We start from the raw sequence: 57,671 nt of genomic DNA on the forward strand, positions 1-57,671 counted from the left end.
AACTGGAATCAGATATTATTGATGAAGTTATTCCTCTTCTCGACATTATTACAATATTAATAGTTGAAGATGATCCAATCATTGGTATTGTTCTTGTAGCCTTGTTAAAACTTGTTACTGAGGATAAAATTGCAAAAGTTTCCTTGATCTTATTAGTGATTGTCTTAGGTACTATAAATTTCGAATGAGATTTGTTGTCAGATAAATGAAACATACTAATGTTAGTATGTTTTTTGTGGCGCAATTTTGATCAAATAAGCATTACCATGTTCAAAATGATAACTAAAAAGACACAATTTCTTGTACAAAAATTGCGCCCGATTGTTGAAGACCGATTAATTTATTTCAACTGGTGTTTATTGCAGAACTTTTTAGAATCAGATGTTTAAAAAACTTCTAATTTTTTAGTTCACATAATCACGCTTATAGGCATGAAAAAAGGATCTTGAAAGATTCTTTTAGCTGCTTAAGCATTCACGGCTTACATTGAAGTATAAGAATTGTAAAATATTTGGAGGGGAAAGATAAGAAAAAATAAGGAAGTAGATAACCTGTGAAAATTCTAACAACTATGTTTTTCATTATTGGGCGAGTAGGTTTTGGATAATGCTTATTTATAATTCCAGACCTAATTCAATTATAGGAGAGTAGGATAAGTAGTTCCGCTTGTGTAGAAAATATAAAGAAAAACTGTTAATTTTCACTATCATTGCAAAAAACAACATAACAATTCACACTAAAAAGCTTGTGGGATGTCCATCCTCAAGCTTTAAATTTTCTCGTCACTACCCGTTTAATAACTCCCAATTCTAACTAAACTACATACTTTCTTCAAAACTCTCTTTTATTTTTCCTCATTAAACCAAGGCAAAAGTGGACTGCTTTTGTAACAAAAGAATAAATGATTACAAAAAACTTATTTTATTCTGTACTAGATCTAGCTTTTAAAAATATGAATGATTTTGATTGAATTTATAAAAATTAATGAATTAATGATTTTACGTGAATGATTTTGATTGAATTTGATTGAATTTGATCGATTACTATGATAAAATCTGAATCTATATGAGAAGGCTTTCACTTCGTGGAGATCCGAAATGCACAAAATCCGTAGAGATGGTTGAGAGAAATCTTCCAAAAACCTTCAAATAAAAAAGACATACCTAAGTGGGTGATTGAATGGGAAAATTATTTTGTATTGGTGAAGTGTTAATTGATATGATTCCAGGTCAAAAAGGCCTAGAGTTAAAAGATGTGGCATCGTTTACACGTGTACCAGGCGGAGCACCAGCAAACGTTGCATCTGTTGTAACATCTTACGGAGGAAATGCTGCCCTTATTACAAAGGTGGGAAAAGATGCGTTTGGTGACTTTTTAATTGATACATTAAACATTGTCGGTGTGGATACGACGATGGTTTTTCGTACTGATGAAGCAAATACAGCGCTAGCTTTTGTTTCTTTACGTGAAGACGGAGAACGTGATTTTAGTTTTTATCGCAATCCATCCGCTGATTTATTGTTAACAAAAGAAGAAATAAATGAAGATTGGTTTACAAGTGCTGATTTACTTCATTTTTGTTCAGTGGATTTAGTTGAAAGCCCGATGAAGTATGCACATGTAAAAGCAATTGAAAGTATAAAAGCAAAGGGTGGCTTAGTTAGTTTCGATCCTAATGTACGTTTGCCATTGTGGAAAAATCATGAAGCATGTCGACAAACGATTTTGGAATTTATCCCGAAAGCGCATATCGTAAAAATTTCAGATGATGAATTAACGTTTATTACAGGGATATCCAATGATCAAGAAGCACTACAGTCTTTGTTCAGAGGCGACGTTCAAGTAGTTGTGTTTACAAAAGGATCAGAAGGTGCGACGGTTTACACGAAACAAGGAAGCTATGATTCCCACGGTTATAAGGTAAACGTTGTTGATACAACAGGAGCAGGTGACGCATTCATCGGCGGTTTTTTATATCAATTGCTTCAAAATGGTGTGACTCAACAAAATTTAACTGAAATTCTTGAAGACAAGCACCTAGACATTCTTCAATTTGCAAATGCAAGTGGAGCATTAACAACGACTGGTAAAGGAGCAATTAGTTCTATACCGGCAAAAGAAGCAATTAAAAAGTTAACATCATTAGTAACAGTTTAACAGAACTTTAGCATTTCACTAGCAGAAAAACCTGAGTTCTGAACAACAATGAATACTATTACAACTGAGGAAGTAGGTTATAAAAAGATGGACATATTATTGGGGATACTTCCTTCACTAGCTTGGGGAAGCATGATTTTAGTCAGCATGAAAATGGGCGGGGGCCCTTATAGCCAAACGTTAGGAACGATTATTGGTGCATTAATTTTATCAATTGTTCACTTTTTTATCGTTCAGCCTGTTTTAACGCCGTTAATTATTATCGTAGGAATCGTTTCTGGACTATTTTGGTCTGTTGGACAAAGTAATCAATTTAAAAGCGTTCCATACCTTGGTGTATCAAAAGCGATGCCTATCTCAACAGGTATGCAGTTAGTATCAACCGCATTGTTTGGTGTTATTGTATTTAGAGAATGGACAACTTTTCAAACGATTTTACTTGGTACAATTGCAATTATTCTCATCCTTGCTGGAACCATACTTTCGTCTATTGATGGTAAACAAGGCGATGCAGTAGCTTCAGGTCAAACAAAAAAAGGGGTAATAACCCTTGCTGTTTCAAGTCTTGCTTTCTTGATGTACGTTGTTATTGCAAAGATTTTTCATGTAGATGGCTGGACCGCTTTATTTCCACAAGCGATTGGTATGTTAATTGGTGGATTAATCATTACGTATAAGCATAAACCGTTTAATAAATATACAATTAAAAATATCTTGCCTGGTTTGATCTGGGCATCAGGAAATATGTTTTTATTTATGTCTCAATCTAGACTTGGTGTAGCAACAAGTTTCTCACTATCTCAAATGGGAATTATTATTTCAATCATTGGCGGGATCGTATTTCTAGGTGAGAAGAAAACCAAACGTCAGCTTGTGTACATCGCACTAGCAAGTATTCTAATAATCTCAGGCGGTATATTTATTGGGATAACCAATGCGAAAGCTACAGGTTGATATAGGACTATAACAAACAAATAGATTACCAGATTGATATTTCCTAGGATAGTCATAATAATAGCGATAAATTCGTGAAGTTGTATTAAGATAATTATGCAAAGGCATTCGTATTTTTCGAGTGTCTTTTTTCAATAAGCTTTTGGGGTGACCATATCATTTCGAGAAAATTGTACGCTAAGGAGTTTGTAAAGGTTGCCCAAAAAACACCAATTATTGAACCTAACTTGCACCGTTAGTTAAATCTCATCCAAAGGGGCAAAGCTTCATAACTTTTTTATAAACGTCGTGACTTTATTTTAAACAGCGCATCTTTTTTACAAACATCGCGACTTTTTTTAAAATCCACAATTTAACCCAAATACTCCTGAAAAATTATTTTGAAACAAGATTTGTAAGGTGGTGACGCGAATGGAAAACTTACGGTGTGTTAAAGAGAAAGCCACCAACAACAATGGTGGCATCATTCTGAATTTGATAAATCACTTCGTGGTTAGTTTGAGGCTCACAAAATGTGGGTCACGCACTGTTAGTCTGTGTTCCTTCTCTCGGACTTTTACAGGCAATTGATCCCTTTAATACTAGATAAATAGTGAAGCTCCGAAGGCAAGAATAAAGACAGCAGCCGTTTTCAAAATCGTAATCGCAAAAATATCTTTATATGATTGGCGGTGTGTCAGCCCTGTGATTGCAAGTAGGGTGATAACTGCTCCGTTATGTGGAAGGGTATCCATTCCACCGGAAGCCATTGAGGCAATTCGGTGCAGCATCTCAGGTGTAATGCCTAGAGTTTGGGCTACCTGCAGATAATGATTCCCCATTACTTCTAATGCGATTGACAGCCCCCCCGAAGCAGAGCCGGTTATGCCAGCAAGTACGTTGACAGCAATCGCCTCAGAAACGAGCGGGTTGCTGCTGGCATTAAATACTGAATCTTGAATCACCTTAAAGCCAGGCAATGTTTTAACGACATTTCCAAATCCTACTTCAGAAGCTGTGTTGAAAATAGCCAATAATGACCCCATTGCAGCAGCGGTTAAACCACTTGCCAGTTTAACTTTCACACGTCCAACATTAAGAAGTAATGCTGCAAGAATTCCAATTGTCAGAGCACAAATCAATGCCCAAGAAGAAACAACTGTACTTGCATCAGCAATATTGAAAATTTGTGCTAAATCTGCTTGATTATACCAATTCTTAACGGTAATTCCACTACGGCTAAACAAATAGTTAAATAGAATAACTAAAACAAGCGGAACAATTGCAAGCCAAAAATTTGGGAGCGATGCATTTTCATTACTTTCTGGTTCATTCGTATGACCAGTTCCATATCCTTCGCCACTTGCAGCTGCTTGTTTACGGCGACGCTCCAGCCATAGCATTCCTCCAACAAAAACGAAGATTGCTCCGAGAATCCCGATGATTGGAGCTGCATAGGTATCCGTTCCAAAGTAATTCGTTGGAATGATATTTTGAATTTGCGGAGTACCAGGAAGTGCATCCATCGTATAGGTAAAAGCTCCAAGTGCAATTGTTCCTGGAATAAGACGCTTTGGAATATCTGCTTCTTTAAAAATAGCAGCCGCGAACGGATAAACAGCAAATGCCACCACAAACAGAGAAACCCCGCCATATGTTAAGGCTGAACAGGCTAACACAACAGCTAAGATTGCATGTTTTGAGCCTAATTTTTTCACAATCGTTTGAGCAATCGATGCCGCCGCCCCGCTCATCTCCATCACTTTCCCGAAGATAGCTCCTAATAGAAAGATTGGAAAAAACGATTTAATGTAGTTTGCAGCATTCGTCATATATGTTTCCGTATAGCTGGGCAATAACAGACCCCCAGATAAAGCAACTGCAAGCAATGTAACTAACGGCGCAATAATAATAACTGGATATCCCCGATACGCCAGAAAGATTAATAAACCAAGAGCTAAAACAATGGCCAAAATCTCAATTACCAAAAGAATTCCCCCTTTTCTTTGAAACCTTTCCCTAATCAGACTCATTACTCGTTCCGATCTACCTTCCCCAAGTTAGATCAAACGAATTTTGATGAAATGAGTTCAATCTTACCTCGCCTCAAGTAAACGTTTACAATTATAAGTTCAATATTTTCCCTATTCCCCTTCAGACAGATAAACCATTCTTATCAATTTATTATGCAAATATCGTGCCAAACATTTTTGCAAGCTTATTTAAAACGCTATTTTTTAAGAAAAGTGCAGTCGCCTTAATCAGTCCGACAAGCAAATATTCTGTGGTAAAAAAGGTCCGCTCTTTGGCTTTTATTGCCTTATGTTTTTAACCTCGAGGGGTTAGGAGCTGGACATGCTAGAAAATTTACATTTATAGAATGCTAAAAAGATAGATCTCTGTCAAATAAATAATAGAAATAGTCCTTAATCATCGCAAAAAGATACCAGGCTGTTCAGATTTCCTAACAAAATACAAAAGACCAACGAAATACTGTTCAGTTTCCCTTACAACTTATGTACAATTCGACGTTTAAGTGTACGGATATCCCGATAAATCAGAATTCTATCAGCTCTCTTAACAGAAAAAGCCCCCTTGTACAGGGGACTTTTCCTAAGATAATAAACCATATTTATTCATTTTTTCATATAGTGTTGTTCTGCTAATCCCTAGTTGTTTAGCTGTTTCGGATTTATTTCCTTTCGTTATTTCTAAGCATGCTAAAATCGTATTCCGTTCCGTCTCTTCCATCACTTCTGCTAGTGAACGTACGAAAGAGATGTCTATATGACCGACTATTTCTTCAGGTAGGTGCTCAGGCTTGATGATTTCCCCCTCGTCCACCAAATTCAGCGCACGTTCAATACAATTTTCTAACTCTCGTATATTTCCTGGCCATGAATAAAATCGTAGCAAGCGTAAGGCCTGATCATGAATACCAGCGATTTCTTTTTTCATGATTTTCTGGTATTTATCCAAAAAGTATTTTACCAGAATGATAATATCTGACTTGCGCTCCCTTAAGGAGGGAATCATCATTTCCATTACATTCAGACGGTAATATAAGTCAAGTCTAAACTCACCCTTTGAAACCATTTCCTCTAAATTGCGATTAGTTGCCGCTATCACTCTTACGTCAATTGTAATACTGCCAGAAGAGCCAACACGCTCGATTTCTTTCTCTTGTAGAACACGTAGTAATTTTACTTGCATATGCATTGGAAGTTCACCAATTTCATCAAGAAAAATCGTTCCGCCGTCAGCCGCTTCAAACTTGCCTGCCTTGCCACCTTTTTTAGCTCCAGTAAAAGAACCTTCTTCATAGCCAAAGAGCTCTGATTCCAAAAGCTCTGAAGGAATGGCAGCACAGTTTACCTTAACGAACACGCCCATCGCACGACTGCTCTCATTATGAATCGAATGGGCAAATAATTCCTTTCCTGTACCGCTTTCTCCTAAAAGCAGTACGTTAGAATCACTTTTGGACACTTTTTTTGCTTGATGTTTTACATCCACAAATGCAGGGCTATTCCCTATTAAATGATCGAATGTATAGGAGGCTTTGTTTCTTTCACGAAAATCTCCTTTGTATTTCTTTAGCTCATGCTCAAGAGATTTTACCCGTTTCGCAAGAGCCGTGAACTGGTTAACATTTTCGAACAAAACTTTTCCTACTGCTCCAGTAACTTTACCATCTTTTAGAATCGGTGTACGAGTTGCAATGATATAGTTCTCGTTAATTTTTTGCAGATCTGCTACTTCTTGTTTCCCTGTTTTTGCAACTACGTGCATACGAGTGTTTTCAATAACCTCCGTCACATGCTTTCCAATCGAGCTTTCCTGCTCAATTCCGAGAAAGTCAGCATAGGCATGACTCAGCATTTGAACATATCCTTCTGTATCAACCATAACTACGCCATCATAAGCAATTTCAATAATATCCTTAAAAAGAAGCTCCTCTTGATGATCTATATGTTGAAAATGATTTTTACGATTGTTAGATAAAAGGAGATAAAGCCCATGTTCACCATCTAATGTTCTGATGATCTCTTTCCTGATAACCCCATTATGACCATTAAATTGAATGGGTGTATTGACCTGAGGCATGAGCTTTTTCTCCATTATCATGGAAATCTCAGATTCTAGCTGAGTATCCGTCAGGAACTCTGATAATTCAAGGTTATAAAAAATGATTTCGCTTTCATTTTTCGTAACTAAAACTCCAACGGGCAATTTATTTAAAATAGATTCAAATAACTCCATAGATTGAATATTATTATTCATACCCATTCTCCTAATTTTTACATTTCAAATTTATTATAACATAGGGAAAGCTGAAAATTAGAAGGAATAGACATGAAAGCAAATAAATGAGCCTTGTCTGTGATCGACTATTTTTCTCCCTTTCAGATTTTGAAATTTTATTAGTGAGATCTGCAAGAAATGTGCCAACTGATCGTACATTCACTCCCCTTTACGAGAATGGCCTTAAGAAAAAGTCATCATTTGATAACCTATAAATGATAACCCTTTCAAAATTCCGAAAATTATGATATGATTTTTTCAACCCTTCCCTGATCGTTTCATCAAAAAAAACCTTCCCTTTTACATTTTTCCCTTATTTCATTATGAAAAGCACACGTTATGAGGCAGATAACCATTACATTTTTTTTGGAGGAATGTAATATGGTTAAAGAAAAAGTAGTAGTCATTACCGGGTCTGCAAGAGGAATCGGATTTGAGATTGGAAAGACCTTTGCTGAAAATGGCGCAAAAGTAGTCCTATCCGATCTTAATCAACAAACCGTTGAGGAGTCCGCTGAAAAATTGAGAAACAATGGCTTTGAAGTAATTGGGCTAAAAGCGGACGTAACAAAAGAAGAAGAAATCATTCACTTAATCGAACAAACAAAAAACAAGTTTGGACGCGTCGATATTTTTATCAATAATGCTGGTCTACAGCATGTTTCCCCTATTGAAGAGTTCCCAACTGAAAAGTTCGAACTGATGATCAAAATTATGTTAACAGCTCCATTTATCACAACTAAACATGTATTACCGATTATGAAAGAACAGAAATTTGGCAGAATCATTAATATCTCTTCAATTAATGGTCTAATTGGCTTTGCCAACAAAGCTGCTTATAATAGTGCAAAGCATGGTGTCATTGGATTAACAAAAGTAGCTGCTCTTGAATGTGCATCAGACGGTATCACTGTAAATGCCATTTGCCCAGGATACGCAGACACGCAATTAGTTCGAGGACAATTAGAGGACCTGGCAAGAACAAGACAAGTCCCACTGGAAAATGTCTTGGAAGAAGTACTCTACCCACTAGTCCCACAAAAACGTTTGATTGATGTACGTGAAATTGCCGAGTACGCCGTCTTCCTCGCTAGTGAAAAAGCCCGTAGCATTACAGGGCAAGCCGTCGTCATAGACGGCGGTTATACGGCCCAATAAGAAAGCGAAGAGTATATACTCATGAACTAGATGGAAGAGCCATTAATAGATAGCAAAAATAACACTCGGTGGGAATGAAAAAGCCCCCCACTGAGTGAACATTTATCAGGGCTACGAATTGAACCAATAGGTATATATTTTTTTCAAATTAACTTTACATCATCCTCCACAACCTGGACTAATGTAGCATATGAATCAGTCATTTAGAAGATTAAATAAGAAGGTGAATGCCTAAGACCTCTTTGGTGTTCGGCATCGAATTATTCGCAAAGCTCCTCATATGAAGAATTTCATTATAAGTGCTCCTTTTCTCTCTTTAATATCCACGCTCTCGATTCACCACTCCAAGCAAAGGCTGATTATCTATGTACCGCTGTAAATTATCAACGAAGAACTGGCATACACCCCTGGTGGTGCTTGGTCCTGATAAATGAGAAGTTGTATAAACATTTGGCATTGTATATAGAACATGATCCTCTGGTAAAGGTTCTGTCTCAAAAACATCAAGAATTGCGCCTTGAAGATGACCTAAGCTCATAACAGAAACTAAATCGCCTTCATTTATCAAAGCACCGCGTCCAACATTTATTAAATAAGCTCTCGGGTTCATGGCTAGAAGAATATCACGGTTAATAAGATGTTTAGTAGCATCAGTTAATGGAAGAGTTAATACCAAATAATCAAGGCCTTTAACAAATTCTATCCATTCTTCTGAAGTAAAATGACGATCCACTAATTGAGCTTGCCTGCCACTAAAACTTAATCCGTGAACATTCATATCAAACGCTCGCGCTTTTCGTACAATTTCTGCTCCGATAGATCCAAGACCCGCTACCCCAATTGTTTTACCAGCAAGCAATTCTGGAATAAACGGATCCCAACGACGTTCTACTTGCGCTTGTCTCATACGGGATACATCTTTCAAAATAAATAAGAGATAAGTAAATACATATTCTGATATATAAGTACCGAATTGATCAACAATTCGAGTGATTGTCATGTGCTCAAGATTTGAAGTGTCAGAAATCAAATCATCGACACCAGCACCAATTGACTGATACCAGAGAACTGAAGCGGCTATCGATTCATCTAAGATTTCGATAGGAAATTTCCAGCCCAAAATAATCTCCGTACCAGGAAGATTTTTCCTTGCTTCCTCAAGTGTTGCCGCTGCTTTTACCTTTTTAAATCCATGATTGCGGACACATTTAGCATAAGCTTCAGCTTGGTTCGGGCTATATACAAGTATTGTAGGTTGGTATGTTCTCATCAAATCTCTCCTTCAACAGAAGCTTATTTTCAATACTATCTTAACTTTATTTTAGACGGAACAAAGGCGCAAGCGCCTTGATCAGCCCCGACAAGCATAAGACGATCAGGAATAGAAGGTGTTTTTTACCTTCAATTCCTGATCGTCTTATGACCTCGAGGGGCTAGGCGCTGGAGCTGGATGTCGTGCACCGATCCACAGTACAAGCATTTTATAATTTCTTAAACGATAAACAAATAAAGAGCCGACACATTACATGCGGCTCGCTTCTTCTTACTCATCGTGATCTTTTTTAAATTGCTCATTCTTAAATTCAAGATCACCTAACATTTGTATTAAACGGTCGATATCTTCTACGTCTGTAGCTTCCGGATCCATTGAGTCGATTACTTCTAAAAACATATTTAATCGGTTTGTTAAATATGATAGTTGTGAATCTTTATCGTGAACAGCGTTACCCATCTTCTCTCTCCTTTCAAGTAATTTCATCGTAGCTTATACACATTCACTTGACAACTTTCTACCAAAGGCAAAATTTCTATGATTAACGGCTTTCGAAAAGTTAGGAACAGATTAAACACTTTTCTACTCTCCAATTAATGATAACCATTATGGTTCATGATAAAATGATTGTTATGCCATTTGAAATGCGGAAGCACCTTGGCCAGCCTCAGGCAAATAAGACGACCGTGAATAGAAGGTGTTCTTTACCTTCAATTCATGATTGGCGGTAAACCCTAGAGGACTAGGAGCTGAAGCTAGACACAAAGCTAATTACAAAAGCTTATACTTTGTTATCTGTAAAATAAAGGAGTATCCTCATGAATTCTACAAACACTTTAATGCCAATTACAACTTCATATGACCCGTGGGAAGCTTATTTAGATGTTGAGCAATATGGGAAAATGTCGTTAACAAATATTGAATTTACAACAACAACGCTTTGCAATATGCGATGTGAGCATTGTGCTGTTGGGTACACATTGCAGCCAAAGGATCCAAATGCTCTTCCACTTGAGCTTCTTTTAAAAAGATTAGACGAGGTACCTACGCTCCGCTCTATAAGCATTACTGGCGGTGAACCAATGCTTTCTAGAAAATCGGTTGAAGGGTATGTCGTTCCCCTTTTAAAGTATGCCCATGAACGTGGAGTACGTACACAAATTAATTCAAACTTAACACTTGATTTAGAGAGATATGAAAAAATCATTCCTTACTTAGACGTCTTACACATTTCTCATAACTGGGGAACAATCGATGAGTTCGTCGAGGTCGGTTTTGCGATGATGGATCGAAAGCCAACTTATCAACAAAGGGCCGCTCTCTTTGAAAGAATGATTGAAAATAGCCGAGCACTCGTTCAAGCGGGCGTCATCGTATCCGCTGAAACAATGCTTAATAAACGAACTCTCCCTTATATTGAAAAGATCCATAAACAAATTGTAGAAGAGATGCTTTGTCAACGTCATGAAATTCACCCAATGTATCCAAGCGATTTTGCGAGTAACTTAGAAACATTATCTTTAGCAGAAATGCGAAAATCGATTCATCATTTATTAGATTTTCGTGATGAAAATGTGTGGATGCTTTTTGGTACATTACCTTTTTATGCGTGTAGCAATAAAAAAGAAGATTTGGAGCTGATTGAACGCCTTCGTCAAAGCAAAAACGTAACTGTTCGAAATGATCCCGACGGCCGCTCACGTCTTAATGTAAATATTTTTGATGGGAATATTATTGTCACGGACTTTGGTGATACACCTGCGTTAGGCAATATTCAGCATCATACACTACAATCTGCCTACGATAAGTGGATGGAGTCATCATTAGCTAAGACGCTAAATTGCCATTGCCCAGCTGTCAATTGCCTAGGACCAAATATCCTTGTTAAAAATAGCTATTATAAGGATATGGATTTTACAAAATTAACATCGAATCTGTAAGAAGTGAATGGACTGTTCATTCATTCGTTACTGAAAAGATGTACTTTACACGGAAACACCTAAAACCCACCTGTTCACAAACTTGAATAGGTGGGTTTTAGGTGTTTCTTTTTGATTGCATCTGATTAATAATTGTTTTATCATATATAAAATGCATGCACATGCATATATTTTACAGGAGGGAAACTATCATGAAAACAATTGATTCACCTTTTAAAGTGAAAGGGTTACAACTTAAAAATCGAATTGTCATGGCACCAATGTGTCAATATTCTGTGGATAAAGAAGATGGAATGCCAAACGATTGGCATTTTGTTCACTATGTATCAAGAGCTATTGGGGGGACAGGATTAATTATCATGGAAATGACGGGTGTAACACCTGAAGGAAGAATTACGAATCAAGACTTAGGTTTATGGGATGATGCTCAAATTCCTGCCTATAAGCGTATTGTATCCGAGGTTCATAAATATGGTTCAAAAATCGGTATACAAATAGCGCATGCAGGTAGAAAAGCGGAAGATGTAATCCAGCCTGTTGGACCTTCTACTATTCAAGGTGAAGCTTTATCCGAAGAAACAAAATATGGTGGACTTAAACAACCTCGTGCTTTAACAATTGAGGAAATCCAACAAACGATTGAGCAGTTTAAGAATGCAGCCAGAAGAGCAGTCGAAGCAGGCTTTGATACAATCGAACTTCATGGAGCGCATGGTTACCTCCTACATCAGTTTATGTCTCCTAGTATTAATAATAGAAACGATCAATATGGTGAAGATTTATCAAAATTTGGTGTAGAAGTCATTCGCTCAGTAAAATCTGTCATGCCAGAGGATATGCCATTAATTATGCGAATTTCTGCGATTGAATATATAGACGGCGGATATGGATTAGAACATTCACTTCGTATAGCTGAAAAGTACAAAGCAGCTGGCGTAGATATGTTCCATGTTTCATCGGGGGGAGAAGGCACACCAGGCACCTTAAAACCTGGTAATTATCCTGGTTATCAAGTCCCTTTTGCCCGAGTCTTCAAAGAGAAATTTGGAATCCCTGTTATAGCTGTTGGCATGTTAGATAATCCGCAAGTAGCGGAGGCAACCTTATCAAATAATGATGCCGATCTAATTGCGGTTGCTAGAGGAATGTTAAATGATCCATATTGGAGTTTACATGCAATTAAAGAAGTTACACGGAATGTAAACCCGCCATCACAATATAGCAGAGGAATTCGATAACAAGGAATGATATAATTGGGATAGTATTTTTGAAAGGTGATGGCTATGAATCAACCTGAACAATTAATCCATACTTGGTTAAACTTTTCAAAATTCCATAATAGAATTACGCAATCATTAGATTATTTACTTCACCAAAAATACCATTTAGGCTTGAATGAGTTTTATTTAATGATGTTTCTGAATGAAAATAGTGAAAAGAAACTCCGACTATCGCAACTTCAGAATATGGTCGGTCTTAGCCAAAGTGCTTTATCCCGCTTAGTTTCAAGACTTGAGCAACATCACCTTAACCCAGTGGAACGAGCTAGTTATGTTGAGGATAAACGTAGTGTTTATGCTGTACTGACTCCCAGTGGCCAACAACATATAAGTGATATATTGAGTGAGGTAAATATTATCTTACAACAGTCTCTCTCAGAAAAGGATATTATCAACCTAAGATTATTTGCTGAATAAAAGGAAAACTGGTTGGAGTTATTCACCAACCAGTTTCTTTACTAATATTCATTTCTTAATTTTTCAGTTAACGATCACCATTTTTTGTCCGACACCTTTTGTTCACTGTACATAATGAGTGTTTCAGATTGCCGAAATAGGAATAGCTTCTCCTTTTGGTACAGGTGGTTTAACGTTAGCTGGAATACCTGGTTTGTAACTTATTCCTTTTGTACTTTCTTTGAATTCAGCCTTTGCTTTTTCAAGAATACCATCTTGATCCAGCAGCAATTCGTAAGCAGATAATGCCATTATTTTTGCTGAATAGTGCATTCCCTTCAGACCGATTGATGAACCAAATGACGCCGTAGCCTGCCAAGTGTGGAATTGAACACCGAGTGGTGCGCAGGTGGTCATAATTTGCCCCATTGGAACAATCCAAGATACATCTCCTACATCCGATGATCCCCCAATGGATAAACCGAAATGACTCATGTTGTGGTAAAAGGCTGTATCAAGCATTTTGCTTGCATTCGCACTCATGAGATGATTTTTAGCATCTGCCAATACAGATGGATCAACTGTTTGGAGAAGTTCTTCAGCAAATTTCTCTTCCTCTTGGGTAAAAGTAAATGGTCCTGCAGCTTCCTCTTGCCTATACATAAGCTCATTCAACGTTTCGTTTGGCAATGTTTCATAGCATCCAGCTTTGATTTCCCAGCGTACTGAGGTCTCTGTCATCATAGCTGCCCCCTGAGCAACTTTTATTAACCTTTCCTCTAATTCCTCCACCTGCTTACGGTCTGCCCCACGTAAGAAATAATAAACACTAGCCTTATCTGGTACGACATTGGGTGCCATTCCCCCGTTTGTAATCTGATAGTGAATGCGGGTACCATCTACAACATGCTCCCGTAAATAGTTAGCACCGACATTCATTAACTCAACGGCGTCTAGTGCACTGCGTCCAAGATGTGGAGCAGCACCGGCGTGGGAAGTTCTTCCAGAGAAATAAAATTCGATTGCAGTTAATGCCTGCATACGGAAATTAGCTGTCGTATTGACCGTTCCAGGGTGCCATGTAAGGGCGCAATCTAAATCATCAAATATACCAGCCCTTGCCATAAACGTTTTTCCGGAGAGAAGTTCTTCAGCAGGGCACCCATAGTATCGAATGGTTCCTGGTAGCATTTCCGCTTCCATTCTTTCCTTAAGAGCAATCACAGCATTTACCCCAGCTGTTCCGAGCAAATTGTGACCACATCCATGTCCTGGGCCATTTGCAACGATTGGGTTATAATTTGGAGTGATATCTTGGGATAATCCTGGTAGAGCATCAAATTCACCAAGAATCCCTATGACTGGTTTTCCTTTGCCGTATTGTGCAACAAAAGCTGTTGGCACATCACCAATCCCAGAAGTAACCTCAAACCCAGCTTCTTCTAAAGTCTTACTTTGCAAGGTAGATGCAAACGTTTCATTATAACCTAATTCAGGATTCTCCCAAATTTGTTTGGCCAAGTCTGTAAATTTAGCTTCATTCTCATCCATCCATTTAGTAATGTTCGATTTCCCCATTTCTCCTCACCCTTTTCTTTAATGATTGACTCTGTGAAAGTTTAATGTTGAAAATAATCTATCAGTATTCATGCATATCGGTTTTATTTAAATGAATAACGCAATGGCTACTATTTGATCAACACGAATGTTTAAAACAGCCTACTGATTCATTCAATCCTGCGGTCAATCACTCAATTTGCTTTTTCTACGGCAGAATAATCTGTTGCTGTTTGGCTCTTTTTAGCTATTGGTAAGAAACAAGCAACAACTGCAGCGACTAGGCAGCATACCGCTAAGAAAATGAACGCAGCTTGGTAAGAACCTGTCGAAGCGATAAGGGCACCCATGATCATTGGCGAAAAAATACCTGCAGCTTGTCCTCCAAAATTGATAATGCCAAATGCAGTACCTACTACCTTCTGTTCCATAACCCGATGTGGGACTGTAAAGACAAAGCTCATGACAAATGACATAAAAGTAAAAGCAATGCTCTGATACATAATGACCTGGAAAACACTGGATGAAAGTGACATTAAATAAAGAGAAGCCCCTGTAATAATAATTCCAGTTATTACTCCATATTTTGCCTTCGAACCAACCTTATTAATGATTCTTCCACTAATAATCATCCCTATTGTTAGAAACAAGGTAGGAATCGCACTGAATAACCCAACTGATTTAAGATCGATTCCAAGCCCTTGCATTAAGTATGAAGGCATCCAGGACATAAGACCCCAATTTGTAACATTAACAAAAAAGAAGATTAATAGAACTTTCCATAAATAAGAATTGCGGAGCAGCTGTGTATATTCTTTTCTACTAGGCTTAACTGCTCCCCCAGAATTAGAGTAATTCCCTGCTTGTCTAGTAGATAGAAGGAACCAGACCACAAAAACAACACCTAATAGGCCGACCATAAAAAACACGTTCCGCCAACCAAATGCGACTAATAATGGGGCACAAAGAATCGGTGCAAGAGCAGCACCAAATGCATTTGAAGACATCATTGTGGATTGAGCTTTCGTCCTTTTATCAGCGGGAAAATAATCAGATATTGCTTTCGTACTTGCTGCAGGATATCCCCCTTCACCAATTCCAAAAAGAAACCGAATGAGAAGTAACGAAGTAAGAGACCAGGCAAGTCCAGACATTGCAGTAAATATCGACCAGGCCACAACAGCTGCCACGATGACTTTTCGTGATCCAAAACGGTCTGCAAGCCATCCACCTGGAATCTGCATTAATGCATACCCCATAAAGAAGGCACTTAGTACAATCCCTAATTTTGACGCATCAAGTGTTAAATCTTCTCCAATCTGTACAATTGCAAGACTGATAACAGTTCTGTCAATGTACGATATAATCCATCCAAAATAGAGAACCAGTAAAATCATTTTGCTGTTCGATTTGTTAGCGCTTTCATTCATTATAAAACCTCCCTTTGCAAAATGTGTGTAAATTAACTATAAAGAAACAAGCCATTAATGTCATTGTATAAATTCACATAATTTTCTGAATATCATTGTAAATTTCTACAATGTATAGGATGATAAATGAAGAATTGTACAATTAGTTAAGGGGTGAATTGTATGGAACAGAATGAGATGACAATGCGCGGATTCGATAGTGCTTTGACATACTATGTTTGGATGTTGTCTGGCACAGAAGAGTGGGTCCACTTATGTAACGCCCCACTTACCGATCATGAGCAAACCCTTTTTTTAAATGAAGATTTATGGCCGTATTCATCCGATATAGAAAGTCAGAACTATTCTACTTGCTACAATTCTCAGCTGGGCAGCCAATTGTTTGAGTTTGCAATGGAAGTTCCTAAATCAACTTTAATCCGCGCTTGTATACATTCCGGCAGAGCGCTATCTGAATTTGAGTGCGATTATTTTGTGCTGAAGGTCCGTAATTTGCTGCTTCAACAAACATTAGAGCAATATTGGCAAGAGAATGATGCATGGCTAGAGGGTTTGCATTCGCTCACCTCAATGCTTAAGTTGGATGAACTGTTAAACAACATTATGCACAACGTATTGATTGCGATTCCAGCAGTTGATCGTGGCTTTCTAATGCTTTATGACACTGAGACACAGAAGCTTACTCCAAAAGCAAATGTTGGATTTGGCCCGTCTATTTATGATTTCAAGACTAGCTTAGGTGAGGGTATCGGAGGGAAGGTATATCAGGGTGGAATCGGCGGTATCTTCAATACTGAACAAGGATTGACAGCGATGTCTAATGTTCAGGAAAACAATCTGAAAAATATAATGTCTGCAATGGGAGTTACGGATAAATTCCCCAATTTACTAGCAATGGCTGTTCCTGTAACAATGAACAAGGAAAAGATTGGTGTGATGATTGTCCATCAGATTACGAAAAAACGAAAGCTGACTCATACAGATTTACGCCAGCTGCAAGGTTTTGCTGATCAGGCAGCGATTGCTATTACTAACGCAAGACTTTTCTCAGAACTAAGGGAAACAAATGAATATTTAGTTAGACGAAACCATATTCATGAAGCTTTTACAAAACTGTCTTTAAAAGATTCTGATTTGATCATGATTGCGAAAACCGTTGAACGGATGATTAACCTCCCTGTTTCTCTTTTTGATGTAACTAAAAATGAATGGTATCCACATTACGCCCCGCTTTCAAAGAAGCTAAAAAATTCAGATTTATTAAATGGGTGGGAAGATTCTCTAAATACATTAACAGTTACGATTAATGAAATTCCTGTTCATTTGTATCCGATTGTAAATGAGGGGATTCCAATTGGTTTTTTTGTTGTGGAGCTTAAGCGATTACTATCTCCTATTGACACCGTAGTGTTAGAGCAGGGTAGTGCTTTGGTTGCACTAAAAATGGTCAATACCTATTCCATGACGGATATGTACTATAAACAATGTTATGAATTTTTTAATGAACTTCTCCAATATAAGGAGCCGAATCTGCTTGTTTCTAAATTAAAAGATTTTGGTCTTTCTCCAGACAAACCACTCTTTGTCACAGTCATGCAACTAAGTGGGAAGGCGCAAGTCAGCAAGAAGCTCGAAAGATACCAGAGAAAGCTAATTGCCGCTCTACATAGTGAACTAAAATCTTTTCAGTATCTTCTATTTGGTTTTCAGGATAAAGTGACAATCATCATAAATGTCTCTTCTGAGTCCCAACAAGAAGTTGCAATCAAAAAACTGGAGAAGGTGGTAAATTCATGGGAAAATAAAGGTGCACCAGTCCTTATGGGAGGTATAGGGATGTTTTACCAAGGTCTTGAATATGTTGCGAAGAGTTTTGAAGAAGCGAATAAATCATTAGCCTATATCTCAAATCGTGAAACTCCTGGCATTATCAGTTATGAAAGTATTGGCATTAACCGATTGTTTATAAATCAGCAAGTTGAGGATATTAAACAATTTATTCAGGAGGTGTTCGCACCACTCCATTCTCCTAAGGCCAAGTCAAGTGATCTGGAGTTGACACTGAGAACATACATTGCAGCTAATCAATCTATATCCGAAACAGCAGAACGCCTGCATATTCATCAAAATACACTCTACTATCGAATAAGAAAAATTGAGGAAATACTTGCAGTCAATCTAAACGATTCTAGTGATCGGCTTAAATTGCTCCTAGCTTGTCATCTTAGTGATTTGTACTGAAATTTTCATCCTAATACAATAGTAAATGAAGGATTAGGATGGGAAGGGTAAATTTAAAAATAAAAAAAAGGAGGATTAAGTAACGACTTTAAATAAACAGAAAAAAGGCTTAATGCAGCTCATGTTCATTTAACATTGAAAGAAGCTGTCCGACAAGTCCCTATGAAATTACTAAAAACGCCAAACCTAGACGTATCAATGTTTTGGCGTTTTTTCGTTTTTTTATCGTTTATGCATGAGTTTATACATAAAAAAGGGAGATTTCTTAAAAAAAGGATGCTTGAGAATCGCTCTACAACGAAATGAAAAACTATAAAACCTTTTCATTCTCTTTCAATTCAAAATTCAGAAGATCCTAATCTTCAGTAATCATTCCCTCCGAGGAAGAACGCTTAGAATTAAGTAGTTCGTATTCATTACCTTTTGTAACTTCACAGTATCATGCGGAATTGATAATCCTCTTTCCTGAATAGCTCTCCCCGTTATTTTCTATTTTTATAACGCTTACATTATTATGCACGCTTGTTTTCTGGATAGGACGATGTAACAGGCTTTCTCCCATAATTGCGGAATTGATGCTCCAGCTGTTCAAGTGTAAGCCCTTTTGTTTCCGGCAGGAATTTAGCTACGAATGTGATGGCTAAAACACCTAGTACGACGAAAATATAAAATGCTCCTGATAAACCGAGGCTTTCTAAAAAGACTGGGAATAGGCATCCAACGAAGAAATTCGCTACCCATAAACATAAAACTGTTACTCCCATACCGATACCGCGTATTTGCAGTGGGAACATTTCAGACAGCATCAGCCAGGTTACCGGCGAAATCGCAGCCTGCTGGAAGGCAAGGAACGTAACCGTTAAAGAAAGAACAATATATAGAGAATATAAGCTTGCAAGATATTGCTGACGAGTTGAATATGAGCCAGTATTATATATCCCACGCGTTTAAGCGCACGACTGGGTACTCGCCGATGCAGTACGTGATTCGGCGACGGATTGGAGAGGCACAGTCATATCTTTTTTCGACGGATAAGACCGTAACAGAGATTGCCTATATTGTTGGTTACAACAGTGCAAGCAACTTTAATAATGCGTTTAAGGAAATGGTCAACATGTCGCCGCAGAGGTACAGAGAATTTTCGAGGCATCAACCATAAAAGGGCAAAATAGAGTGTATATAAAATGCTTGAAAAATAAAACGATGATTAAACAGTGAGAATTAGATTAAAAGTCTGATTTTCACTATTTTTTTTGAGAGTTATAACTGCTTTGTTTGTAAAAGCAAGAATTGAAAATACAGAATAGTGATATGCGGATAAAATTTACCCCTTTTATTCCGGATTTCCGCTATTAAGCAGTTCTATATAAGTAATTAAATTATTTTTTGTCCGCAAAATATGATATTCCACTGCTGCTCTAACCTCAGCAGAATCTCCCCGTAAAACTGCTTCATAAATCATTCTGTGCTCCCTATGTATTAATCACTAAAATTCGAATAGAGCCATTTTTAACGTTAAAAAGACCAATACGCATCACCCACGTATTGATCTTAACACTCGCTTATCTAGGCTGATTTGATGTAACAAAGCCAAATGATGCATGGTCTTGCAACGGGATCCAAGCGCCTATTCCTTGTGACGTAATATTTTTGACTACTATGCTTTTCTTATTACCTTTCAAAACTAAATATACTTCACCATAGGTTACTTTTCCTTTTTCATTAACAGCAGGGGCATAAGCGTATAAATAGCCTAGCTTTTTGGGAGGAATATTGTATACTTGATCCTTTTTCGTTCCTGCACCAATAATTGTATCAAAGGAAAGAGGTAGGTTTGTTTTCTGCATAGCCTTTAAGAGCATCATTTTCTTTACATGCTCTGACTCAGGTACTTTTGCAGTTAACCCACCTTTTACCGATTTTTGTGCTTCCTGCTTATAATGAACTTGGACAGGCGCTTTTCCACCCCGATTATCCTGATAGTTCGTATTGATTTTTTGATATTCCCAATTTGTAGCGGTTTCAGTCGATTCGTAGTTAAGCGCCCAATCTCCTAAATAAATCGTTGCGCGATAACCAAATGCGAGGGGCGCATCTGAGATTGTTGATTCATTTAAAATCCGAATCAAATCTGGGTTCTCAATGGGAACATCTGAAGAAGCAATCAAGCTTTTCGTTAGTTCACTTGGTTGGAGATATGGCAAGTCCTGAGTTGGATTTGGATAAGTATTCTCCTTCGATATCTCCATCACTGAGCTAGGAATTTTGGGCTTTTGCTGTTGTTTTCCTTCTGCTAGTACAGAACTTGAAAAACTAAATGATAAAAGCAATACAAGAGAAATGAGCAACCTTATTTTCATTATTTCTACTCCTTCCAAAAATGCATATCATTAGTGTTTTCAAGTATAAATTTGTTTATACTATCAGATTCTTAAAGATGATGAAATGAGGAAAACAAGGCCAGTCTAGGTGTAAAATAGAATAACCAAAATCCCCTCTACGATTTATCTTTTGGCTGTTTTAGTAAACTTTGTTGTGTTTAAACTTACTTGATTTCTAATTCAACTTTTCGAAATGATGTATCGTCCATAATCATGATTTATTGTCTGAACTTGAGATTTTTTGTCCAAGCTCAAGATTTTATTGTCTGGTTTTGAATTTTATTGTCCGAAATAACCAAGATATCGACTAACCTTCAATTTTCGACATATTTTTAGACCCGCTCTGTAACTGCTGTTAATCTTTTTATGTTTAAAAACAACAATCTTTTAGAAAAGAGCCTATCTTTTAATTAAACTCTCATATCCTTTGGCAATTGGAGTATTCATCCACTGAATAATAGGGCCAATGAGAAACGTGATTAAAATCGTTCCTATTCCAATTGGTCCTTGCATAATCAATGCTAAGATTAATGCACTGATCTCTCCAATCGTTTTTGCCACCATGAAATTTAGACGAAACCTCTTATTTAATGCGAGCATGAACTGATCAATGGGATTCGCAGGGAATTTTGTTTGCAAATACATGGCTACACCGATCGAAATCAATACAATTCCACTTAGTAGTGAAATCACTTGATGAAAAAACTGTTCAAATACAACATTTTTCATAACCACTGTTAGCCAAAAATCAACCGAAAAACCAATGAGCAGAATTGTAACTAACGCAAGAAAATTAGGCTTTCCATTCACGATAATTGCATTTAAAAACATCATTATAATTCCGATAATAATAACCCAACTACCAACTGTTAACCCAAAGGCATGTGATAGTCCTACGTTTAACGCATCCCATGCTCCTGCGCCAAGATTAGCTTTAATCGTTAATGTAGCACCTAACCCCAAAAAAAATAGACCAATCAAGTAAAATAATATTCTTATTTTCATCATTACGTTCCTTTCTCACAAATGCTATACAATATGCGGACAGTCTTACTTTAAGACATTTATTAAAATAAATAAACAAATTTTTTATTTATTTACAATTTTTTTAAAATTGTGTAATATAATTGTATACGCTTCCAACCGATGTAAGTTGCCAGCATTTTTGGAAGCGTTATCATAACTCTAGTTATCTGTTTCGTCCTACACAAACTTAAAACTCTGTGCATCTTGCACAGAGTCTCTTTTTGTAGAATGAGGAAAAGGAACAGTTCCCCCAAACTAGTTCATTCTTTCTAAATCGGTTTTTAAAAAGATACGTTTCGGTCAGATAACTGGTGGTGTACTTGTTTTTTTCTCCCCTTATTGAAATAGGATATTTACAAGGATACCTAATCTCCCTTTCATTTTGGGTAGTAGCAGCTAAGTATATTGAACGATATCCTATAATAGATAAAACCCAATCCCCATGATTATATATGCTGCGAGTAATGTCGCTCCTTCAAACCAGTTTGTATCTCCATCATTTGTGATCGAAATCGTCAAAAGTACAGCTGTCACCATAGAGATTAACTCTGGCAGGGTAAAGACGAGCGGCATTTTCACTGTGAAAAACAATGAAATTAACACTAATAAAGGTGCCACAAACATTGCGACTTGCAATGTTGAACCGATCGCAATTTCTACGGCGATATTCATTTTGTTTTTATACGCCATAATGATTGCTGAAGCATGTTCGGCAGCATTCCCTACAATCGCAACGATGATAACCCCGATAAATAGCTCTGACCATCCAAACTGTTCACCAACCGTGTGAAAAGTATGAACAAGATTTTCTGACACATATGCGACAGCAATTGTTGAAAGCAATAAGATAATGATTGCTTTCTTCTTAGACCACTCCGGCTCCTCATGCTCTTCAACTACATCCGAATGATGCTGATATGCACCACGATGTGTGACAAGCTTGAACAACAGCGCTGCTAAATACAAAACAATTAAAATAACGGAAACCCCTATACTAAGTGACAGTGTCTTTGTTTCGTTCATATTGAACGCAAACACTTCTGGAATGACAAAAGCAACAATAACAGCAAACATTAATAGTCCAGAGTTATGACGCGCATCGTAAACATTAAACTCCTGACGTTTAAATTTTAAACCTCCCACAAAGAAGCTTAATCCAGCTACAAGGAGAAGGTTGCCTAGTACGGAACCAGTTAAAGATGCTAATACAACCCCGACTAGCCCTTCCTTTAAAGCAAAGATAGAGATAATTAACTCTACTGCATTTCCAAATGTTGCATTTAATAACCCACCAATTCGAGGACCAGCTACAATTGCTAAGCTCTCTGTTGCTCTTCCCATGAAACCGGCAAGTGCAATAATTGTCAGACAATAGACAGCAAACATGATGACTGACGGCCAATGTAAAACACTACCTATTACAGAAAGTGGAATACCAATAATGACGAAAATAGTAAATATCCGATTTACCAATACATTCACCTATCCTCACGATTAGAATGACATTTAAACCAATACTTGTTTTATGCAAATTTGTATCAATACATACATTATTTTTACATTCAAATGATGATTGGTTTTATTATTGTCCTTCTAACAGAGGGTTTTATTCTGTTTAGATCTGATTAAGCATAGAATGATGGCTTATCCTACCAACTATGCAAGCTCACATGTTTCCTCAATCAGGATGTTTCCTTTAACCGCTTGAGCCATTGGACAGATTTTATTAGCTAATTCAACTGATTTTAGAACCTTATCATAAGATAACTTTTCCCCTTTAACACGGTAATGAATGCGGATTTTATCAATTCGATTTTCATTCACTTTATTCCGCTCAACATGCACAGTAATAGCTATATCTTCTATGTCCATTCGCTTCTTCGTTAAAATTTGCCTTAAAACGCTTCCACTACATCCAACAATAGAAGAAATCAGCAGTTGATATGGACGAAAGCCGTTAACATCATCACCAGCTATATGTAAATCTCCGTATTCTGTCGTTGTATAGAAACCAGCTTCCTTCATTAAAAATTCCATCATTTTACCTCTTTCCTTTTTCTTATCATTGTATATGATTTTCAACATCCATAATAGCTTGATTATCTTATTATGTTTCTTGAATTCTTTTCTATTTCATTATAGGATGCAAAGAGGCAATTTACATTTTAGAATTAGAGGTATTGATAATGAATAAGCAGAGTATGCGATTTTGGATTCTCGTCTCAATCGTAGGAATATCGGGTTTTAGTCAAGGAATGCTTCTCCCGCTCATAGCAGTTATTTTTGAAAATAGTGGCGTTTCCTCAAACTTAAACGGCCTGAACGCAACTGCACTATATATTGGGATATTATTAGTATCGCCTTTTATGGAAGAACCGCTCCGAAGATTTGGATATAAACCGATCATTATCCTTGGCGGACTTCTTGTCGCGATCTCACTAGGGTTATTCCCACTGTGGAAATCATTTTGGTTTTGGTTTGCACTACGTCTCATTATTGGAATTGGTGATCATGCCCTGCATTTTGGAACACAAACATGGATTACTACCACTTCATCAGAAAAGAATCGTGGGCGAAACGTCTCTCTTTACGGGTTATTTTTTGGTGTTGGCTTTGCAGCAGGACCATTAATGACGCCTTTAATTACCATCCATGAAGCACTTCCTTTCATTCTTTCCTCCGCTCTTTGCTTTATTGGGTGGTTATTGCTGTTCCTATTGAAAAATGATTATCCAGAACAAACCATTGAAGTCAATTCACTCAAAGAAACAATGAAACGTTTTGGTACCGCGTGGAAATATGGATGGGTAGCTTTTTTGCCTCCGCTAGGATACGGCTTTTTAGAATCATCCTTAAATGGGAGCTTCCCGATCTATGGATTACGAATCGGAATCGATCTGACAAATATATCTATTTTGTTATTTTCATTTGCCATTGGTGGTATTTTGTTTCAGCTTCCGCTTGGCATGATTAGTGATAAATTTGGTAGAAAAACGATTTTGATGTCCGTTTTGTTCATTGGAGTTGTTAGTTTTACATTTGCTAGCTTTGTTGAGGACTCCATTCAACCTTTAACAGCTTGTCTTTTCATTGCAGGAATGGCTGTCGGTTCCACTTTCTCATTAGGCATTAGCTATATGAGCGACTTAATGCCTAAGAATCTATTGCCTACAGGTAATTTATTATGTGGTATTGCATTTAGTGTCGGAAGCTTACTTGGGCCTTATTTAGGCGGAATGTTTATTGCGTATACTGAAAACATTAGCTATTTTCTTATTATTAGCAGCATGCTACTAGCTATTTTTATCGCTATTACAGCATATCGCCCTAAATATGTCACCCAAATTGAATACGCGAATAAAAAAGCTTCGTAAAACTAAGAATGGGCTGACAAATTTGTTAGCTCATTTTTACAATCTTTTTTAAAAAAGGTTGAACATTCTAAATTATCTGTTATATAATAATACTAACAAGAATAAGCTGTATCATAACAACAAAAAGGGAGATGAGTGATACGATGTTGAATAGACAAGAGCGCACTAATATGATTGAATTTATTGAAAAAATGAAGGGAATTGATAGAACTTCACTTCTTTATATGACAGATGCGGATATCGAGCATATTTATAGCACAGTTTATTACACCTACATTGAGCTTGCTGAATAGAGGAAGGACTTAACATTCTCAATGTCAACAATAGAAAAATGGCTGACTAAAGAATAATTCTTTAGTCAGCCGTTTTTCTTTGTAATATCAGAATTTATAATTTTTAGCTTCGAAAATTGTCCAGCTCCAGCGCCTAGCCCCTCTTGGGTCTAAGCCTGAGGCTGAACAAGGCGCTTACGCTTTTCTTTTAATGATAGCCGTTCTGCCCGTTAGCGCTACCACTTGTCTTTTGTTTTGGTTTACTGTTTGAATTTTGCTTGTTGTGGCTACCGCCTTTTTTTGTATGCTTTGTCATCATAATCCCCTCTTTCCGTGGAAGTAAAGACTAACTGTCTTCATTCAATACTATTCCACATGAATCACGTAAGTATGAGATGAAGGAATTGGAAAAACATTAATACACATCTTTCCTTTTATATAGTAGTCCATTTAACTCCCCACCTAAGATAATGATCATTCCTGATAAATACAGCCAGATCATTAATACAATGACGCCACCTATGCTACCATAATGTGCACTATAGTTCGCAAAATTTCCTACATAATAAGAAAAGGCTGAAGAAACAACAATCCAACCAGCTGTTGCAGCAATTGAACCAGGTAACACATCTTTTAGATGTAAATGTTTGTTAGGTGCAAAGAAATAAATCGCTGTAAATACAAGTAACAGAATTATTCCACTGACAAGCCATCGAAATGTATTCCAGACTGATAAAAATTGCTCCGAGAATCCAAAGTTCGCAAAGATAAAAAGTCCAATCTCCCTACCAAACACAGGTAGTAATAATGCAACGACAATGACAAATACCATCGCAATGGTCAGTAAAATAGCCATACCACGCGCAACAAGAAACGGCCTACTTTCATCAACTCCATATGCTCGATTTAATGCTTTTACAATTGCATTCATTCCATTAGATGCTGACCAAAGTGTCGCAATAATACCGAAAGATAATAATCCACCATTTTTTTTATCAATGATTTGGTCAAGTATCCTATCGATCATTTGAATCGTCTCATCAGGAGCAAATTGCTTGATGACACCAAGAACATCAACCTGAGAAATAGGTAAGTAACCTATCAGCGTAATCAAGAAAATCAGAAATGGAAACAGGGACAAGAGAAAAAAATAAGAAAGTTGCGCAGAAAAGCCAGATACTTCATCATTAGCAAATCGTTTTAGTAGTTCTTTATAAAATGAGCCTTCTCTAAACATACATTCACCTCATGAGCGCTGATGTTTTGAAATAAATCTCTCCTTTGATTCTTGTAGCAAATTTACTATTTGTGGTGTTGTTTCTTTTAGCTCTTTTACTTTTTCATTGATAAAAGAAATATCCTCTGACACTTCTTGAACCGTATCTTTTACATCCTCAACTTTTTGCTTTACTTCATTTGTAAATGACGTCGGCTCTTTTATATATCCCTTTATTTTAGAAGAAGCATTTTTTCCACATGCTACAACATCTTGACGTGTGCGTCTGTCAAATAAAGAAACAGCAGCACCTACAAGGGCACCCACTAGCATCCCTGTTAACAACTTATTTTCATTTGCCATAAAGTTGTCCCCCTTTTTAAAGCTTATGAATTTTTTTGATTTCCTTTAACAGATTTTCACAGCTTTGTGTGACCATTTCATATACCTCATCAAAGTTCCCAGTATAATAAGGGTCAGGTACATCCGCAATCGGATAATCCTCAATATAATCAAGAAGTCGTGCAATTTCTCCCGACTGTTTATAGCCCGCTAGTCGTCTAATATTCCCAATGTTTTCATTATCCATGCCAATAATATAGTCAAAGCTATTCAGATCATCTTCCTTAAGCTGTCTTGCCTTCTGCCCTTCATAGGATATTTGATTCTCATCTAATATATGACAGGTTCCCTCATGAGGTGGTTTTCCGATATGCCAACTACCTGTTCCAGCTGAATCAACAGTGATTTTACCTTCAAGACCTTCCTTTTGAATTAAATGTCTCATTACCGCTTCAGCCATTGGTGAACGGCATATGTTCCCTAAGCAAACAAATAATATTTTTACCATATTTCCCCTCCTATAAAGTGAGACTTATCTTAATCTTTGTGGGCAGTTATCCCCCTATCTTCTTTGTTGCTCTTGAATCTTGAGATAGAGTGATTACTGTCCTCCAAGAATAGGATAAAATGTCTCCAGATTTTTTCAAGTAAAAGCAAGGTGCTTATTACAATGATAATCTTTCCTCAAGAAGTTTTCCTTATATTTCAGATAATTTTCTATAACTAGAGAAAATGTTGACATTTACGTTGCTATTTCAGAATACCCTTCAATAAGTGACCTAGCAGGACATTCCTGACAAGTGGTCACCAGACAAAACACAAGGGGGATGGTATAGATTATGATGGAACAACTAGAAGCAATCATCGGTAATGTTAGTAACTTTATTTGGGGGCCTCCACTTCTTATTTTAGTGGTTGGTACAGGTTTATTTTTAACATTTCGGTTAGGTTTCTTACAATTTCGGATGCTGCCGTATTCATTAAAATTAGCTTTCTCAAAAAATCAGGACAAAAAGTCAGATGGCGATATTTCTCACTTCCAAGCACTGATGACCGCTCTAGCTGCTACAGTCGGAACCGGAAATATCGTTGGGGTGGCTACTGCTGTTTTACTTGGTGGACCTGGTGCCATTTTTTGGATGTGGATTACAGCACTCGTGGGTATGGCTACGAAATATGCTGAGGCGATTTTAGCTGTAAAGTATCGTGTAAAGGACAAAAACGGAGAAATGTCCGGTGGTCCAATGTATTATTTAGAACGAGGATTAAAGCAAAAATGGCTAGGGGTACTTTTCGCGATCTTCGGGGCCATCGCTGCGTTTGGTATTGGGAACATGGTTCAATCTAACTCTGTTTCTGGTGTCATGCAGTCAACGTTTTCTGTCCCTCCTGTTGTTACAGGTATTATTATTACAATCTTTACCGCTCTTGTCATTTTGGGTGGCATAAAATCAATTGGACGAGTAACTGCCTATTTTGTTCCTATTATGGCCTTATTTTATTTAATTGCCGGATTAATTGTCTTAATCATGAATGCTAGCATCGTTCCAGATGCACTTGCGCTTATTTTTTCTGATGCATTTACTGGAGAAGCTGCTGCTGGTGGTGCAATTGGTACTGTCATCCGCTGGGGTGTAGCTCGTGGCGTGTTCTCTAATGAGGCGGGTTTAGGTTCAGCACCAATCGCTGCCGCAGCTGCAAAAACGGATTATCCCGGGCGACAAGCTCTTGTATCAATGACACAGGTTTTTATCGATACAATTATCATTTGTTCAATTACAGGAATCACGATTGTTATGGGTGGTCTTTATACTGAGGGAGCAGAGGGGAATGCCCTTACTTCGATCACCTTTGAACACTTCCTTGGCCCAATTGGCTCCATTATTGTTGCGATCGGCTTGCTTCTCTTCGCCTATTCAACCATACTTGGCTGGTCCTATTATGGGGAAAAATGCTTCACCTACCTGTTTAGCGAATCCATTGTCAAATACTATCGCTATGCATTTGTCGTTGCCGTTTTCATCGGTTCAGTCACCACTATTGATATCGTATGGGGAATTGCCGATGTTATGAACGGACTCATGGCCTTACCAAACTTAATTGGTCTCCTCGGATTATCAGGTGTTGTCGTAGCAGAAACGAAGAAGTTTTTAGATGTGGTGAAGGAAGAAAAGAAACAAAAAAGAGAAGGTTCCACTTCATAATAGCATCGCTTTAAAAATTGACAAGTTTTTGAATGCTTGTATGTATTTCATGATACAATAGCTGTAAATAGGTAAAGTAGAAGCGCCTTGCTTAATTCCGGGCAATAAGCTGCTCATGAAGGTCGTATTTACTTTCATTCATGAGCAGTTAGATTAGACACGAAAACTTAGTTCATAAAACGGGATACCTTTAAGAAGTACAGGCGCTTGTTAATAATAATCAGTAAAAACAATACATAATTTCTATGATTAGAAAGGATTGAAGAACATGAACTTAACAGAAAAATCCGTTGAAAATGTAGACTATATGATTGAGCAAATCAAAGAAAAACTAAAAGTACTTAACTTTGGTGCAATTAAACCCTCTCACTTTGATGAAGAGATGTACGAAGAGCTTAAAGATATTTACGAACTTGTCATGAAAAAAAACACATTCAGTCCAAATGAAATGCAAGCAATTGTTGAAGAATTAGGAAATCTTCGCAAACGCTAATATTACGCATTCTGACCTCCTCCTTTTCTACATACACATGTAAAAAGGAGGAGGTTTTTTATGTTAAATTGGTGGTTAACAACACTCAGTTTAGTTGGATTCCTCGTGATACTCATTGGCCTTGTGCTATTTGCCTTGAAAAGAGCTGTGAACACGGAAGATCCCCATCGGATAGATCCTATACCAATTGAAAATGATGATACCGAAAAAAAGAAGGAATGAACGAAAACCTCCAAATTGAGCATTGATTTCCGCTCAAGAAGGGGGTTTTAGACTTTTTTTCAGTCGGTTATTCCTTAATTAAACGTTTGTTTAACTATTGTTTGCAGGGGTATCATCGGGGTTATGTCTTTTCAGGATTGGTTTTTTGTGCAGATTGAACCATCTTTTCTGGTTATTGAACCATTTACTACCTTTATTGAACCACTTTCCATGCAGCTCGAACCATTATTTTTAACTTATTTATAGGATATATATGGTGTTTTTGAGGCTGACCCTTTAGCTTGAAGTCATTCTCTTTTCTTGTAAGCACAATTGTTCAATGTCCCCAATAAATTCAATTATCATGTTTTCATAACCTACAGGATCGGTATTATACGCCTCAGCATGACCTGCTCGTGGGACTAAATATAGCCTTTTATGTTCTTTCTTACGTTTAAACATATCTAACGTCATTTGTAGTGGGATAAATGAGTCCTCCCTTCCATGAATGAAAAGGATCGGTGTTTTTGTTTTTTCAAGGCCTTTTATCGGAGAAATATCAGGAAAGCTCCATCCATGTCTCAGCTTTACGAGAAAACTAAGCAAATCAATTAAGGGATAGATTCGTAGCTTAAAATCGACTTTCAATCTAAATCTTAAGAGCGATTGAAAATCACTAAATGAACAATCTGCGATACAAAATTTCACACGCGGATCCCGCTTACTGATCTCCAAGGCAGATGCTGCACCTAATGACTCTCCAAGTAAACCTATAAAGGCTCTTTCACCCATACTAAGTACTAGATAGTCAATCCATGCTTTTAAATCATCCTTTTCATAAAAACCAAACGATGTATAATTCCCACCACTTAATCCATGATATCTGTGATCACATAATAAAACATGGAAGCCTCTTTTTTGAAACATCTCTACATACTTAAAGCTTCCGAACAGTGACCACGAAATACCATGTGCGATAATAATGATTTTTGTTCCTTTTTCTACGGGAAATAACATTCCATGTAGCTTATACCCATGATAAGACTGAATAAATAATTCTTCTTTTTTTATTGAATGAAAAATCTGGTCATCAATTTCTCCCTTTTGAATCCCAAGTTTATAGGTGTTTTCATAAGAGAACCTTTTTGGTGCAAGCAAAAGGCGACTAACTAAAAATAAGACAGCCACACCGACAATGGCAAACATCAACACAGATACGCCTAGCCAATGCCACATGAATATCACATCCCTTCTATGCGCTTTTCTATATGTTATTAAAAGCGCCTAGAAAAGGTGAAAAATCAAAAAAACACCACCTCAAGCTAACCTTTTGCGGTAGTGTGTCACTTTAAATTGTCCACTGATCATGCACAATAGCTACTAGCTTCCATTCACCTTGCCCATCCTTTTCAAACACAAGGTTCAAAGCCTTCCAATCCATATTTCCATATTCCTCAGTGCCTTTAATAAAGTATTCGATCGTATGTGAATCAGGAAAAACCTCTTTGATATTTCTAATCATGTTCCCTCTTGATTTTACGTTATCAAACTCAATTTCATCTGCATGTTCATACGGTCCGTCATAAATAAATTTAGAATAATACTCACTTGGTGTTAACTTAATCTGTTCTCCACTACCATCATAAGTTCCCCATATATAGGACTCATGATCATCGAAGAAGCCCTGTACGATTTCTTTCTCAAATGTAACCGCATCCTCTTTGATAAATACATAGGGTGAGAACAGTAGCCCTTTTTCAGGGTGTACATATTCAGATAATTCTTTTGCATTTTTCTCCTTTAAAAGTTGTAAAACTTCATCAGCCTTTTCCTTTACGAGGACGTTATCATCTACTTCTTGTTGATCTTCATTATTTTCTTTCTCAATGTCACCTGTCTCTGACTCCAACGCCTCATCTATTCCTTGCTCTTCTTCAACATGATTAGATACCTCTTCGTTTTCAATTTCATTTACCTTCTCATTTCCACAAGCTGTAGTAATAAACGCGATCATAAGCAAAAATAGCAAAATGGATTTTTTCATCATGCTCCTCCTCTTAGTCTAGTTACTACCTCTTCCCCAACTAGTTCGATTGAAAACAAGAAGTAAGTAATTGATACTACGTTGTCCGCTAGTATATATTGCTGTTCAAAAACTACTTTTCAAATTGCTTAAAGACCTTCTCTTTATAAAAAGCTGATGATTTAGACTCTAGTGCTTTCCTTTTCTTCATCAAAACCTCTAATCTTATTTGCTTTTCGTGCTTTTTCGTTTTGAGACGCTGACTCTCTTCGCTACTGTCACAAGAATCAAGTAAATTTTCAATCGTTATTAGCTCTTCCTTTAAACGCTCTGTCTCGCTTATCATATTTGAATTTTTCAACACTTTATATGCAATACGAAGATCTTCTGGAATATGCGACAAATCTTCTAACTGCAATGGTTTTCCTTGACCTGGCAGGTTTTCAAACTCACCTTCTTTTATTGCAGTTCGAATTTTATCTTCAGCAATAAGTGAAAAAATATCCACATAGACCACTCTCCTTCTTTCATTATATTATTAGCTTAACATATTTATCCCCGTCTAAAACGAGGCTTATCAGAGCCTTACGGGTAGTCATTCTCAACTTAGTTTCTTTGCTATACTTAAATATTGAAGTAAAATTTACCTTGGTGCTATTTTAAACAAGACAAAATAGTTCGTTTTGTCTCTTTACAAGTTGCTCGGAAGTCTGCATTGCTCTTGTCTTAGTAATATGATAGAAATACAAAGGAATCGTACCTAAAAGCAGTAAAATGCCAGGTCCTAAATTTACCAGCATGTTTATTCCATCTACTACTTCCGGCGTTTGTTTTGCATGAGCCACATAGTCAATTGCTCCTAGTACAGTTGCACTCAAAGCCCCAACTAAGGCGCTTACAATTTTGGTTATAAGGCTTGTAAAAGAATAGATCGCACCATCTGCACGTACGCCTGTTTTTAATTGATTCTCATCTATAAGTCCATGTATTATCATATGCCCCACCACTACCTTCTTCTCGACGAGATAGTATGAGTGGAAACAATCTAGTTTCTTTATAAGTGATAGTACATTTGGATTCTTCTATTTCCCATGACATTTTGATTATTAATCCTTCAGATTTTTAACTCTAATGTCGGACTAACTAACACACTACAAGTAATGAGACACAAAAAAGGTGACATGAATGTCACCTTTTTCATAAAACCTATTAAAACGAATTATTCCTGTGAAACAGATCAACTTCAATGATGAATCATTTCCTTTTCATTTGCTCTCTCATCGACAGCTGTATATGCATCCTGAAGTTGTTTTTCTAATTCCTCTTGAAATAAATGTTCTTGTTCGATCGTCCAGTCTAATACAGATGCCATAAAGCTAATGATATGATCCTTCCATTCTCTTACCCAATTTATATCAAATAGTAATGCTCCTGTTCGACGATAGAAAAAGTCGATGGGCTTTGTTGCCATTTCTTCTTTAATCGAATACATTACTTGTAAAAATACATAAAGTGGTAACCCACTTTTTCTTACATTCTCCATATGCATCTGGCTAAATTGAAAAACCTTGTCAACATTTGATCCATATCGCTTCACTAATCTCTCAGCTTGCTCTCTTGTAAGCCCTAATTGAGTACCCATTTTCACCTTTTCTTCAATAAAGGCAGGAAACTTTTTGGATCCGCCAAAATCTCCTCCAGAGATTGGCAAGTTTTTTGTCTTGCAAGCTGAGAATGTTCTGTTTTCTTCTTCATTAAATTTCTTCGCAAGCAGATCAACAATGATTTCAGCCATTTTTCGATATCCCGTCAGCTTCCCGCCTGCAATCGTGATGAGCCCTGAGTCAGATGTCCATATCTCATCTTTACGAGATATCTCAGAAGGATCTTTTCCATCTTCATGAATTAATGGTCGCAATCCCGTCCAGCTCGATTCAATATCTTTTACGGTTATATTTAATGAAGGGAACATAAAGTTGATGGCATTAATGACATATTCTCGATCATTTACTGTCATTCTAGGATAAGCGATATCCCCTTTGTAAACTGTATCTGTTGTTCCTACATAGGTTTTTTTGTCTCTTGGAATGGCAAATACCATTCGGCCATCAGGTGTATCAAAATAAATTGCTTGTTTGAGCGGAAAACGATGTTGATCAAGGACAAGATGAATACCTTTTGTTAATTTCAATGACTTTCCTTTTAAGGATTGATCCTTTTTACGAAGTGCATCTACCCAAGGACCAGCTGCGTTGACAATTTTTTTCGCATAAATTTTATAAGACTTCTGCGTGATTTGATCGACAACGATGACACCTTTCACTATCCCGTTTTCATAAATAAATTCATCTACTTTGGTGTAATTTATTGCCGTTGCTCCTTGATTAACTGCTTCTTTCACAACTTCAATTGTTAAACGGGCATCATCTGTTTTATATTCCACATAGTGACCTCCGCCTTTTAGACCGTCTCTTTTTAGCAAAGGCTCACGCTTTATCGTTTCCTCAATACTTAACATAGAACGGCGTTCACTGCTCTTAACTCCGGCTAAAAAGTCATATACTAAAAGACCAATGGAAGTAGAGAATTTACCGAATGTGCCTTCTGCATAAATTGGCAGCAGCATCCACTCTGGAGTTGTAACATGAGGTCCATTTTCATAAACAATTGCTCTCTCTTTTCCTACCTCTGCCACCATTTTCACTTCAAATTGTTTTAAATAGCGTAAACCGCCATGAACTAATTTCGTCGAGCGACTTGATGTACCTGCCGCAAAGTCCTGCATTTCCACGAGTGCTGTTTTCATCCCACGGGTTGCAGCATCTAGGGCAATTCCGCAGCCTGTAATGCCACCCCCAATTACAAGCACATCATATTTCTCATTTTCCATTTCCTGTAGAATACTCATTCGATTTTCACTTGAAAACGTCATTTTCCTCACTCCGATTCTGCTATTTTTCATTAGTTGTATAAAAAAGAGACCACAAAATCCATTAATCAAAAAAAACGATTAAAGGTTTTTGTGGTCTCTCAAAATTCTGCTACCAGACTATTAACTTATAGTTTCATTAAAACATAATTTACTCGAATATTCAACCTAATCGTTATATATATAATTGTCTTAATACGTTTTACTTATTATTTGAAAATACTTGCTGCTTTCACAGCCTTTTTCCAGCCGTTGCATATATTATTTCTTTCTGTCTCTTCCATTTGTGGTTCTAGTAATACATCTCTATTCCATTGATGTGAAATCTCATCTTGATCCTTCCAATAACCAACTGCGAGTCCAGCTAGGTATGCTGCACCTAGTGCTGTTGTCTCATTTACAGCTGGTCTTTCGACTGGAACATCTAAAATATCACTTTGAAATTGCATGAGGAATTGGTTTTTGACAGCTCCCCCATCTACGCGTAACCTTTTTAGCTTTATTCCAGAGTCTCTCTCCATTACACCTACTACATCTTTTGTTTGGTATGCTAGTGATTCTAAAGTAGCTCTTATAAAATGTTCTTTTGTTGTCCCCCTTGTTAGCCCAAAAACTGCTCCCCTTACGTCACTATCCCAATAGGGAGTCCCTAATCCAACAAAAGCTGGGACAACATATACTCCATCAGATGAAAGGACCTTCGTTGCATACTCTTCGCTATGTTTTGCATCCTTAATCATTCGCAGCCCATCTCTAAGCCATTGAATCGCAGAACCCGCTACAAAAATACTTCCTTCTAATGCGTATTCGATTTTTCCATTAAGTCCCCACGCAATGGTTGTCAATAATCCATGATCTGAAGTGACTGCTTTTTCACCCGTATTCATTAACATAAAACAACCTGTCCCATACGTGTTCTTCGCCATTCCTTTTTCAAAACAAGCCTGACCGAATAAAGCAGCTTGTTGGTCTCCGGCTATACCGGCAATTGGTACAGATTCTCCAAAAAAGTGATAATCAATCGTATTGGCGTACACTTCTGAAGAAGATCTTACCTCTGGTAACATAGATTTGGGTATGTCGAGTATGTCGAGTAGTTCCTCATCCCAACATAGGTCATAAATATTAAACATTAAAGTTCTCGAAGCATTTGAATAATCTGTCACATGTGCTTTTCCGCCTGTTAATTTCCAAATAAGCCATGTATCAATTGTTCCAAATAATAGTTGTCCTTTTTCCGCTTTTTCTCTAGCTCCATCGATATGATCTAACATCCATTTCACTTTCGTTCCGGAAAAATATGGATCAATTAATAAACCTGTCTTTTCACGAAAAATGTTATTGTACCCTTTTCCCCTTAACTCTTCACAAATTTGGTCTGTTTGTCGAGATTGCCAAACAATCGCATTATAAATGGGCCTCCCTGTTTCTTTGTCCCAAACTACAGCTGTTTCACGTTGATTTGTGATTCCAATCCCAGCGATCTGATTAGCTTTTACAGAGGATTCTGACAAACAAGAAGCAATGACAGATAAAATGGAGCTCCAAATTTCATCTGGCTTATGTTCCACCCAGCCCGGCTTCGGGAAGTATTGCTTAAACTCAGCCTGTGCTTGATAATAAACCTCTCCTTTTTGATTAAAAAGAATTGCTCTTGAACTAGTCGTTCCCTGATCAAGCGCCAAGATATATTTTTCCATTGTTAAACTCCGTCCTTTAATTGTTCAGTTGTCTTTATTACTGAAAACTTTCCTCTTTTAAGTAATGCAGCAAGCTCATTTTTTTCATTTGTTCTGTTAAACTTGTCTGGTGCTTTTCGCGGACGGTCCGGGAGCCTCCTCTACGTTGTACGTCTTCAGGATCTCCCTTGTCCCTTTTTTCCCGTAGGAGCCTCTCGTCCTGCGTTCCAATCGACATTCGAACAAAATCAATAATGACTATTAATACAGCCAATTCATTAATACGATTTCCACAGATTGTGCCTGGACGTTGTAACTGCCGTTGCACCTGCTGTTAAAGCTTGCACAACGTCCTGCTCCGATTTGATGAACCCCCCAGCCAAGATTGGCGTCCCTGTTTTTTCATGTATCTCTTTTATCAGAGAAGGAATGATCCCCGGCAGAATTTCAATAAAATCAGGATTTATTTTAGGCACCAATCTGTAAGTTTTTTCAAGTGATGTACTATCTAAGAGAAAAACGCGTTGAATGGCATAAACACCTTTTTGCTTTGCTTTTAAAATAACATTGGATTTTGTAGATATAATACCAGCAGGCTTTAATTCTTGACAGATATATTCCACGGCATATTCATCTGCCTTTAGGCCATTAATAAGATCCACATGTAAAATTAATTTTTTCTCTGCCTTATTTATCGCATTCATAATACCGCGCAATTGCCCCAAGTGACTTTCCAACAATAGTCCATACTCATAATCACTTTTTAAAAAGCGTTCAAGCTGCTTCATTTCTCTAAATGCTGGAAGTACCTGCTGATTTTGAAATCCCATCATGATCCCCCAATTTATATTTCATATTTTTGCAGAAGCAAAACGTAATCATCTTTCTGTTAAATTAGTACATTATTTTCTTATAGCTTAACTTGAAAAGTTTGATTAACACGTTCCTGCTCTATTCCATTGACGATTAATTTTCTTTGTTCATTTTCAGGAAGGTGCAATGTGATATGATCATATGGCAATGTATAGGATCCTTCCTTTTTAATTGTGACTGTAATCTCGCCTTCAGTACTTTCCATTTCTACATGAATATACGCAAATGTATGTGAATAATCGTTTGTTAAACCATCATCCTCATATAATTTGTATGAGGATTTTCCTGTATCTTTGCAAGGAAATAATAACAATCCTCTTTCATCCTCGTTCTTTGTTGCAAAAGTGATCTCTGCTTGATTAACAGGAATGATTGCTCCTGCTTTTGCTAGTAATGGTGTATACGATAATGGTGCCGGAATGACAACGTTTTGTCCTCCTTCATACCATTTTCCTGTATGAAAGTCATACCAGCCATCCTTATTTTCAGGTAAATATACTTCCCTTTCTGATTTGCCCTTTTCAACAACAGAAGCAACCAAGATAGACTCACCGAGCATAAAATCATCATTTTCTTCAAATGTCGTTTCATCATGTTCAAAATCGTAAAACGTCGGTCGAATGATTGGTTGATAGTGTTGATGTGCCTCATGAAGAGCTGTATAAAGATAAGGAATAATCTTTGATCTGAATTTAATCAATCCTCTGATATTTTCCAGCATATCAGGATACATCCAAGGCTCATTAACCGTTTGGTCATCATTCCATGAATGGATCGTAAACCTTGGATGAACAATTCCATTTTGCACCCATCTTACGAAAAGCTCGGGTTCAGGTGCTAGACCCGAAAAACCGCCAACATCATGACCAAAATTATAAATACCTGACAAACTTAATCCAATTCCCATCTTAATGTTGTATTTCAATGTTTTCCAGCTCGTACGATTATCTCCCGTCCATGTTTGCACATAACGGTGAAGTCCTGCAGAGCCTGAGCGAGATATTAAATATGGGCGCAATTCTGGATTGTATTCCAGTTGTGCTTCATAGGAAGCCTTCATCATAAGAAGCGGATGAAGAGCGCGAATGAGCTCAAATTCTTTCTCACTGCCAAAGCCGTGGCAAGTAGCATCTTTGCTCCAAATTTCAAACTCATTATTGTCATTCCATGTAGAATCGATTCCATATTCCAAAAGCTTTTCTTTTACTTGATCTTTCCACCAGTCATATGTTTCTTTATTTGTAAAGTCTAAATAAGCTCCAATGTCATCCCAAAATTGTGCCATTTCAGGCTCTTCTGTTTTCCTGTTTGTTATAAACATGTTTTTTTCTTTTAGCTCATTAAAATAAGGGTGATCTTTTAATAAAGCTGGTTTAATATTTGCACACAATCGCAAATCCTTTTCATGGAAGTTTTGTACCATCTCTTTTGGAGACGGGAATTTTGAATGGTTCCAATTAAACACATAACGTTTATCATCGATCGATGTATATCCTGATGACAATTGGAATGAATCGCATAAAATATCGTGTTCTTCACAAAGCTCTAAGAATTTATTTAATTGATCCTGTGCATCCGGAGCATCCGTGTAACTCATTGTCGAACCAGAATAGCCCAAGCTCCATTTTGGCGGAAAGATTGTTTTTCCAGTTAACCATGAAAACTTGCTAGTAACATCTTTTACTTTTGGTCCAGCAATAATATAGTAATCTAAATCACCATGTTCAGTTTGATAATATCTGTATAACTCATGATAATTATCAAGCTCCGTTCCTAATTCAAAAATTGAGCTGGACAAATTATCGTAGAATATTCCAAATGAAAACCCAGTATTCTTCTGTCGTGTCATATAAAATGGAATATGTTTATAAAGGGGATCGCTATATTCCGCATCATATCCCATTGCATCAATTGTCAGCATTCGATAGCGTTTGCCGTGCTTATCAACTGAACCTGATTTTTCGCCTAATCCGAAATATTGTTCATTTAAATCGCGTTTTAAATAATGGGTAATCCCTTGACCAAGTGAGCCATCAAAGTTATAGCTTTGAGTTTGTCGATCATTGGCAAAGTTCACCCACTCAGAATTTTCACGGTAAAACCAGCTAATCTTAAATCCATTTAACTTCACCACAGCCTTCACGAGAGACGTTTCTACTATGAATTCATCCTCATTTTGGCTAGATTCATAAGTTGGAAGGGAAAAACCGCTTGTATCAAAGCGGTCACGGCCTTCCCAAGGAACATCTGCTTGTCCCGGTGCCACACTCCAGGTTTTATCTAGTTTTAATGTATCTCCGTCTGTAAACAAGATTCGTATAATATCGTTTTCAAGCACCATTATTTTTGCATATGTGTTACCGTCTATTAATTTAAACTTTAGTATATTGTTATTTTCTCCTAAAAAGTGAAATTGATATGTCTCTTTAATGCTCATTTGATCTCTCCTTATCTGTATATGTTTTATAAGCCAAATAGTTTAGGTAAAAATAAGCTAACTTCTGGAATATACGTTACTAGTAAAAGAACGATGGTGATCGCTCCGTAAAATGGAAAAAGAGGTTTCGTTACTTGTTCGATACTCACTTTTCCAACACTGCACCCGGCAAAAAGTGCACCACCTACTGGCGGAGTAATATTTCCGATGCAGAGATTAAACGCCATCATAATTCCAAAATGGACCGGATCCATGCCAAATGATGAAACAATCGGCAAAAAGATCGGTGTGAAAATTAACACAGCTGGTGCTAAATCGATAAATGTTCCAATGATTAATAAAATGATATTCATCATAAGCAAAATAATAATCGGGTTATCTGTTAATCCTAAAACCCCGTTGCTGATCGCTTCTGGTATACCTGTAAATGACATGACGATTGATAAGATTGTCGATGTTGCAATGACTAACATAATTACCGCAGTCATTTCAACCGTTTCGAGAAGCATAGCAGGAAGCTTTTTTAGACTGAAAGATTTATAGAAAATCGATAAAATAACTGAATAAGCAACTGCTATCGCCGCTCCTTCTGTTGCTGTGAAAACCCCGTAAATAATCCCTCCAAGTACGATGAAAATTAGCAACAGACTTGGAATAGCATCAAGAAATACCTTTAAGCCTTGTTTGAAAGTAACCTTATTTGTAATTGGATACTTCTTTTTTTTCGCAATGAAGTAGGCAACGACCATAGTCGATAGACCCCACAAAATTCCAGGTATATAACCAGCCATGAATAATGCAGCAACCGAAGTACCACCACTTACTAAAGAATAAATAATGAGCAATCCGCTTGGAGGGATTAATAGTCCTGTTGGTGCAGATGCAATATTTACTGCTGCTGAGTACGTTCGATCATAACCATCTTTCTCTTGTAACGGGGCCATTACCTGGCCAATTGCTGCAGCTGCAGCAACTGAAGAACCTGAAATTGACCCGAAAAGCATATTACCAATTACATTCGTATGATCTAATGAACCCGGCGTACGTCCGGCTAGTACCTTCGCTAGATTAATTAACCTTATCGCAATCCCTCCGTTATTCATAATAATTCCAGATAATACAAAGAATGGAACAGCTAATAAGGCAAAACTATCAAGTCCCGTGACCATCTTTTGTGCAGATGTAAAAACTGCGACATCAAACGGGAATATGATTAACATAGTTGCAATGGAAGCTCCTGCAATACTAATTGCGATTGGAACTCCTGCAAACAGCAGTATAAAAAATACTGCCAACAGAATGATACCTGCTGTTAAAGTCATGTCATGCAACCCCCTATTATTCTAATATTTTACTTTTTAATTTTTGATAGGACATTTCTAAATCATCATTAACTAAATCTACCTCTGGTTTGTTTTTTACCTCAATAAGACTAAGCAAACTATAACCAATAATGAGAATACCGCTTACTGGAAGTGAGAGATATACATACCCCATCGGAATCCCAAGTCCAGCAGAAGATTGTGCCATCGTGGTCAGAACTGTTTTTGAACCTCCGATGACCATGACGATGATAGCAAAGCCAAGGATAACGACTTCAATCAATATGTTTAAAATAAGCGCTTTCTTTTTTGATAATTTTTCTAAGATAAATTCGATTGCAAAATGCTTCTTCTGTCCAAACACATAAGCTGAACCAAGCATAGACACCCAAATTAATGAATATCTTAAAAATTCCTCAGAAAACGTACTTGGAGCATTCAATACATACCTTGTAAATACTTGCCATATTGAAACTAGGACCATAATCCCCATTAACGTACATGTCGAAAATGCAATAGTTTGGTCCATCCATTTTCTTACTGTCTGCATGTTAATCTCCTCCTTTTCATTTCATTATTCATTTTGATTTGCCAGTTCACGAATTTCTTTATAGTAATTTCCAGTTGATTCCATTTCAGAGAACTTATCATGAAGTGGCTGAACCGCTTTTTTGAAAGGCTCTTTGTCTGGTGTACTAAACGTCACACCCTTTTCTTTTGCATCCTTAATGGCTTTTTGAATGGCCTCATCCCAAACTATTTTATGAAACGCTGTTGATTCTTTAGCAGCTTCAGAGATTGCTTGTTTTTGTTCTTCTGTTAACTCCTGCCATTTTTCATTGCTCATGATCAGGATATCTGGAACAATTGAATGTTCACTGTACGAGTATTGTTTAGCTACCTCTCCGTGATTGTTATCTGTTAAAGCGGTTTCATTGTTTTCAGAACCATCAATTACACCTGACTGCATAGCCGTATACACTTCACCAAATGACATCGGAGTAGGTGCGCCACCCATTAATTTAATCATTTCGATCGCTGTGGCACTTGGTTGAACACGAATTTTCAAGCCTTTTAAATCGTCAGGATGCATGATCTGCTTATCTTTCGTATAAAAGTTGCGGATTCCTGAGTCATAATACGATAAACCGATAAAACCTATTTTATCTGTCGTTTGATAAATATCCTGTGCAATATCACTGTCCATTACGCGATAATAATGATCTTTATTATCAAATAAGTAAGGAAGGCTAAATAAGGAGTAAACATCGTTAAAGCTCTCTAATGCGCTTGCACTAACCTTAGCTACATCAATTGCTCCTGTCTGTGTTAACTCAATCACTTCACGCTCAGATCCTAGCTGGCCATTTGGATATAACTGCACTTTTATTGATCCATCAGTTTTCTCCTCGACAAGCTTAGCAAATTCTACTAATGACTTATGAACGGGGTGAGTCTCACTTTGGTTGTGTGCCAACCTCAATGTAACAGAGTTTTCATCCCCGGAGGCTGTATTGCTGCAAGAGGAAAGTATCCCTACCAATAAAGCGCATACAATAATATTCAAAAATATCTTTTTCACGAAGTCTCCCCCCATTATTCATTCATCTGATTTCTATGAATGGCATTTTGTTTAGTATTTTAGCGAAAAATAACAACGTTGTTATTTTTCGCTAAACGTGTACACTGATGATATTATCATGTATAATTTTTTTAACAACGTTGTTATTTTGCATTATACGTTCTCCTTTACAAATTTTCAACGTTTTCTTTTTAATTATTTTGTGGAGGTTAATGATGAGTGTAACGATTAAAGATATCGCACAAGTATCTGGAGTAAGTTATTCAACGGTTTCAAAAGCTTTAAATGATAGCCCGCTTGTAAAACCAGATACAAAGAAAAAAATATTACAGGTGGCCAAAGACTTAGGATACACTCCAAACTTCGTTGCAAAAAATCTTGTGTCAAAAAAAAGCAACACGATTGGCCTTGCTTGGCCGACAATTGAACAAACAGCTTTATCAACTCTCGTTACTGAAATAAATAAACAAGTCGTGAAGAATAACTATTTTATGATGCTTTCAATCAATGATACGAATCATGCTGTGGAAATGTTCCAAAAATTCAGGGTAGATGGGGTCATTATCTTCGAAGCAGAAACTCCACTTGTTAAAACTTTTGATTCGAATCTCCCCATTTTAACTCATGGGGTATCAAGTAATAATCCCTATCCAATCATTGATGTCAATCATAGGAAATCGATCTATGAAGCCGTCTTATATCTAAATCGCTTAGGTCACAAGAAAATAAGCTATGTAGGTTTTCCATCACAAACGGATAAACGGCAAATTGAAAAGCTTAAAGGGTTCCGTGTTGCAATGAATGAAATTGGCTTAAAAGTAGATGAAGATAGTATAATCAGTACGGATGGATTAACTTGGTATGATGGTTATGCAGCTGCAAAAAAATTATTACAACGTTCAAACTTACCGACTGCATTAATTAATGGAAGTTATGATCTAAGTGTTGGAATTTTAAGAGCAGTTAATGAGTTTAATTTAAAGGTACCTGAAGATATATCCATCATTTCATATGATAATATCCCACAAATGGCTCGTTTAGAAACCCCCTTGACGAGTGTAGGTGTTCCAGTTAATCAATTAGCAGAAAAAATGGTAAATTCATTGCTAGATCTTATTAACAAGACCAATTCTTTGCCTTTAATTGAAGTTATGGAACCTGAAATAACGAAAAGAGGTTCTTGTTCAAATCCAACTTATAAAAAAGCAGATTAAGGTGGATTTTATTTTAGATACTGATACCGATAGAATTTACTCGCCATCATATTAACGAACGGTAATTTTTTTTAGGGAACCCTTTGGAAAATGGGGGTTTCCGTTAGTTTTATTCAAAAATCAACAGTAAAGATTAACAGAACCTAAATAAAAACCAACATCACTTAGAATTTGTGTTTTTACCTCCCTACAGTCCTGAATTAAATCTAATTGAAGGGTTATGGAAGTGGCTTAAATCAGATGTTGTTTATAACGTTTTTAATTCGTCTGTCAAAGAGATCGGCAGAAATATACAAGCTTTTATTCGTGAACGGAACCAAACACCCAAAAGGCCATTGACCGATTGTGTGTTCAGTTGTAAAAGGTAAATTCAACTTATACATATGGTATATCCTGATAAAAGTAATTCGGTTTTACAATTTCATTTTTATAGCTTTTATGAAAAATATGTGTGGTTGCTGGAGAAACTGGTGGGATGAGCCATGTCCAATTTCCTGTAACCCGTCTATAGCTTTCTGCTTCATTTTGTTCAAAGCGTTTAAACTGCTGTGCTGCTGTATGATGGTCTACAATGCTTACACCTGCGTTTTTAAAAGAAGAGATAACGGCTACATTCAATTCCACCAATGCCCGATCCTTCCAAAGATTAGCATGGCTTCTTGTATCTAGATTCATAATAGAGGCAACCTTTGGCAATAAATTGTACCGGTAGGAATCAGCTAAGTTTCGGGCACCAATTTCCGTTCCCATATACCACCCATTAAACGGTGCAGCTGTATATTCGATCCCGCCTATTTCTAACCGCATGTCTGAGATTAATGGAACAGCATACCACTTTATATGCAAATCCTCTATACCAGCCAGATCTGGATGAGTAATCGCAACCTCTAATACTTCACCTTCAGCTAATTGCATCCACCTTGGATCTTGACTGTTTAATTGGATGACGAGTGGAAGAATATCAAAATGCGATTTACTACCGCTCCAACCTAATTTTTCACATTGTTTTGTAAAGGAAATCGATGCTGGATCACCAATGACTCCACTTTCTGTCTCATATCCTGCATAACGAATGAGCTGATGATTCCATAGTCTTATGTTATCTTTTTCCCCTTTATTTGGTTTGAAAATCGTAATCGCTGGTCTAATTTTACCTTCATTCGTCGCAAAAGAAATATGATGTTGTAGAGCACGAAACACCGCTTCTTCTGAATTAGCTTGTCTTTCATCAAAGACAGTCAATGTATTCCAAAATAATCGTCCAATGCATTTATTACTATTTCTCCATGCCATTTTCGCCCCGTGTGCTAATTCTTCAAATGTATGCTCGTAATAGCCTGTTTCTGCAATCTCATTCTTGATAATGCTCACTCTTTCATCAATCTCTTGCTCTGTTTTTCCAAGCTCGGTGTACGCTGTTCGAATAAATTGAACCGCTTCTTTTTCTAGTTGCTGTTTTGCAATCAATTGGATCACCTCTTATCGTCTGACAATCACTTTTCATTTTGAAAGGGAATTAATTTTACCGAAAGAAACGGAAATCGATGACTCTCACTTCTCATACGATTAGTATAAATAAGGGGCTATTCAAATACAAAGATAAGTAAACTACTTATAATCTGATAAAGAAAGGACTTAAGCACGTTATGTGCATTAAGTCCTTTCTTTATCAGATTATAAGTTTTCGCTTCGAGAACTGTCCAGCGCAAGGCGCCATCGGCTCGAGGTCACAAGCCAATCCGACCAAAAAGGTTAAAGAACAACCTTTCTGGCCGGCTCATCTTGTGCTTGTCGCCGATAGGCGGGCGCCTTGCGCTTTTCGTAGTTAATTCCCTTGTTCAATCTCTTCAACGAGAAGCGATAATACTTCCCAACGTTCCATCGTGGCCTCTAATTGTTCCGTCACTTGCTCTTGCTCTTTATAAAGCTCTTGAACCTTGCCTAAATCACTACCAGCAGCAGCAATTCCTTGCTCTAATTGCTCCAACCTTTCCTCAAGATTGGTAATCTTATCTTCAATTTGCTCCCATTCCTGTTGTTCATTGTAGGAAAGGCGCTTTTTCTTTTCCTTTTTATATGAAGCTTTTTCAGTTGAGGCAGCTTTTGACTGCTTCACTTCCTGTTGTTCGCTCTCTTCCATATAATCAGTGTAGCTACCTTGGAAACGACTAATTTGTCCATTACGTTCAAAAACAAGTAAGTGGTCAACAACACGGTCCAAGAAATAGCGATCATGTGAAACCGTCAGGACGACTCCTGGAAATTGATCTAAATAGTCTTCTAGGACACTTAGTGTTTGTGTATCAAGATCATTTGTCGGTTCATCTAGAAACAAGACATTCGGTTCTTCCATCAAAACCTTTAATAAGTAAAGGCGGCGTCTTTCTCCACCAGATAATTTACGAATATATGTCCATTGCGCTGAACGTGAAAATAAAAAGCGCTCCAGCATTTGTTCTGCAGTAATGACCTGACCATCAATTGTATGAACAATTTCTGCTGTTTCTTTAATGTATTCAACAACCCGGAGATTTTCATCCATTTCTTCATGTTCTTGTGTATAAAAACCGATTCGAACCGTTGAACCAACATCAATCGTTCCATGATCAACTTGAATCCGTCCAGCCATAATATTAAGAAGCGTTGACTTTCCAGATCCATTTGGACCAATAATCCCAAGTCTTTCTCCTGGTGTTACTAAATAACTAAAGTCATTGATTAACGTGTTTCCACCATATGATTTTGAAATATGCTCGATTTCCAAAACCTTTTTTCCCAAGCGAGTAGAACCAATCGCAAAATCAAGGTCCTTGCTTACTGCTGGCCCTTTCTGCTCCCTGAGATCTTCCACTCGGCCAATCCGAGCCTTTTGCTTTGTTGACCTTGCCTTTGCACCACGACGAAGCCATGCAAGCTCACGTCTTAACAGGTTTTGTCTTTTCTCCTCCGAATGTTCAGCATTGATTTCTCTCTCTGCCTTCTTTTCTAAGAAAACTTCATAGTTACCTGAATATGTGTAAAGTTGTCCCTGATCTAGTTCGAAAATTTGATTCGTCACACGATTTAGAAAGTAGCGATCATGTGTGATTAACACAATCGATCCTCTATATTGAGCTAAAAAGCCTTCCAACCACTCGATTGTTCCATTATCAAGGTGGTTCGTCGGTTCGTCTAAAATTAAGATATCTGCAGGTTGAATGAGGGCCTTTGCAATCGCAACACGTTTCTTTTGTCCCCCTGATAAATGAGTTACTTGCTTAGTGAAATCTGTCACTCCAAGCTTGGTCAAAACTGTTTTCGCGACAGTATTTGCTTCCCATGCATCATTTTGATCCATTTTTTGCTGCATATTCATTAACTGCTTTAGCTTGGTTTCATTTTCAGGATCTTTCTCAAGCTCACTTAAAGCTAACTCATATTCGCGCATGACCCGCATAATCGGAGCGTCACCGTAGTATATTTGTTCGAGCACGGTTAAGCCTTCTGTTAATTCGGGCTGCTGTGGTAAATATTCAATTCGCATCGTATTTGAGTGAGTAATTTCTCCTGAATCAGCTGATTCTAAACCGGCGATAACCTTTAATAATGTCGATTTACCTGTGCCATTAACACCTATTAAGCCAATTCTTTGCTTCTCAGCAATTGCAAAAGAGATGTGATCAAATAATACTTTCTCGCCATATGTTTTATATAAATTTTCAACATGTAAAATACTCATCGTTTATCCTATCCTTCTAAAACAGTATTGTTATATTGTATCGCAAAACAGTTACGAAATGCTATGAAAAGCTAAAGTCCATGCGGTCAACTTTTGATTAGAAAAGCGCAAGCGCCTTGTTCAGCCTCAGGCATGGCATAAGACGCACATGAATAGAAGGAGTTCTTTGCCTTCAATTCATGTGTGACTTATGACCCCGAGGCAGTTACGAACGCGACGTCCTGTCGCTGTAACTGCACTTGCACGTCCTGTGCTTCGGGGCTAAGACGCTTGCGCTAGACACCAAAACTACATTCAAAAAACTTATACTTTCTTATCTTTTTAGAAAAACATCACTTATCTTCAAGTATAGCAAACACCTACAGTTTCCCTCTACAATTACCCCTTTCAAGTTAATCACATAGAGCTTTACATAAGTAACACCGCTCATTTCCTACATTTATGGGGAGACTAAACTGAAAAGGTTATTTATGAAACCCGATGTAAGGTCGCTCTCAAGATGTTCCCCTACTAGTTGAGACAAGCTTATTCATTCTTCCATTTCCATATTGCCTTTTTCCTTTTTTTCCTATACAATCAATCTGTACTAATGATATTAATACAATTAACACGAAAGGGGTCACTCATGTTTCAATTAGATGTGAGAAGCAGGAAGCCCATATACGAGCAATTGGTCGATAATATTAAAGAGTTAATTATCATCCGTGTTCTCAAGCCTGATGAACAGCTCCCATCGGTGAGAATGCTTTCTAGTCAATTAACCGTTAATCCGAATACGATTCAACGGGCTTATCGAGAGCTAGAAAGTCAAGGATACCTTTATTCGATCAAAGGCAAGGGTAATTTTGTTGCTGCAATTGAGCTAATGCCAAATGAACAGAAATTAACAGAGCTAAAGACTGATTTGAAAAAGCTTATTGCAGAAGCCGTTTATCTAGGCTTAACAAAAGAGGATTTATCTGATTTGTTTAAAGAAGTACATCAACAAATAAAAGGGGATAAACAGTCATGATACAAGTTCATTCCATTAGCAAAAAATACAATAAGCATTTGGCAGTAAACGACCTTTCACTTACGGTTAAAAAGGGATCTATCTACGGCCTTCTTGGCTCAAATGGAGCGGGTAAAACATCACTTTTAAAAATGATTGCCGGCATTAATCGCCAAGATCGTGGAACAATCAAGATCAACAATCTCTCAGTTTACGAAAATGCAGCAATTAAAGAACGGGTAGTCTTTATTCCAGACGTCCTTTATTTTTATCCTCAAGCGACGGTTGCTCAAATGGCTGCACAATATAAAGAGTATTATCCACATTGGGACCAACAACGATTTGAACTACTTAAACCAGCATTTAATATTGACTTAAATCGCAAGGTTCATCGCTTATCTAAAGGGATGAAGCGTCAGGTCGCTTTTTGGCTTGCGTTATCAGCAATGCCTGATGTACTAATTTTAGATGAGCCAATCGACGGTCTTGACCCTGTTATGAGACAAAAAATCAAAAATCTATTATTTCAGGACGTTGCGGAGCGAGAAATGACAGTTCTTATTTCCTCTCACAATCTTCGTGAAATTGAAGATCTCTGTGATCACGTTGGAATTATGCATCAAGGGAAAATCATCATTGAGAAGGAAATCGATGATTTAAAATCCGACACCCATAAAGTTCAGCTTGCATTAGCAGATCCAACTCATGAAGAACACCTATTAAACCAGTTAAACATTCTTCACCATGAAAAAAGAGGCAGTGTTTCGCTACTTATTGTCAGAGGCAATGAAGACCAAATTTCTAAAATCGTGCATTCGACAGAAGTACTTTTGTATGACCTTTTACCACTAACTTTAGAAGAAATATTTATTTACGAAATGGAGGATGTCGGATATGCCATCGAAAAAATCCTTCTTTAGAAGCGGAATAATCAAACAGGATTTAAGGCAGCACGGATGGATCAGTATTGTCTATTTTATTTGCTTACTATTCACAGTACCGTTAGAACTCTTACAGCTTGCATCGAGAGACTATGTTATTTATGAAGATTACAAAAACTATATGATGATTAATCCAGACGTACAAGTACTTTTCCTCTTTTCGATCCCAATTGCAGCTGGATTACTTCTATTCCGCTACCTTCAGAATGAAGCGGCTGTCGATATGGTTCACAGCTTACCCATTCGAAGAGAGACGCTGTATGTCAGTCATATCATAAGTGGACTATTACTATTAATTATCCCAATCTTACTAACGTCTTGTGTAACATTCTTTGTGACGAATTCAATTGAAGAATTCCAGTCAATTTTAACGTTATCAGAGCTTTTTTCATGGACTGGCCTTATCATTCTACTGACGTGCATGATGTTTTTCTTCACAGTTGCCGTTGGAATGATGACAGGTATGTCAAGCGCACAAGGTATTTTAACGTATATTTTTCTCTTTTTACCGATTGCAATGGTAACGATGGTAAGCTATAATTTGAGCTTTTTACTTTTCGGGTACTCTACCTTTTTTCTTGATGAGAAAATTGAGTATTTATCTCCATTCTTTCGATTTATCGGTATTATGGGTGAAACAAAACCATTTTCAATTCTAGAAATAACGATTTACACTATCCTAACCATTTGCTGTTTCTTTATTGGTCTTGGTCTTTATAAAGTGAGACAGCTTGAAAAAGCAACAGATGTGATTGCCTTCCCGTTTTTAAGGCCAGTTTTTAAATACGGTGTAACATTTTGCTGTATGATTGTCGGTGGATCTTATTTCTCTGCTGCAGGAGCCCTTAATTGGAATTGGATTATCTTTGGTTATGTGTGTGGAGCGGTAATTGGTTATGCCGTGGCAGAAATGATTCTACAAAAGACATGGAGAATCTTTCAATTCCGTGTATTCACTGGTTTAATCGTTTATAGCGCGATCTTTATCATTATTTTATTTAGCATTAAAAATGACTTCATTAACTATGAAAACAAACTTCCTCGAATGGAGCAAATTAGTGAAGTTTACTTTGGCAATAAATATTCGATGCAGGAATTATCCCGGAATGATGCAGATGTTTATTCACATTCAAAGCTTTATATTCAAGATGTAAGAAATCTCCATGAATATATTACACAGCAAAAGGATTTCATTGAATCTCAAAACGGGGAAGAAATGTATAAAGAGGATATCTTGATTTCTTACCGCTTAAACAATGGAAAATTGATGACACGTGAATATAGTCTACCAATGCAACTAATGAAAGGCCAATTAAAACCTGTCATGGAGGCAGAACCTTATAAACGTAATCTTCCGGAATTTTTCCAATTACACGATAAGGCCCTGTCAATAAATATAGTGGCTAATGGCCCTGTCCAAAAGAACGTCATGATAACCGATCCAAATGAAATGAAGGAATTAAGCGAAGTAATTGAAAAGGAATTACTCTCACAATCGCTAGAAGATTTAATAACGCCAACAAGTTCATGGGGCTATTTTGAATTCGCCCGTAAGCAACCTGATCAACAACATCAATATGAATCTTATAATTTAGAATGGAAGAAATCATATGATGAGGTTACAAGCTGGCTTGATGAGCATGGTTATTTAGAAGATGCTCGCATAACGATGAAGGATATTGTAAAAGCTGAAGTAACAAAAGGACCGAAGAAAATAAACAAGGATATGTATGATGTAGATGAATTTTTCAAACAAGGAGAACAGTTCTTCACAATAACCGATACGAAGGTTTTAGAAGAAGCCCTTCAGAATTTCACTGACTATCCTGATGGACATACGTATCATATCAAGTTTATCCTTAAAGACGGTTCTGAATGGTATGGTTCTCTACCAGATGAACATGTTCCTAATGAAATAAGTGATTTATTTCGTTAATTAAAAGGCTGAATCTTCAAGATTCAGCCCTTTTTTATTTATCAATCTACTAATTCCTCTTTAAATATAAAATCCAATTTTCCCTAATTGATCAGCTTTCTCCAATCGATTGAAAGCCTGTTCATACTGCTCAAGTGGATACATTTGATCCAAAACCGGTCGCAACTGATGTTCCTCAATGAATTGAATCATTTCCTGATACTCTTCACTACTCCCCATCGTCGAACCTAATAGATTAAATTGCCCATAAAAAAAGTCACGAAGATTCAGTTGAACGACATCTCCTGCCGAAGCACCAAACGTGACGATTGTGCCACCAGGACGCAACTGTTTTAAAGACTTATTAAACGTCGCTGCACCAACGCATTCAATGACGAGATCCATCTTTTCACCACTTAATGCTTTCTCCCAATCTTCGTTACTATCTATTGCTTTGTCTGCCCCAAGCTCAAGAGCCTTTTCACATTTGTCTTTTGATCGGGATGTTACATATACGGTAGCCCCAACAGCCTTTGCAAACTGAAGTAAAAACGTAGCAACTCCGCTACCGATGCCAGGGATCAGTACCTTCATATCGGGATGTATTTTCCCTCTAGTAAACAATGCTCGATAAGCCGTGAGCGGAGCTATCGATAAGACACCTGCTTCTTCCCAGGTTAAATACCGAGGTTTATGTACTACATTATCTGCTGGAAGAATCAATTGTTCTGCGAATGTCCCATCTATAATCTCAAATTCTTCTGGAGGTGCATCGCTTTTTTCCTTCCACCGAAGACTAGGATTGATGATTACTTCATCTCCCACTTTGACGTTTTCTACCCCTTCACCAACTGCATCAATGACTCCAGCACCATCAGATCCAATGATTAATGGAGGGTCCGTCAGCTTATGACGATGATGCACGACAAATAGATCACGGTGATTTAATCCTACTGTTTTAAGGCTCACCCTTACTTCTCCTGATTTCGGAAATTCCTCTTTTAACTCTTTAATAGATAATCCTCCAAAACCAGCCTTTTCCGCATGGACTAGTGCTTTCATCTAATCACTCCCATAACAAAATATATAGTTCAATATGAAATGAATCAACTGAATTCATAATAATCTAAATTTTCATTTTAATCTATTTTAATTGCTCACCAACATGACAAAAATCATTCTCATATTCTATTGAAATAAGAACCTACGTTTTAGTTTTCCCCAAAAATTGAATCTAATAAAATATCATGTTACATTTTCTTACATATTAATTAAAAAATTCAATTTTATGTGTAATAATCCATTTACAAAGGATTACATTTAGGTGTAATATTCTTAATATCACAAAATTGCATATGAGCGGATGAAGGTTGTGGGAGAGAGCAATACGAAATAATGCCACCGAAGGAGCAAGTTCCAAAAATACCCTTGGAATGAATCTCTCAGGTAGACGGACCACAAACTGGACGCACCTCTGGACATTGATTATACGGTAGTATATTCACCATAGGGGAAGGGACTCTATTCATGATAATAGAGGTAAACTCTCAAGCTAAAGGACAGAGATGGGTAATGGTTATACGTAACCCCCTTTCTGTCCTTTTTTATGTGCAAAATTAAGTATGCCACGACAGTTTGCAGTTTCTTAGAAAAGAAGATCTGCTAGAAAGAGATTTTAGGAGTTTCGTTTCTCTAGCTCCTTTTACCATCTTTAACATACTGTTGGCTACGAAATTTTAGGGGGAGAAGTTTATGTTAGAACAACTTGTAACAAACATTAGCAATTTTTTATGGAGCACACCGATGATCATCTTTTGCGTTGTAGTAGGGTTATACTTTACTGTGCGTACTAATTTTCTACAGATTCGTCATGTAAAAGAAATGGTCAATTTATTATTTAAAGGAAAAAGCTCAGATGAAGGTGTTTCATCTTTTCAAGCGTTATCTTTAGCTTTATCAGGTCGTATAGGAGTAGGAAATATTTCAGGAACGGCAACAGCCATTGCATTTGGAGGACCAGGAGCCGTATTTTGGATGTGGGTAATAGCATTTGTTGGTGCAGCATCAGCCTTTGTTGAGTCTACACTCGCCCAAATCTATAAAGAAAAGAATAATGGAGAATATCGAGGCGGCCCTGCCTACTATATTGAAAAAGGACTTGGTTGGAAATGGTATGCTGTTCTATTTTCAATTGCAACACTCATTGCAATGGCTATTTTAATGCCAGGAGTACAATCCAATTCAATTGCAGTATCGATTGATAATGCATTCCATATTGACACGACAATAACTGGTCTAGTACTCGTGATAATTTTAGCACTCATTATTTTTGGTGGAATTAAGCGTATTGTAAATGTGGCACAATTTGTCGTACCTTTTATGGCTTTGGCTTACATACTTGTAGCTCTTTACGTCATCGTCATTAATTTCAGCGATATTCCAGCCGTATTTTCCCTTATTTTCACGAGCGCTTTAGGAGCAGATTCTTTGTTCGGAGGCATTATCGGTTCTGCGATTGCTTGGGGTGTAAAACGTGGTCTTTATGCAAGTGAAGCTGGACAAGGGACAGGCGCTCACCCAGCGGCGGCGGCAGAAGTATCTCATCCAGCAAAACAAGGGTTAGTACAAGCATTTTCTATTTATCTAGATGTGTTCTTAGTTTGTACAGCGACTGCATTCATGATTTTATTTTCAGGAGCGTACAATACAATCGATGAAAGCACAGGGGAATACTTAGTGCAAAATATTACAGGCGTGGAAGAAGGTCCTGGCTATACTCAAGCAGCAGTTGATTCAGTCTTCCCAGGGTTCGGTTCAGGATTTGTTGCTATCGCTCTCTTCTTCTTTGCGTTCACGACAATTATGGCTTACTACTACATTGCAGAAACGAATCTCGCTTATTTAATAAAAGGCAGATTCAGCAAAATTGCTTCAAATGTATTAAAAATCGTCCTTTTAGGCGCTACTTTCTATGGAGCAGTGAAGGAAGCAACGTTAGCTTGGACGCTCGGAGATATCGGTCTAGGGGTTATGGTTTGGTTGAACTTAATCGCCATTCTACTCTTATCCAAACCAGCATTTATTGCTCTAAAAGATTATGACCTTCAAAAGAAGCAAGGTCTTGATCCGACATTTAATTCTACAAAATTAGGTATTAAAAATGCAGATTTCTGGGCTAATGGGTATGAGATTGATGAAAATAAACAGGATGAACAGATTTCGTAAATTACCATCCCATTTTGTTAGCTCCGAGAAAATAAAGCGAGAAAAGCATCAAGCTATAGTCTAAGTAGTTCAGTTTTTGTGGAGAAATAGTAGAAATATCATATCAATTCTAAGACCAAATCGCACAGTGATTTGGTCTTTTATTTTTGTTGATATATCAATGTTTTATCCAAAATAGATATAAGATAGCATTTTGTCACTATAAGAATATGGATGCTAAAATATGTGTTAATTTCTATGCTAATACTACTGCCTTGTAAAAGGAGTTAAAATTATTGTGCAATTCATCAAACATAAGAACAATAATGCTGATAAAGTGGACTGACTTATATCTGAACAAGTCCGAGAGATAGTAAAATATTATGGTGAAGTAGTGGGAAGGAACTAATCCTGCACAGCGTTAAGAATTACAGATAAAGTATTTGATTTGAAAGATATAATCTATCTAAGATAGTTCACTTGAAAATCAAGCGAACTTATTTTTTGAAAGAAAATGGAAAATTCATGTTAAAATAGATTATGAATGGTTGTACTTAAACAATGCAGATTAGTAAAAGATTAGCAATATTGGATTTGAATAATTATACTAACATCTCAATTATATTATTTATAAATAAAGGGGGTTAAAGATATGGATTTATTGACAATGAAAAATGAGCTATCTGTAAAAAGCAAAAATGGTACCTCTTTTTTGTTATCAGGTGTAATTATATGGGGCATCATAACAATCCTATTCTTACAATCATTTGAAATCAATACGAAGAATATATTTGCTTTGTACTCAACTGGATTAATGTTTCCGTTATCAGTTATTATTTCAAAAATAATGAAAGTTGATTGGAAAGCTTAGAGCAACCCACTAGGTAATTTAGGTTTAATTTTGAACTTAGCACAGTTAGTTTATTTTCCCTTAATTTTTTGGGCATTCTTTTCCAACCCAAATGATGTGCTTGTATTCTTTGCCATAATAACGAGCGCACATTTCTTTCCATATGGTTGGCTATATAATACAAAAGTTTTTTATATTCTATCTCCTATAATGGTTCTGTTAATTTTTTTCATTGGATTGATTTTAAATGGTGAATACTTGTGGGTAATTCCTTTATCAATGTTAATATCGTTGGTGTTTTTAAATTTATTCCTACTTATAGACTATAAGAAAAAAGTGTCCATTTCATCTGGTCTTACAAAAGACTTTAACTTTTAGCATTAGCAAACCTTGTTTGTCTAAAGGGTAATTTATTTAAAGAACAAAAATTAAGCACTATGAAAAACGCTTGGATTTCTCTAAGCATTTTTCATAGTGCTTAAATAACTGCTAATTATAATGCTATTTCTACTGTTTTTTAAAATAAAAAATTTACTGCGATTTTAGATTTCCTCCACATTATCTGAACTACTTAGCTATAGTCTCTGGTGCTTTTCTTTTACTAAATATTGTTCTGAAGCTCATAATAAAAACCCTTCTCTTTGAGTAATTCATTATGATCTCCACTTTCAATAATACGACCATCTTTTAAAACGAGGATTTGATCCGCTTTTTGGATTGTATTCAAACGATGTGCGATCACAAACGTTGTTCTCCCCTCCATTAACCTTGATAATGCCTCTTGTATTCGTATTTCAGTAATCGTATCAATACTACTTGTTGCTTCATCTAATAGAAGAATTTTTGGATTCGCAAGCATTGCTCTAGCAATCGCGAGAAGCTGTTTTTGTCCATGACTAATTCCATTTCCTTCATGGGTAATAACTGTTTGATATTGATTTGGTAGATTCCGAATAAATGAATCTGCATTTGCTAATCTAGCCGCTGCTTCTACTTCTTCATCTGTCGCATCTAATCTACCATAGCGAATATTCTCTAAAATTGATCCCTGAAAAAGAAACGTATCCTGCAGGACAAAGGACATTTGCTTACGGAGATGATCACGGCCCATCTGATTTATGTCGATACCGTCAATCGTAATGACACCTTCATTAGCATCGTAGAAACGCGAAATAAGATTGATTAGCGTTGTTTTTCCTGCACCAGTCGGCCCAACCAAAGCAATCGTCTCACCAGGAGATGCATGCAAGCTTACATGCTCAACTGTTTGCCTGCTCTTTTCCTCATCATAAGAAAAAGACACATTTGAAAACACAACCTCTCCTTTAATCGCAGGACGGTTATCGCCGATTGCCTCCGCATCCTTTTCTTCCTTCTCATCAAGTATATCAAACACTCTTTCTGCTCCAGCAATCGCCGACAAAAGTGTATTAAATTGATTAGCAAGATCATTTAGGGGACGGGTAAATTGTCTCGCGTACTCTGCAAAGATAACGATGACACCAATTGTCACCATATCATTCAGCGCCAAAATGCCACCAACACAAGCAACAATGGCGAAACTTAGATTGTTTAACACGTTCATAACCTTTGGAATAAACCCTGAAATCGTTTGTGCCCAAAAGCCTGATCCTTTTAGGTGATTGCTCTTTTCAACAAAACTGGCAATCACCTTTTCTTCTTGTGAATATGCCTTGATCATCTTTTGACCAGAAATAACCTCTTCAATATAAGCATTTAGTTCACCTAAATTTTGCTGTTGTTTTTTGAAAAGTTTACCCGTTCGCTTCGTAATCCATTTCATTCCCACTACC

General features: G+C 37.1%; 48 protein-coding genes, 3 pseudogenes and 1 riboswitch (2 of these 52 cut by a window edge). Of the genes and pseudogenes, 21 read left to right on the plus strand and 30 right to left on the minus strand.

Annotation, left to right across the window (positions count from 1 at the left end):
• The 3 genes from K9V48_RS05005 to K9V48_RS05015 form a co-directional block, all read left to right on the plus strand.
• Positions 1-188, plus strand: partial view of a hypothetical protein gene (locus K9V48_RS05005; RefSeq protein ID WP_224137437.1) — the 3' portion only. Its footprint begins 4 nt before the window's first position; 188 of the gene's 192 nt are visible here — the last part of the coding sequence; the start codon falls outside the window, past its left edge; the stop codon is at positions 186-188.
• Between the two features lie 991 nt (positions 189-1,179).
• Entirely contained in the window at positions 1,180-2,157 is a 978-nt protein-coding gene (locus K9V48_RS05010) for a carbohydrate kinase family protein (protein WP_224137438.1), read from the plus strand.
• An 87-nt stretch (positions 2,158-2,244) separates the two neighbouring features.
• On the plus strand, positions 2,245-3,111 hold the full coding sequence (locus K9V48_RS05015) for a GRP family sugar transporter (RefSeq protein WP_224137542.1): 867 nt from the start codon (positions 2,245-2,247) through the stop codon (positions 3,109-3,111).
• Between the two features lie 581 nt (positions 3,112-3,692).
• On the opposite strand, the gene K9V48_RS05020 is transcribed toward K9V48_RS05015, so the two are convergent.
• Both K9V48_RS05020 and K9V48_RS05025 read right to left on the minus strand, forming a co-directional pair.
• Positions 3,693-5,078: a GntP family permease gene (locus tag K9V48_RS05020; protein ID WP_224137439.1), complete on the minus strand. Its 1,386-nt coding sequence runs from the start codon at positions 5,076-5,078 to the stop codon at positions 3,693-3,695.
• 625 nt (positions 5,079-5,703) lie between these two features.
• On the minus strand, positions 5,704-7,374 hold the full coding sequence (locus K9V48_RS05025; RefSeq protein ID WP_224137440.1) for a sigma 54-interacting transcriptional regulator: 1,671 nt from the start codon (positions 7,372-7,374) through the stop codon (positions 5,704-5,706).
• Between the two features lie 402 nt (positions 7,375-7,776).
• Between K9V48_RS05025 and K9V48_RS05030 the strand changes: the two genes are divergently transcribed.
• Positions 7,777-8,553 carry a 3-hydroxybutyrate dehydrogenase gene (locus tag K9V48_RS05030; RefSeq protein WP_224137441.1) on the plus strand — a complete coding sequence of 259 codons (777 nt, stop codon included), beginning with the start codon at positions 7,777-7,779 and terminating at the stop codon, positions 8,551-8,553.
• 316 nt (positions 8,554-8,869) lie between these two features.
• On the opposite strand, the gene K9V48_RS05035 is transcribed toward K9V48_RS05030, so the two are convergent.
• Both K9V48_RS05035 and K9V48_RS05040 read right to left on the minus strand, forming a co-directional pair.
• Positions 8,870-9,823, minus strand: coding sequence for a D-2-hydroxyacid dehydrogenase (locus K9V48_RS05035; RefSeq protein ID WP_224137442.1), 954 nt, complete (start codon positions 9,821-9,823; stop codon positions 8,870-8,872).
• Between the two features lie 273 nt (positions 9,824-10,096).
• Positions 10,097-10,285, minus strand: a complete 189-nt coding sequence (locus K9V48_RS05040) for an SE1561 family protein (protein WP_224137443.1) — start codon at positions 10,283-10,285, stop codon at positions 10,097-10,099.
• 359 nt (positions 10,286-10,644) lie between these two features.
• Here K9V48_RS05040 and yfkAB point away from each other — a divergent pair, with 359 nt between their 5' ends.
• The 3 genes from yfkAB to K9V48_RS05055 all read left to right on the plus strand — a co-directional run bounded on the left by yfkAB (position 10,645) and on the right by K9V48_RS05055 (position 13,463).
• A complete protein-coding gene (yfkAB, locus tag K9V48_RS05045) occupies positions 10,645-11,766 on the plus strand; it encodes a radical SAM/CxCxxxxC motif protein YfkAB (RefSeq protein ID WP_224137444.1) in 1,122 nt (373 codons plus the stop codon).
• Positions 11,767-11,957: 191 nt separating this feature from the next.
• Positions 11,958-13,004 carry an NADH:flavin oxidoreductase/NADH oxidase gene (locus K9V48_RS05050; protein ID WP_224137448.1) on the plus strand — a complete coding sequence of 349 codons (1,047 nt, stop codon included), beginning with the start codon at positions 11,958-11,960 and terminating at the stop codon, positions 13,002-13,004.
• 45 nt (positions 13,005-13,049) lie between these two features.
• On the plus strand, positions 13,050-13,463 hold the full coding sequence (locus K9V48_RS05055; RefSeq protein ID WP_224137450.1) for a MarR family winged helix-turn-helix transcriptional regulator: 414 nt from the start codon (positions 13,050-13,052) through the stop codon (positions 13,461-13,463).
• Between the two features lie 123 nt (positions 13,464-13,586).
• Here K9V48_RS05055 and K9V48_RS05060 read toward each other — a convergent pair whose 3' ends face one another.
• Together K9V48_RS05060 and K9V48_RS05065 are read right to left on the minus strand one after the other, a co-directional pair.
• Positions 13,587-15,020: an amidohydrolase gene (locus tag K9V48_RS05060; protein WP_224137451.1), complete on the minus strand. Its 1,434-nt coding sequence runs from the start codon at positions 15,018-15,020 to the stop codon at positions 13,587-13,589.
• Between the two features lie 173 nt (positions 15,021-15,193).
• Positions 15,194-16,429: an MFS transporter gene (locus tag K9V48_RS05065; RefSeq protein ID WP_224137453.1), complete on the minus strand. Its 1,236-nt coding sequence runs from the start codon at positions 16,427-16,429 to the stop codon at positions 15,194-15,196.
• 162 nt (positions 16,430-16,591) lie between these two features.
• Here K9V48_RS05065 and K9V48_RS05070 point away from each other — a divergent pair, with 162 nt between their 5' ends.
• Complete coding sequence (locus tag K9V48_RS05070) at positions 16,592-18,670, plus strand: helix-turn-helix domain-containing protein (protein ID WP_224137455.1); 2,079 nt, start codon at positions 16,592-16,594, stop codon at positions 18,668-18,670.
• Between the two features lie 512 nt (positions 18,671-19,182).
• Here K9V48_RS05070 and K9V48_RS05075 read toward each other — a convergent pair.
• Positions 19,183-19,548, minus strand: a pseudogene (locus tag K9V48_RS05075) (MFS transporter); the annotation flags it as partial.
• Positions 19,549-19,589: 41 nt separating this feature from the next.
• Between K9V48_RS05075 and K9V48_RS29660 the strand changes: the two are divergent.
• Positions 19,590-19,829, plus strand: a complete 240-nt coding sequence (locus K9V48_RS29660) for a helix-turn-helix domain-containing protein (protein WP_438803867.1) — start codon at positions 19,590-19,592, stop codon at positions 19,827-19,829.
• 174 nt (positions 19,830-20,003) lie between these two features.
• Here K9V48_RS29660 and K9V48_RS29005 read toward each other — a convergent pair whose 3' ends face one another.
• From K9V48_RS29005 to K9V48_RS05100, 5 genes are all read right to left on the minus strand, one after another.
• Complete coding sequence (locus K9V48_RS29005) at positions 20,004-20,132, minus strand: hypothetical protein (protein WP_263432729.1); 129 nt, start codon at positions 20,130-20,132, stop codon at positions 20,004-20,006.
• Between the two features lie 100 nt (positions 20,133-20,232).
• Positions 20,233-21,030 carry a YfkD famly protein gene (locus tag K9V48_RS05085; protein ID WP_224137457.1) on the minus strand — a complete coding sequence of 266 codons (798 nt, stop codon included), beginning with the start codon at positions 21,028-21,030 and terminating at the stop codon, positions 20,233-20,235.
• Between the two features lie 420 nt (positions 21,031-21,450).
• Positions 21,451-22,056, minus strand: coding sequence for a YczE/YyaS/YitT family protein (locus K9V48_RS05090; protein ID WP_224137458.1), 606 nt, complete (start codon positions 22,054-22,056; stop codon positions 21,451-21,453).
• A gap of 438 nt (positions 22,057-22,494) precedes the next feature.
• Entirely contained in the window at positions 22,495-23,550 is a 1,056-nt protein-coding gene (gene cax / locus K9V48_RS05095) for a calcium/proton exchanger (protein ID WP_224137460.1), read from the minus strand.
• Positions 23,551-23,733: 183 nt separating this feature from the next.
• The gene (locus K9V48_RS05100; protein WP_224137462.1) at positions 23,734-24,114 is read right to left on the minus strand and encodes an OsmC family protein; all 381 of its coding nucleotides are present in this window, start codon (positions 24,112-24,114) and stop codon (positions 23,734-23,736) included.
• A 149-nt stretch (positions 24,115-24,263) separates the two neighbouring features.
• On the opposite strand from K9V48_RS05100, the gene K9V48_RS05105 reads away from it, so the two are divergent.
• The gene (locus K9V48_RS05105) at positions 24,264-25,451 is read left to right on the plus strand and encodes an MFS transporter (RefSeq protein WP_224137464.1); all 1,188 of its coding nucleotides are present in this window, start codon (positions 24,264-24,266) and stop codon (positions 25,449-25,451) included.
• A gap of 146 nt (positions 25,452-25,597) precedes the next feature.
• The gene (locus K9V48_RS05110; RefSeq protein ID WP_224137544.1) at positions 25,598-25,744 is read left to right on the plus strand and encodes a BH0509 family protein; all 147 of its coding nucleotides are present in this window, start codon (positions 25,598-25,600) and stop codon (positions 25,742-25,744) included.
• Between the two features lie 394 nt (positions 25,745-26,138).
• Here the strand turns inward: K9V48_RS05110 and K9V48_RS05115 are convergent, their stop codons facing one another.
• The 3 genes from K9V48_RS05115 to K9V48_RS05125 are packed head-to-tail and all read right to left on the minus strand — an operon-like array spanning position 26,139 to position 27,789.
• Positions 26,139-26,960 carry a YihY/virulence factor BrkB family protein gene (locus tag K9V48_RS05115; protein ID WP_224137466.1) on the minus strand — a complete coding sequence of 274 codons (822 nt, stop codon included), beginning with the start codon at positions 26,958-26,960 and terminating at the stop codon, positions 26,139-26,141.
• A 9-nt stretch (positions 26,961-26,969) separates the two neighbouring features.
• Positions 26,970-27,302 (minus strand): YtxH domain-containing protein, encoded by a 333-nt coding sequence (locus K9V48_RS05120; protein WP_224137468.1) that lies wholly within the window; start codon positions 27,300-27,302, stop codon positions 26,970-26,972.
• A 16-nt stretch (positions 27,303-27,318) separates the two neighbouring features.
• Entirely contained in the window at positions 27,319-27,789 is a 471-nt protein-coding gene (locus tag K9V48_RS05125) for a low molecular weight protein-tyrosine-phosphatase (protein ID WP_224137470.1), read from the minus strand.
• A gap of 334 nt (positions 27,790-28,123) precedes the next feature.
• Between K9V48_RS05125 and K9V48_RS05130 the strand changes: the two genes are divergently transcribed.
• The 3 genes from K9V48_RS05130 (at position 28,124) to K9V48_RS05140 (ending at position 30,200) form a co-directional block, all read left to right on the plus strand.
• Positions 28,124-29,485 carry an alanine/glycine:cation symporter family protein gene (locus tag K9V48_RS05130; protein WP_224137545.1) on the plus strand — a complete coding sequence of 454 codons (1,362 nt, stop codon included), beginning with the start codon at positions 28,124-28,126 and terminating at the stop codon, positions 29,483-29,485.
• 268 nt (positions 29,486-29,753) lie between these two features.
• Entirely contained in the window at positions 29,754-29,978 is a 225-nt protein-coding gene (locus K9V48_RS05135; protein ID WP_224137472.1) for a DUF1128 domain-containing protein, read from the plus strand.
• A 60-nt stretch (positions 29,979-30,038) separates the two neighbouring features.
• Positions 30,039-30,200, plus strand: a complete 162-nt coding sequence (locus K9V48_RS05140) for a hypothetical protein (protein ID WP_224137474.1) — start codon at positions 30,039-30,041, stop codon at positions 30,198-30,200.
• 276 nt (positions 30,201-30,476) lie between these two features.
• On the opposite strand, the gene K9V48_RS05145 is transcribed toward K9V48_RS05140, so the two are convergent.
• The 11 genes from K9V48_RS05145 to K9V48_RS05195 form a co-directional block, all read right to left on the minus strand.
• Entirely contained in the window at positions 30,477-31,415 is a 939-nt protein-coding gene (locus tag K9V48_RS05145; protein WP_224137475.1) for an alpha/beta hydrolase, read from the minus strand.
• Positions 31,416-31,527: 112 nt separating this feature from the next.
• The gene (locus tag K9V48_RS05150) at positions 31,528-32,223 is read right to left on the minus strand and encodes a hypothetical protein (protein ID WP_224137477.1); all 696 of its coding nucleotides are present in this window, start codon (positions 32,221-32,223) and stop codon (positions 31,528-31,530) included.
• A gap of 112 nt (positions 32,224-32,335) precedes the next feature.
• Entirely contained in the window at positions 32,336-32,710 is a 375-nt protein-coding gene (locus K9V48_RS05155) for a DnaJ family domain-containing protein (RefSeq protein WP_224137479.1), read from the minus strand.
• A 151-nt stretch (positions 32,711-32,861) separates the two neighbouring features.
• Complete coding sequence (locus tag K9V48_RS05160) at positions 32,862-33,197, minus strand: MFS transporter (protein WP_224137481.1); 336 nt, start codon at positions 33,195-33,197, stop codon at positions 32,862-32,864.
• 248 nt (positions 33,198-33,445) lie between these two features.
• Positions 33,446-35,134, minus strand: coding sequence for a glycerol-3-phosphate dehydrogenase/oxidase (locus K9V48_RS05165; protein WP_224137482.1), 1,689 nt, complete (start codon positions 35,132-35,134; stop codon positions 33,446-33,448).
• Positions 35,135-35,340: 206 nt separating this feature from the next.
• Positions 35,341-36,831: a glycerol kinase GlpK gene (gene glpK / locus K9V48_RS05170; protein ID WP_224137484.1), complete on the minus strand. Its 1,491-nt coding sequence runs from the start codon at positions 36,829-36,831 to the stop codon at positions 35,341-35,343.
• Between the two features lie 257 nt (positions 36,832-37,088).
• Positions 37,089-37,640: a glycerol-3-phosphate responsive antiterminator gene (locus K9V48_RS05175; protein ID WP_308012505.1), complete on the minus strand. Its 552-nt coding sequence runs from the start codon at positions 37,638-37,640 to the stop codon at positions 37,089-37,091.
• An 80-nt stretch (positions 37,641-37,720) separates the two neighbouring features.
• Positions 37,721-40,120: a glycoside hydrolase family 31 protein gene (locus K9V48_RS05180; RefSeq protein WP_224137488.1), complete on the minus strand. Its 2,400-nt coding sequence runs from the start codon at positions 40,118-40,120 to the stop codon at positions 37,721-37,723.
• A gap of 26 nt (positions 40,121-40,146) precedes the next feature.
• Positions 40,147-41,442: a TRAP transporter large permease gene (locus tag K9V48_RS05185; RefSeq protein WP_224137489.1), complete on the minus strand. Its 1,296-nt coding sequence runs from the start codon at positions 41,440-41,442 to the stop codon at positions 40,147-40,149.
• A gap of 16 nt (positions 41,443-41,458) precedes the next feature.
• Positions 41,459-41,992, minus strand: a complete 534-nt coding sequence (locus K9V48_RS05190) for a TRAP transporter small permease (RefSeq protein WP_224137491.1) — start codon at positions 41,990-41,992, stop codon at positions 41,459-41,461.
• A gap of 24 nt (positions 41,993-42,016) precedes the next feature.
• Positions 42,017-43,024 (minus strand): TRAP transporter substrate-binding protein, encoded by a 1,008-nt coding sequence (locus K9V48_RS05195; RefSeq protein ID WP_224137493.1) that lies wholly within the window; start codon positions 43,022-43,024, stop codon positions 42,017-42,019.
• A gap of 215 nt (positions 43,025-43,239) precedes the next feature.
• Here K9V48_RS05195 and K9V48_RS05200 point away from each other — a divergent pair, with 215 nt between their 5' ends.
• On the plus strand, positions 43,240-44,238 hold the full coding sequence (locus K9V48_RS05200) for a LacI family DNA-binding transcriptional regulator (RefSeq protein ID WP_224137495.1): 999 nt from the start codon (positions 43,240-43,242) through the stop codon (positions 44,236-44,238).
• Positions 44,239-44,402: 164 nt separating this feature from the next.
• A pseudogene (locus K9V48_RS05205) lies at positions 44,403-44,599 on the plus strand (transposase); the annotation flags it as partial.
• A gap of 14 nt (positions 44,600-44,613) precedes the next feature.
• On the opposite strand, the gene K9V48_RS05210 reads toward K9V48_RS05205, so the two are convergent.
• Positions 44,614-45,702, minus strand: a complete 1,089-nt coding sequence (locus tag K9V48_RS05210; RefSeq protein ID WP_224137546.1) for a nitric oxide synthase oxygenase — start codon at positions 45,700-45,702, stop codon at positions 44,614-44,616.
• Between the two features lie 361 nt (positions 45,703-46,063).
• Positions 46,064-47,956, minus strand: a complete 1,893-nt coding sequence (locus tag K9V48_RS05215; RefSeq protein WP_224137497.1) for an ABC-F family ATP-binding cassette domain-containing protein — start codon at positions 47,954-47,956, stop codon at positions 46,064-46,066.
• Positions 47,957-48,581: 625 nt separating this feature from the next.
• Here K9V48_RS05215 and K9V48_RS05220 point away from each other — a divergent pair.
• The 3 genes from K9V48_RS05220 to K9V48_RS05230 are packed head-to-tail and all read left to right on the plus strand — an operon-like array spanning position 48,582 to position 51,824.
• On the plus strand, positions 48,582-48,968 hold the full coding sequence (locus K9V48_RS05220) for a GntR family transcriptional regulator (protein WP_224137499.1): 387 nt from the start codon (positions 48,582-48,584) through the stop codon (positions 48,966-48,968).
• Positions 48,965-49,867 (plus strand): ABC transporter ATP-binding protein, encoded by a 903-nt coding sequence (locus K9V48_RS05225; protein WP_224137501.1) that lies wholly within the window; start codon positions 48,965-48,967, stop codon positions 49,865-49,867. Before K9V48_RS05220 ends, K9V48_RS05225 begins: the two co-directional genes overlap by 4 nt.
• Positions 49,842-51,824: a hypothetical protein gene (locus K9V48_RS05230; protein WP_224137503.1), complete on the plus strand. Its 1,983-nt coding sequence runs from the start codon at positions 49,842-49,844 to the stop codon at positions 51,822-51,824. The genes K9V48_RS05225 and K9V48_RS05230 overlap by 26 nt, the downstream gene beginning before the upstream one ends.
• 60 nt (positions 51,825-51,884) lie before the next feature.
• On the opposite strand, the gene K9V48_RS05235 is transcribed toward K9V48_RS05230, so the two are convergent.
• The gene (locus tag K9V48_RS05235; protein ID WP_224137505.1) at positions 51,885-52,865 is read right to left on the minus strand and encodes a zinc-binding dehydrogenase; all 981 of its coding nucleotides are present in this window, start codon (positions 52,863-52,865) and stop codon (positions 51,885-51,887) included.
• 301 nt (positions 52,866-53,166) lie between these two features.
• Positions 53,167-53,271, plus strand: a riboswitch (glycine riboswitch).
• A gap of 284 nt (positions 53,272-53,555) precedes the next feature.
• On the opposite strand from K9V48_RS05235, the gene K9V48_RS05240 reads away from it, so the two are divergent.
• Together K9V48_RS05240 and K9V48_RS29965 are read left to right on the plus strand one after the other, a co-directional pair.
• A complete protein-coding gene (locus tag K9V48_RS05240) occupies positions 53,556-55,028 on the plus strand; it encodes an alanine/glycine:cation symporter family protein (protein WP_224137507.1) in 1,473 nt (490 codons plus the stop codon).
• A 646-nt stretch (positions 55,029-55,674) separates the two neighbouring features.
• Positions 55,675-56,235: pseudogene (locus K9V48_RS29965) on the plus strand (DUF7010 family protein).
• 223 nt (positions 56,236-56,458) lie between these two features.
• On the opposite strand, the gene K9V48_RS05250 reads toward K9V48_RS29965, so the two are convergent.
• Positions 56,459-57,671 carry the 3' portion of an ABC transporter ATP-binding protein gene (locus K9V48_RS05250; protein ID WP_224137511.1) on the minus strand. Its footprint extends 596 nt past the window's final position, so the window shows 1,213 of its 1,809 coding nt (coding positions 597-1,809); its start codon lies off the right edge, out of view; it ends in the stop codon at positions 56,459-56,461.

The organism is Metabacillus rhizolycopersici (genome assembly GCF_020075705.1).

Coding starts and splice junctions, on each gene's coding strand:
- K9V48_RS05180 (WP_224137488.1), bottom strand. CDS start 40,120: ATGAGCATTAAAGAGACATATCAATTTCACTTTTTAGGAGAAAATAAC.
- K9V48_RS05105 (WP_224137464.1), top strand. CDS start 24,264: ATGAATAAGCAGAGTATGCGATTTTGGATTCTCGTCTCAATCGTAGGA.
- K9V48_RS05090 (WP_224137458.1), bottom strand. CDS start 22,056: ATGAAAATAAGAATATTATTTTACTTGATTGGTCTATTTTTTTTGGGG.
- K9V48_RS05050 (WP_224137448.1), top strand. CDS start 11,958: ATGAAAACAATTGATTCACCTTTTAAAGTGAAAGGGTTACAACTTAAA.
- glpK (WP_224137484.1), bottom strand. CDS start 36,831: ATGGAAAAATATATCTTGGCGCTTGATCAGGGAACGACTAGTTCAAGA.
- K9V48_RS05040 (WP_224137443.1), bottom strand. CDS start 10,285: ATGGGTAACGCTGTTCACGATAAAGATTCACAACTATCATATTTAACA.
- K9V48_RS29005 (WP_263432729.1), bottom strand. CDS start 20,132: ATGATTTATGAAGCAGTTTTACGGGGAGATTCTGCTGAGGTTAGAGCA.
- K9V48_RS05200 (WP_224137495.1), top strand. CDS start 43,240: ATGAGTGTAACGATTAAAGATATCGCACAAGTATCTGGAGTAAGTTAT.
- K9V48_RS05085 (WP_224137457.1), bottom strand. CDS start 21,030: ATGAAAATAAGGTTGCTCATTTCTCTTGTATTGCTTTTATCATTTAGT.
- K9V48_RS05025 (WP_224137440.1), bottom strand. CDS start 7,374: ATGAATAATAATATTCAATCTATGGAGTTATTTGAATCTATTTTAAAT.
- K9V48_RS05070 (WP_224137455.1), top strand. CDS start 16,592: ATGGAACAGAATGAGATGACAATGCGCGGATTCGATAGTGCTTTGACA.
- K9V48_RS05065 (WP_224137453.1), bottom strand. CDS start 16,429: ATGAATGAAAGCGCTAACAAATCGAACAGCAAAATGATTTTACTGGTT.
- K9V48_RS05145 (WP_224137475.1), bottom strand. CDS start 31,415: ATGTGGCATTGGCTAGGCGTATCTGTGTTGATGTTTGCCATTGTCGGT.
- K9V48_RS05165 (WP_224137482.1), bottom strand. CDS start 35,134: ATGACGTTTTCAAGTGAAAATCGAATGAGTATTCTACAGGAAATGGAA.
- K9V48_RS05215 (WP_224137497.1), bottom strand. CDS start 47,956: ATGAGTATTTTACATGTTGAAAATTTATATAAAACATATGGCGAGAAA.
- K9V48_RS05240 (WP_224137507.1), top strand. CDS start 53,556: ATGTTAGAACAACTTGTAACAAACATTAGCAATTTTTTATGGAGCACA.
- K9V48_RS05160 (WP_224137481.1), bottom strand. CDS start 33,197: ATGATAATACATGGACTTATAGATGAGAATCAATTAAAAACAGGCGTA.
- K9V48_RS05150 (WP_224137477.1), bottom strand. CDS start 32,223: ATGAAAAAATCCATTTTGCTATTTTTGCTTATGATCGCGTTTATTACT.
- yfkAB (WP_224137444.1), top strand. CDS start 10,645: ATGAATTCTACAAACACTTTAATGCCAATTACAACTTCATATGACCCG.
- K9V48_RS29660 (WP_438803867.1), top strand. CDS start 19,590: ATGAGCCAGTATTATATATCCCACGCGTTTAAGCGCACGACTGGGTAC.
- K9V48_RS05135 (WP_224137472.1), top strand. CDS start 29,754: ATGAACTTAACAGAAAAATCCGTTGAAAATGTAGACTATATGATTGAG.
- K9V48_RS05220 (WP_224137499.1), top strand. CDS start 48,582: ATGTTTCAATTAGATGTGAGAAGCAGGAAGCCCATATACGAGCAATTG.
- K9V48_RS05230 (WP_224137503.1), top strand. CDS start 49,842: ATGCCATCGAAAAAATCCTTCTTTAGAAGCGGAATAATCAAACAGGAT.
- K9V48_RS05010 (WP_224137438.1), top strand. CDS start 1,180: ATGGGAAAATTATTTTGTATTGGTGAAGTGTTAATTGATATGATTCCA.
- K9V48_RS05235 (WP_224137505.1), bottom strand. CDS start 52,865: ATGAAAGCACTAGTCCATGCGGAAAAGGCTGGTTTTGGAGGATTATCT.
- K9V48_RS05120 (WP_224137468.1), bottom strand. CDS start 27,302: ATGGCAAATGAAAATAAGTTGTTAACAGGGATGCTAGTGGGTGCCCTT.
- K9V48_RS05125 (WP_224137470.1), bottom strand. CDS start 27,789: ATGGTAAAAATATTATTTGTTTGCTTAGGGAACATATGCCGTTCACCA.
- K9V48_RS05225 (WP_224137501.1), top strand. CDS start 48,965: ATGATACAAGTTCATTCCATTAGCAAAAAATACAATAAGCATTTGGCA.
- K9V48_RS05100 (WP_224137462.1), bottom strand. CDS start 24,114: ATGGAATTTTTAATGAAGGAAGCTGGTTTCTATACAACGACAGAATAC.
- K9V48_RS05140 (WP_224137474.1), top strand. CDS start 30,039: ATGTTAAATTGGTGGTTAACAACACTCAGTTTAGTTGGATTCCTCGTG.
- K9V48_RS05055 (WP_224137450.1), top strand. CDS start 13,050: ATGAATCAACCTGAACAATTAATCCATACTTGGTTAAACTTTTCAAAA.
- K9V48_RS05115 (WP_224137466.1), bottom strand. CDS start 26,960: ATGTTTAGAGAAGGCTCATTTTATAAAGAACTACTAAAACGATTTGCT.
- K9V48_RS05015 (WP_224137542.1), top strand. CDS start 2,245: ATGGACATATTATTGGGGATACTTCCTTCACTAGCTTGGGGAAGCATG.
- K9V48_RS05185 (WP_224137489.1), bottom strand. CDS start 41,442: ATGACTTTAACAGCAGGTATCATTCTGTTGGCAGTATTTTTTATACTG.
- K9V48_RS05035 (WP_224137442.1), bottom strand. CDS start 9,823: ATGAGAACATACCAACCTACAATACTTGTATATAGCCCGAACCAAGCT.
- K9V48_RS05060 (WP_224137451.1), bottom strand. CDS start 15,020: ATGGGGAAATCGAACATTACTAAATGGATGGATGAGAATGAAGCTAAA.
- K9V48_RS05130 (WP_224137545.1), top strand. CDS start 28,124: ATGGAACAACTAGAAGCAATCATCGGTAATGTTAGTAACTTTATTTGG.
- K9V48_RS05175 (WP_308012505.1), bottom strand. CDS start 37,640: ATGGGATTTCAAAATCAGCAGGTACTTCCAGCATTTAGAGAAATGAAG.
- K9V48_RS05030 (WP_224137441.1), top strand. CDS start 7,777: ATGGTTAAAGAAAAAGTAGTAGTCATTACCGGGTCTGCAAGAGGAATC.
- K9V48_RS05190 (WP_224137491.1), bottom strand. CDS start 41,992: ATGCAGACAGTAAGAAAATGGATGGACCAAACTATTGCATTTTCGACA.